This is a genomic window from Streptomyces sp. NPDC104309 (genome assembly GCF_055584025.1).
In genome coordinates this window covers 458,006-513,330 of the sequence record NZ_JBVJMV010000001.1, presented here as the reverse complement: position 1 = coordinate 513,330, position 55,325 = coordinate 458,006, and the positions used below count along the sequence as shown (strand labels likewise).

52 protein-coding genes and 1 pseudogene (2 of these 53 running past the window's edge) are annotated in these 55,325 nt (G+C 70.8%); 20 read left to right on the top strand and 33 right to left on the bottom strand.

The features are described 5' to 3' along the window. The 4 genes in view from ACZ68L_RS01650 to ACZ68L_RS01635 are tightly spaced (each overlapping or abutting the next) and all read right to left on the bottom strand, a layout consistent with a single transcriptional unit that may run on beyond the window. Positions 1-187, bottom strand: partial view of a CDP-alcohol phosphatidyltransferase family protein gene (locus tag ACZ68L_RS01650; protein ID WP_469573284.1) — the start only. Its footprint begins 593 nt before the window's first position; the window shows 187 of its 780 coding nt (coding positions 1-187); its start codon is at positions 185-187; its stop codon lies beyond the left edge, outside the window. Continuing rightward, positions 165-1,226 carry an iron-containing alcohol dehydrogenase family protein gene (locus ACZ68L_RS01645; RefSeq protein ID WP_361456209.1) on the bottom strand — a complete coding sequence of 354 codons (1,062 nt, stop codon included), beginning with the start codon at positions 1,224-1,226 and terminating at the stop codon, positions 165-167. Before ACZ68L_RS01645 ends, ACZ68L_RS01650 begins: the two co-directional genes overlap by 23 nt. After that, complete coding sequence (locus ACZ68L_RS01640) at positions 1,214-1,966, bottom strand: phosphocholine cytidylyltransferase family protein (RefSeq protein WP_469573282.1); 753 nt, start codon at positions 1,964-1,966, stop codon at positions 1,214-1,216. Before ACZ68L_RS01640 ends, ACZ68L_RS01645 begins: the two co-directional genes overlap by 13 nt. Then, the gene (locus tag ACZ68L_RS01635) at positions 1,963-3,795 is read right to left on the bottom strand and encodes a DUF5941 domain-containing protein (protein ID WP_469573325.1); all 1,833 of its coding nucleotides are present in this window, start codon (positions 3,793-3,795) and stop codon (positions 1,963-1,965) included. Before ACZ68L_RS01635 ends, ACZ68L_RS01640 begins: the two co-directional genes overlap by 4 nt. A 274-nt stretch (positions 3,796-4,069) precedes the next feature. Here ACZ68L_RS01635 and galE point away from each other — a divergent pair, with 274 nt between their 5' ends. The 4 genes from galE to idi all read left to right on the top strand — a co-directional run bounded on the left by galE (position 4,070) and on the right by idi (position 8,376). Next, on the top strand, positions 4,070-5,050 hold the full coding sequence (gene galE / locus ACZ68L_RS01630; RefSeq protein WP_469573280.1) for a UDP-glucose 4-epimerase GalE: 981 nt from the start codon (positions 4,070-4,072) through the stop codon (positions 5,048-5,050). A gap of 167 nt (positions 5,051-5,217) precedes the next feature. Further along, on the top strand, positions 5,218-6,159 hold the full coding sequence (locus tag ACZ68L_RS01625; RefSeq protein ID WP_469573278.1) for a cation diffusion facilitator family transporter: 942 nt from the start codon (positions 5,218-5,220) through the stop codon (positions 6,157-6,159). Positions 6,160-6,366: 207 nt separating this feature from the next. Next, complete coding sequence (locus ACZ68L_RS01620; RefSeq protein WP_469573276.1) at positions 6,367-7,635, top strand: bifunctional class I SAM-dependent methyltransferase/N-acetyltransferase; 1,269 nt, start codon at positions 6,367-6,369, stop codon at positions 7,633-7,635. A gap of 147 nt (positions 7,636-7,782) precedes the next feature. After that, positions 7,783-8,376 (top strand): isopentenyl-diphosphate Delta-isomerase, encoded by a 594-nt coding sequence (gene idi, locus ACZ68L_RS01615; protein ID WP_469573275.1) that lies wholly within the window; start codon positions 7,783-7,785, stop codon positions 8,374-8,376. A gap of 30 nt (positions 8,377-8,406) precedes the next feature. Here the strand turns inward: idi and ACZ68L_RS01610 are convergent, their stop codons facing one another. After that, the gene (locus tag ACZ68L_RS01610) at positions 8,407-8,862 is read right to left on the bottom strand and encodes an ATP-binding protein (protein ID WP_469573273.1); all 456 of its coding nucleotides are present in this window, start codon (positions 8,860-8,862) and stop codon (positions 8,407-8,409) included. Positions 8,863-8,996: 134 nt separating this feature from the next. Next, a pseudogene (locus ACZ68L_RS01605) lies at positions 8,997-9,499 on the bottom strand (HdeD family acid-resistance protein). An 80-nt stretch (positions 9,500-9,579) separates the two neighbouring features. Between ACZ68L_RS01605 and ACZ68L_RS01600 the strand changes: the two are divergent. Continuing rightward, complete coding sequence (locus ACZ68L_RS01600; protein WP_469573272.1) at positions 9,580-10,338, top strand: enoyl-CoA hydratase/isomerase family protein; 759 nt, start codon at positions 9,580-9,582, stop codon at positions 10,336-10,338. An 11-nt stretch (positions 10,339-10,349) separates the two neighbouring features. Here the strand turns inward: ACZ68L_RS01600 and ACZ68L_RS01595 are convergent, their stop codons facing one another. Both ACZ68L_RS01595 and ACZ68L_RS01590 read right to left on the bottom strand, forming a co-directional pair. Beyond that, complete coding sequence (locus ACZ68L_RS01595) at positions 10,350-10,985, bottom strand: DJ-1/PfpI family protein (RefSeq protein ID WP_469573271.1); 636 nt, start codon at positions 10,983-10,985, stop codon at positions 10,350-10,352. Positions 10,986-11,030: 45 nt separating this feature from the next. After that, on the bottom strand, positions 11,031-11,993 hold the full coding sequence (locus ACZ68L_RS01590; protein ID WP_469573269.1) for a GlxA family transcriptional regulator: 963 nt from the start codon (positions 11,991-11,993) through the stop codon (positions 11,031-11,033). 131 nt (positions 11,994-12,124) lie between these two features. Here ACZ68L_RS01590 and ACZ68L_RS01585 point away from each other — a divergent pair, with 131 nt between their 5' ends. Further along, positions 12,125-12,988, top strand: coding sequence for an SCO6745 family protein (locus ACZ68L_RS01585; protein ID WP_469573267.1), 864 nt, complete (start codon positions 12,125-12,127; stop codon positions 12,986-12,988). A gap of 132 nt (positions 12,989-13,120) precedes the next feature. Beyond that, the gene (locus tag ACZ68L_RS01580; protein ID WP_469573266.1) at positions 13,121-15,583 is read left to right on the top strand and encodes a Tex family protein; all 2,463 of its coding nucleotides are present in this window, start codon (positions 13,121-13,123) and stop codon (positions 15,581-15,583) included. A gap of 136 nt (positions 15,584-15,719) precedes the next feature. Here ACZ68L_RS01580 and ACZ68L_RS01575 read toward each other — a convergent pair whose 3' ends face one another. The 3 genes from ACZ68L_RS01575 to ACZ68L_RS01565 form a co-directional block, all read right to left on the bottom strand. Beyond that, positions 15,720-17,357, bottom strand: a complete 1,638-nt coding sequence (locus tag ACZ68L_RS01575) for an ABC-F family ATP-binding cassette domain-containing protein (protein ID WP_469573264.1) — start codon at positions 17,355-17,357, stop codon at positions 15,720-15,722. A gap of 274 nt (positions 17,358-17,631) precedes the next feature. Next, complete coding sequence (locus ACZ68L_RS01570; RefSeq protein WP_469573263.1) at positions 17,632-18,945, bottom strand: M14 family metallopeptidase; 1,314 nt, start codon at positions 18,943-18,945, stop codon at positions 17,632-17,634. Beyond that, positions 18,942-20,936: a Xaa-Pro dipeptidyl-peptidase gene (locus ACZ68L_RS01565; RefSeq protein WP_469573262.1), complete on the bottom strand. Its 1,995-nt coding sequence runs from the start codon at positions 20,934-20,936 to the stop codon at positions 18,942-18,944. The genes ACZ68L_RS01570 and ACZ68L_RS01565 overlap by 4 nt, the downstream gene beginning before the upstream one ends. A 211-nt stretch (positions 20,937-21,147) precedes the next feature. Between ACZ68L_RS01565 and ACZ68L_RS01560 the strand changes: the two genes are divergently transcribed. Next, positions 21,148-22,632, top strand: coding sequence for a M1 family metallopeptidase (locus ACZ68L_RS01560; RefSeq protein WP_469573260.1), 1,485 nt, complete (start codon positions 21,148-21,150; stop codon positions 22,630-22,632). A gap of 157 nt (positions 22,633-22,789) precedes the next feature. After that, the gene (locus ACZ68L_RS01555) at positions 22,790-23,839 is read left to right on the top strand and encodes a LacI family DNA-binding transcriptional regulator (protein WP_469573258.1); all 1,050 of its coding nucleotides are present in this window, start codon (positions 22,790-22,792) and stop codon (positions 23,837-23,839) included. Here the strand turns inward: ACZ68L_RS01555 and ACZ68L_RS01550 are convergent. After that, positions 23,802-24,719 (bottom strand): oxygenase MpaB family protein, encoded by a 918-nt coding sequence (locus tag ACZ68L_RS01550; RefSeq protein WP_469573257.1) that lies wholly within the window; start codon positions 24,717-24,719, stop codon positions 23,802-23,804. The genes ACZ68L_RS01555 and ACZ68L_RS01550 overlap by 38 nt on opposite strands. 288 nt (positions 24,720-25,007) lie before the next feature. On the opposite strand from ACZ68L_RS01550, the gene ACZ68L_RS01545 reads away from it, so the two are divergent. Then, a complete protein-coding gene (locus tag ACZ68L_RS01545; RefSeq protein WP_469573255.1) occupies positions 25,008-25,928 on the top strand; it encodes an oxygenase MpaB family protein in 921 nt (306 codons plus the stop codon). On the opposite strand, the gene ACZ68L_RS01540 is transcribed toward ACZ68L_RS01545, so the two are convergent. Together ACZ68L_RS01540 and ACZ68L_RS01535 are read right to left on the bottom strand one after the other, a co-directional pair. Then, positions 25,922-26,557 carry a TetR/AcrR family transcriptional regulator gene (locus tag ACZ68L_RS01540; RefSeq protein WP_469573253.1) on the bottom strand — a complete coding sequence of 212 codons (636 nt, stop codon included), beginning with the start codon at positions 26,555-26,557 and terminating at the stop codon, positions 25,922-25,924. The genes ACZ68L_RS01545 and ACZ68L_RS01540 overlap by 7 nt on opposite strands. Positions 26,558-26,726: 169 nt before the next feature. Further along, on the bottom strand, positions 26,727-27,200 hold the full coding sequence (locus ACZ68L_RS01535; protein ID WP_469573252.1) for a macro domain-containing protein: 474 nt from the start codon (positions 27,198-27,200) through the stop codon (positions 26,727-26,729). A 277-nt stretch (positions 27,201-27,477) separates the two neighbouring features. Between ACZ68L_RS01535 and ACZ68L_RS01530 the strand changes: the two genes are divergently transcribed. Next, positions 27,478-28,209 carry a MerR family transcriptional regulator gene (locus ACZ68L_RS01530; RefSeq protein ID WP_469573251.1) on the top strand — a complete coding sequence of 244 codons (732 nt, stop codon included), beginning with the start codon at positions 27,478-27,480 and terminating at the stop codon, positions 28,207-28,209. A 21-nt stretch (positions 28,210-28,230) separates the two neighbouring features. On the opposite strand, the gene ACZ68L_RS01525 is transcribed toward ACZ68L_RS01530, so the two are convergent. From ACZ68L_RS01525 to ACZ68L_RS01505, 5 genes are all read right to left on the bottom strand, one after another. Then, complete coding sequence (locus ACZ68L_RS01525; protein WP_469573249.1) at positions 28,231-30,438, bottom strand: 3-hydroxyacyl-CoA dehydrogenase NAD-binding domain-containing protein; 2,208 nt, start codon at positions 30,436-30,438, stop codon at positions 28,231-28,233. 220 nt (positions 30,439-30,658) lie between these two features. Beyond that, the gene (locus ACZ68L_RS01520) at positions 30,659-31,873 is read right to left on the bottom strand and encodes an acetyl-CoA C-acetyltransferase (protein ID WP_469573247.1); all 1,215 of its coding nucleotides are present in this window, start codon (positions 31,871-31,873) and stop codon (positions 30,659-30,661) included. A gap of 36 nt (positions 31,874-31,909) precedes the next feature. Further along, positions 31,910-33,052: an acyl-CoA dehydrogenase family protein gene (locus ACZ68L_RS01515; RefSeq protein ID WP_469573246.1), complete on the bottom strand. Its 1,143-nt coding sequence runs from the start codon at positions 33,050-33,052 to the stop codon at positions 31,910-31,912. Positions 33,053-33,068: 16 nt separating this feature from the next. Further along, positions 33,069-33,215 carry a hypothetical protein gene (locus ACZ68L_RS01510; protein ID WP_469573245.1) on the bottom strand — a complete coding sequence of 49 codons (147 nt, stop codon included), beginning with the start codon at positions 33,213-33,215 and terminating at the stop codon, positions 33,069-33,071. Further along, positions 33,215-34,354, bottom strand: a complete 1,140-nt coding sequence (locus tag ACZ68L_RS01505) for a CaiB/BaiF CoA transferase family protein (RefSeq protein WP_469573244.1) — start codon at positions 34,352-34,354, stop codon at positions 33,215-33,217. The genes ACZ68L_RS01510 and ACZ68L_RS01505 overlap by 1 nt, the downstream gene beginning before the upstream one ends. Before the next feature lie 390 nt (positions 34,355-34,744). Between ACZ68L_RS01505 and ACZ68L_RS01500 the strand changes: the two genes are divergently transcribed. Continuing rightward, complete coding sequence (locus ACZ68L_RS01500) at positions 34,745-35,935, top strand: saccharopine dehydrogenase family protein (RefSeq protein ID WP_469573242.1); 1,191 nt, start codon at positions 34,745-34,747, stop codon at positions 35,933-35,935. Positions 35,936-35,977: 42 nt separating this feature from the next. Here the strand turns inward: ACZ68L_RS01500 and mmpA are convergent, their stop codons facing one another. Together mmpA and ACZ68L_RS01490 are read right to left on the bottom strand one after the other, a co-directional pair. Next, positions 35,978-36,121, bottom strand: coding sequence for a morphogenic membrane protein MmpA (mmpA, locus tag ACZ68L_RS01495; protein WP_351072703.1), 144 nt, complete (start codon positions 36,119-36,121; stop codon positions 35,978-35,980). A 57-nt stretch (positions 36,122-36,178) separates the two neighbouring features. Beyond that, positions 36,179-36,856, bottom strand: coding sequence for an endonuclease V (locus tag ACZ68L_RS01490; RefSeq protein ID WP_469573241.1), 678 nt, complete (start codon positions 36,854-36,856; stop codon positions 36,179-36,181). Between the two features lie 317 nt (positions 36,857-37,173). On the opposite strand from ACZ68L_RS01490, the gene ACZ68L_RS01485 reads away from it, so the two are divergent. Next, positions 37,174-37,473 (top strand): YciI family protein, encoded by a 300-nt coding sequence (locus ACZ68L_RS01485; RefSeq protein ID WP_469573239.1) that lies wholly within the window; start codon positions 37,174-37,176, stop codon positions 37,471-37,473. Between the two features lie 67 nt (positions 37,474-37,540). Here the strand turns inward: ACZ68L_RS01485 and ACZ68L_RS01480 are convergent, their stop codons facing one another. Beyond that, entirely contained in the window at positions 37,541-38,656 is a 1,116-nt protein-coding gene (locus ACZ68L_RS01480) for a WD40/YVTN/BNR-like repeat-containing protein (protein ID WP_469573237.1), read from the bottom strand. A gap of 184 nt (positions 38,657-38,840) precedes the next feature. Between ACZ68L_RS01480 and ssgD the strand changes: the two genes are divergently transcribed. After that, a complete protein-coding gene (gene ssgD, locus ACZ68L_RS01475; RefSeq protein WP_469573236.1) occupies positions 38,841-39,257 on the top strand; it encodes a spore wall synthesis regulator SsgD in 417 nt (138 codons plus the stop codon). Positions 39,258-39,381: 124 nt separating this feature from the next. On the opposite strand, the gene ACZ68L_RS01470 is transcribed toward ssgD, so the two are convergent. Then, positions 39,382-39,855, bottom strand: coding sequence for an ATP-binding protein (locus ACZ68L_RS01470; protein WP_469573234.1), 474 nt, complete (start codon positions 39,853-39,855; stop codon positions 39,382-39,384). Positions 39,856-40,025: 170 nt separating this feature from the next. On the opposite strand from ACZ68L_RS01470, the gene ACZ68L_RS01465 reads away from it, so the two are divergent. The 4 genes from ACZ68L_RS01465 to ACZ68L_RS01450 all read left to right on the top strand — a co-directional run bounded on the left by ACZ68L_RS01465 (position 40,026) and on the right by ACZ68L_RS01450 (position 44,748). Continuing rightward, positions 40,026-40,877 (top strand): Scr1 family TA system antitoxin-like transcriptional regulator, encoded by an 852-nt coding sequence (locus ACZ68L_RS01465; RefSeq protein WP_469573233.1) that lies wholly within the window; start codon positions 40,026-40,028, stop codon positions 40,875-40,877. 9 nt (positions 40,878-40,886) lie between these two features. After that, positions 40,887-41,078, top strand: a complete 192-nt coding sequence (locus ACZ68L_RS01460; RefSeq protein WP_469573231.1) for a hypothetical protein — start codon at positions 40,887-40,889, stop codon at positions 41,076-41,078. A 166-nt stretch (positions 41,079-41,244) separates the two neighbouring features. After that, positions 41,245-43,536 (top strand): ATP-binding cassette domain-containing protein, encoded by a 2,292-nt coding sequence (locus tag ACZ68L_RS01455; protein ID WP_469573230.1) that lies wholly within the window; start codon positions 41,245-41,247, stop codon positions 43,534-43,536. Between the two features lie 237 nt (positions 43,537-43,773). Continuing rightward, a complete protein-coding gene (locus ACZ68L_RS01450) occupies positions 43,774-44,748 on the top strand; it encodes an acyl-ACP desaturase (RefSeq protein WP_469573228.1) in 975 nt (324 codons plus the stop codon). A gap of 86 nt (positions 44,749-44,834) precedes the next feature. Here the strand turns inward: ACZ68L_RS01450 and ACZ68L_RS01445 are convergent, their stop codons facing one another. The 10 genes from ACZ68L_RS01445 to ACZ68L_RS01400 form a co-directional block, all read right to left on the bottom strand. Then, positions 44,835-45,335, bottom strand: coding sequence for a tetratricopeptide repeat protein (locus ACZ68L_RS01445; RefSeq protein WP_469573226.1), 501 nt, complete (start codon positions 45,333-45,335; stop codon positions 44,835-44,837). A 93-nt stretch (positions 45,336-45,428) separates the two neighbouring features. Continuing rightward, on the bottom strand, positions 45,429-45,683 hold the full coding sequence (locus tag ACZ68L_RS01440) for a WhiB family transcriptional regulator (protein ID WP_351072723.1): 255 nt from the start codon (positions 45,681-45,683) through the stop codon (positions 45,429-45,431). Positions 45,684-45,756: 73 nt separating this feature from the next. Continuing rightward, the gene (locus ACZ68L_RS01435; protein WP_469573224.1) at positions 45,757-46,557 is read right to left on the bottom strand and encodes a VOC family protein; all 801 of its coding nucleotides are present in this window, start codon (positions 46,555-46,557) and stop codon (positions 45,757-45,759) included. A gap of 168 nt (positions 46,558-46,725) precedes the next feature. Beyond that, entirely contained in the window at positions 46,726-47,799 is a 1,074-nt protein-coding gene (locus ACZ68L_RS01430) for an LLM class flavin-dependent oxidoreductase (RefSeq protein WP_469573222.1), read from the bottom strand. 4 nt (positions 47,800-47,803) lie between these two features. Further along, complete coding sequence (locus ACZ68L_RS01425; protein ID WP_469573221.1) at positions 47,804-48,691, bottom strand: ABC transporter substrate-binding protein; 888 nt, start codon at positions 48,689-48,691, stop codon at positions 47,804-47,806. Next, positions 48,692-49,456, bottom strand: a complete 765-nt coding sequence (locus ACZ68L_RS01420; RefSeq protein ID WP_469573219.1) for an ABC transporter ATP-binding protein — start codon at positions 49,454-49,456, stop codon at positions 48,692-48,694. Then, the gene (locus tag ACZ68L_RS01415; RefSeq protein WP_469573217.1) at positions 49,453-50,283 is read right to left on the bottom strand and encodes an ABC transporter permease; all 831 of its coding nucleotides are present in this window, start codon (positions 50,281-50,283) and stop codon (positions 49,453-49,455) included. Before ACZ68L_RS01415 ends, ACZ68L_RS01420 begins: the two co-directional genes overlap by 4 nt. Continuing rightward, positions 50,280-51,302: an NrtA/SsuA/CpmA family ABC transporter substrate-binding protein gene (locus tag ACZ68L_RS01410; protein WP_469573215.1), complete on the bottom strand. Its 1,023-nt coding sequence runs from the start codon at positions 51,300-51,302 to the stop codon at positions 50,280-50,282. Before ACZ68L_RS01410 ends, ACZ68L_RS01415 begins: the two co-directional genes overlap by 4 nt. A gap of 21 nt (positions 51,303-51,323) precedes the next feature. After that, positions 51,324-52,346 carry an ABC transporter substrate-binding protein gene (locus ACZ68L_RS01405; RefSeq protein WP_469573213.1) on the bottom strand — a complete coding sequence of 341 codons (1,023 nt, stop codon included), beginning with the start codon at positions 52,344-52,346 and terminating at the stop codon, positions 51,324-51,326. Positions 52,347-52,496: 150 nt separating this feature from the next. Further along, complete coding sequence (locus tag ACZ68L_RS01400; RefSeq protein WP_351072738.1) at positions 52,497-52,607, bottom strand: putative leader peptide; 111 nt, start codon at positions 52,605-52,607, stop codon at positions 52,497-52,499. A gap of 198 nt (positions 52,608-52,805) precedes the next feature. Between ACZ68L_RS01400 and ACZ68L_RS01395 the strand changes: the two genes are divergently transcribed. Both ACZ68L_RS01395 and ACZ68L_RS01390 read left to right on the top strand, forming a co-directional pair. After that, positions 52,806-53,591 (top strand): IclR family transcriptional regulator, encoded by a 786-nt coding sequence (locus tag ACZ68L_RS01395; protein WP_469573211.1) that lies wholly within the window; start codon positions 52,806-52,808, stop codon positions 53,589-53,591. Positions 53,592-53,687: 96 nt separating this feature from the next. Then, on the top strand, positions 53,688-55,325 hold the 5' portion of the coding sequence (locus ACZ68L_RS01390) for a DEAD/DEAH box helicase (protein ID WP_469573209.1). The gene runs 576 nt beyond the window's last position; 1,638 of the gene's 2,214 nt are visible here — the first part of the coding sequence; its start codon is at positions 53,688-53,690; the stop codon falls past the right edge of the window.

Sequence of the window (55,325 nt, the reverse complement as noted above, 5' to 3'; positions counted from 1 at the left end):
CGCCCGCGACGGTCATCACATAGGTGAGCTGGTTCGGCGTGATCCTGGTGTTCACCAGGTGCCGGTCCACGCGCAGGGAGATCTCGCGCATGTAGAGCCGACCCGCCCAGTGTTCGCCGCTGCGCCGGTCCTTCACGCCCGGAGGGTGCACGACCGGACGGAGTTCAGCTATGGATGGCTTTTGCATAGTCGGCGTACGCGTCCCTGATCTGGTCGGTGGACAGGTTGAGGTGTTCCAGGATCGTGAAGCGTCCCGGACGGGTCTGCGGCGCGTAGTCGACGGCCTGGACGAACTCGTCGGCGGTGAAGCCGATCTCTTCGGGCAGGACGGGCAGACCGTGGCGGCGCAGGGTGACCGCCATGAGCAGCGAATCCTCGTGCGCACCGCGCAGGTGCATGGCGAAGCAGGCGCCGAGGCCGACCTGTTCGCCGTGGCTCGCCGCCCGCTTGGGGTACAGCAGGTCGAAGGCGTGGTTGATCTCGTGGCAGGCGCCCGAGGCCGGCCTGGAGTCACCGGCGACCGACATGGAGATGCCGGTCAGCACCAGGCCCTCGGCCAGCACCTTGAGGAAGGCGTCGTCACCGATCCCGCCGGGGTGACGCAGCACGGCCTCGCCGGCCTGCCTGGCCATGGCCGCGGCCAGTCCGTCGATCTCCTCTCCCCTGACCTCGTGGGCGAGTTCCCAGTCGGCCACGCAGGAGATGTTGGAGACCGCGTCGCCGATGCCGGACCGCACGAAGCGGGCCGGTGCCTCGCGCACGATGTCGAGGTCGATGACGACGGCGATGGGGGTGGGGACACCGTAGGAGCCCCGGCCGTTGTCGTTGTCCAAAGTGGCGACCGGCGAGCAGAGACCGTCGTGGGCGAGGTTCGTCGCCACCGCGACCATGGGCAGGCCGACGCGCGCCGCGGCGTACTTCGCCACGTCGACGATCTTGCCCCCGCCGAGGCCGACCACGGCGTCGTAGCGGTTGCCCTTGATGTCGTCGGCGAGCTTGACGGCCGAGTCGAGGGTGCCGTCGGTGACCGGGTACCAGTGGGCGCCCGGCAGCGCGGGCGCCAGCCGCTCGCGCAGGGCACGTCCCGAACCGTCGCTGATCGCGACCGCCAGCTTGCCGGAGGAGGAGATCCGCTGGTCGGCGAGGAGACCGGCCAGGTCGTCCAGGGCGCCGCGACGGATGTCGACGACGACCGGGGACGGGATGAGCCGGGTCAGTACTGGCACGCGATCTCACGGCCCTTCGCGAGGTCGTCGTGGTTGTCGATCTCGACCCACGTCACTTCGCCGATGGGGGCCACGTCGACGGTGAAGCCCCGGTTCACCAGCTCCTGGTAGCCGTCCTCGTAGTAGAGGTCGGGGTCGCGCTCGAACGTGGCCTTGAGGGCGTCGGCGAGCTCCGCGGCGGCCTCCGGCTCGATGAGGGTGACGCCGATGTACTCACCGGTCGCGGCGGCCGGGTCCATCAGCTTGGTGATGCGTCGCACACCCTTGTCGCCCTCGGTGACGACCTTCATCTCCTCGTCGGCGAGGTGCTTCACCGTGTCGAGGGCGAGGATGATCCTCCGGCCCTCGCCGCGGGCGGCGAGCAGGGTCTTCTCGACGGAGACCGGGTGCACGGTGTCGCCGTTGGCCAGGATGACGCCGCGCGTCAGGACGTCACGGGCGCACCACAGGGAGTAGGCGTTGTTCCACTCCTCGGCCTTGTCGTTGTCGATCAGGGTGAGGGTGAGGCCGTACTTCGCCTCCAGTTCGGCCTTGCGGTCGTACACGGCTTCCTTGCGGTAGCCGACGACGACGGCGACCTCGGTGAGGCCGATCTCCGCGAAGTTGGCCAGCGTCAGGTCCAGGACCGTCTTCGCAGCGCCGTCCTGTTCAGGGCCCACAGGCACGAGCGCCTTCGGAAGCGTGTCGGTGTAGGGGCGCAGACGCCGTCCTGCACCGGCTGCCAGTACGAGGCCGATCATGCGGGTTCTCCTTCGTCGTGAACGGCGGGTGCTCCGGACGACACCCAGAAGCGGATGGACTCCACGAGCACCACCAGTGCCACGGCTGCAGCGAGAGCGGTGAGTGCCACGGTGAATGCTGAATGCCGGGTAAGTACGGCGGCGAGTACGGCCACCACCAGGATGCGGCCCTCGTGCCCACCGATCGTGCGGACCAGCCACTGGGGCGGCGCGCCGGTGCCGCCACGAATGCGGTACACCGTGTCGTAGTGATGGTAGGCGACGGCCGATACCAGCCCGAAAGCCGCGGGAAGGGCTCCCGCGACATCGCTGCGGGCGGCGAGAACGAGGACGGTGCAGTACTCCGCCGCCCTGAATATGGGTGGCACGAGCCAGTCGAGGGTTCCCTTGAGGGGGCGGGAGACGGCCATGCCGGAGAAGATCGCGTAGACGACCGCCGCGAGGATGGTGTGCCAGCTGCCGAAGGGCTGCGAGAGGGCCGAGGCGACCACGGACAGTCCGCCGAGCAAGGCCATGACGGGAGCGGCCCAGGACTCCTTCGTCCGGGATCCGATCGCCGCGACGAGCTGTGCGAGGGGCCCGGAGTCGGCGAGGTCCGCCAGTGCGCGGGCGGCGCGGTCGGTGCGCCGGGCCTTGCGGGTCAGCGAGCGCAGCAGGCGGCCGGCGGTGGTGTAGCAGGCCGCGAAGGCGCAGCCGATGAGCAGGGCGTAGAAGACGATCCGGGGGGTGGTCACCGCGGTGAGCACCGCGATCATCGCCCAGCGCTCGCCGATCGGCAGCACTATCATCCGGCGCGCCCAGACCGTCCAGCCGACGCTGTCGAGCCGGTCGGAGAGGGCCGCCGTGGGGCTCGAATTGGCCACTGCGTCGTGGTTGGCCTCGTTGAACGAGAAGTCGATGACATGGCGGCAGGCCTGGAGCACCATCGCGCCGAGGGCCAGCGCCCATACGTCGTCCCCGCCCCGGGCGGCGCCGAGCGCGAGGCCGGCGTAGTACGCGTACTCCTTGGCCCGGTCGAAGGTGGCGTCCAGCCAGGCGCCCATCGTCGAGTACTGCAGCGAGTAGCGGGCGAGCTGCCCGTCGGTGCAGTCCAGGACGAAGGAGAGGAGCAGCAGCACTCCGGCGGCGATGTAGCCGCCGCGCGTGCCGGTCGCCGCGCTGCCGGCCGCGATCAGCGCGGTGAGCAGGGACGCGGTGGTGACCTGGTTCGGCGTGAGGCCTCGGCGGGCGCACCAGCGGGCGATGTAGCGGGAGTACGGGCTGATGAAGAACGTGGTGAAGAAGCCGTCGTGGGCCTTCACGGCGCTGCGCAGCCGAACCGCCTCGTCGTCGACGGCGGCGACGGCGTTCCGCGCGGCCGTGCGCGCGGACTCGTCGGCCGGCACGTCGGCGACCAGCGAGCCGAGCTCGGGGCGCTGCACGGCGGTGCCCTCGGTGTCCATGGTGGCGGCGAGGCGGCCCGGCACGGTGCGGTCGGTGACCGTCGTCGCGGTCGCGCCCGAGCCTGCGGGGACGCCGGCGCCGACGGCCGCGGCCGTGGTGCTCAGGGCCCGCACGAGCGCGGGGCGCGCCTCGGGCTGCGCGGTGAGCGCGCCGGGCACGGTGGCGGCGGGGAAGCGCGGGTCGGTGAGTCCGAGCCGGAGAGCATGGACATGGCCGACGAAGCGGGGGTCGACCAGTGCGACGCGGCGGTCGGCGGGGACGGCCGAGAGCAGCCGTGCGGCCTCGGTCACATCGGCGGCGACCTGTACGTCGAAGCCCAGTGACCGCAGATCGTCCGCGAGCGACGACCCGGGTACCGGTGCACCGGTGAGGATGGCGGTCGACAGACGAACTCACTCCTTGGTGCTGACGGGATCGGCGCGCGACAGTGCGGCCCGGAAGCGGGCCGGCGGCACGTCGGCAGAGGCTATCGGATGAACGGAAGCGGGAGTTCACTGCCCGTTTGTGCTCCGTTCGGGGTGGACCGGCATCATGCGGCGCCGTCCGCGATCATCATGGTCGATCCCCGCCTCGCCTGACAAAACGCGGCGCCATGGCGTGCGGCCCCCCTCCGGGATCGGGCCGGACCCGCTCCGGGGGCGAGGCTCTAGGCTGACCCGCATGACATGGCTGATCACAGGCGGAGCTGGGTACATCGGTGCACACGTGGTGCGGTCCATGAGGGGCTCCGGTGAGCGGGTGGTCGTCCTCGACGACCTTTCGACCGGTATCGCCGAGCGGCTCCCGGCCGATGTGCCGCTGATCCGGGGATCGATCTTCGACCGTGCGCTGCTCGACCGCGTAATGGCGGGGCACGGCGTGACAGGTGTGGTGCATCTCGCAGCGAAGAAGCAGGTCGGCGAGTCCGTCGAGAAGCCGCTGCTCTACTACCGGGAGAACGTGGCGGGGCTGACCGTCCTCCTGGAGGCCGTCGTCGCCGCCGGTGTGCGGCGCTTCCTGTTCTCGTCCTCGGCCGCGGTGTACGGCGTACCGGATGTGGAACTCATCACCGAGGACACCCCGTGCGTTCCGATCAATCCGTACGGTGAGACCAAGCTCGCCGGGGAGTGGCTGGTCCGGGCGACCGGGAAGGCACACGCCCTGTCCACCGGCTGCCTGCGCTACTTCAACGTGGCCGGAGCGGCGACGCCGGAACTGTCGGACACGGGTGTCTTCAATGTGATTCCGATGTTCTTCGACCGGCTGACCCGGGGCGAGGCCCCCCAGATCTTCGGCGACGACTACCCGACCCCCGACGGCACCTGCCTCCGCGACTACATCCACGTCGCGGATCTCGCCGACGCGCATCTCGCGCTCGCCCGGCGGCTGGCCGGACCGGGCACCGGCGACCTGACCGTGAACATCGGCCGCGGCGAGGGCGTCTCGGTGCGCGAGCTGGCCGACGTGGTGGGCGAGGTCAGTGGCCTGCACCACAAGCCGGAGGTCCACCCACGCCGTCCCGGTGACGCGGCGAAGGCCATCGCGTCCGCGGTCCGGGCGTCCGAGGAGCTGGGCTGGGCGCCCCGGCAGGGGGTACGCGAAATGGTCGAATCCGCCTGGGAGGGCTGGCGCCTGCGCCACCCCGAGGCACATGGCAACTGAGCCGTCGAATGATCGCCCCACAGCCCTGACCTGCAACCATTTCCGCAGGTCAGGGCACATGACAACGGTGTTCAGTACCGTGTTGCCCGATACCCCCCACCCGTAGTTCACTGGCAGTGCTCGGGCCGATCGCGTCCGAGTCCGCGAGACGACCGGGAGGCGTCCCCATGGGGGCAGGGCACGACCACGGCCACACACACGGCGGGCCACCGCCCACCGGCACGGCGGCCGCCGCGTACAAGGGCCGGCTGCGGATCGCGCTGACCATCACGCTCACCGTGATGGTCATGGAGATCGTCGGCGGACTGCTCTCCGACTCCCTCGCGCTGATCGCCGACGCGGCCCACATGGCGACCGACGCCCTGGGCCTGGGCATGGCGCTGCTGGCGATCCACTTCGCCAACCGGCCGGCCGGGCTCAACCGCACCTTCGGTTTCGCCCGCGCCGAGATCCTCGCCGCCCTGGCCAACTGTCTGCTGCTGCTCGGCGTGGGCGGCTTTCTGCTCTTCGAGGCGATCCAGCGCTTCATCACCCCGACCGAGACCAGGGGCGGGCTGACGATCGTCTTCGCCCTGGTCGGCCTGGTCGCCAACATGGTCTCGCTGTCACTGCTGGTCCGCGGGCAGAAGGACAGTCTCAATGTGCGCGGCGCCTATCTGGAGGTGCTCGCGGACACGCTCGGCTCGTTCGCCGTGCTGATCTCGGCAGGAGTCATCCTGGCCACCGGATGGCAGGCCGCCGACCCGATCGCCTCGCTGGTGATCGGCCTGATGATCGTCCCCCGTACGGTGAAACTGCTCAGGGAGACGCTCAACGTACTGCTGGAGGCGGCGCCCAAGGGTGTCGACATGGGGGAGGTACGGGCCCACATCACCGCCCTGCCCGGAGTGCTGGACGTCCACGACCTGCACGCCTGGACGATCACCTCGGGAATGCCGGTCCTCTCCGCCCATGTGGTGGTGCGCCAGGACATGCTCGACTCGATCGGTCACGAGAAGCTCCTCCACGAGCTGCAGGGCTGCCTCGGCGTCCACTTCGATGTGGAGCACTGCACATTCCAGCTGGAGCCGAGCGGCCATGCCGAGCACGAGGCCAGGCTCTGCCACTGAACGTCTGTTCAGGGGGCCGTGTAGGGTGTCCGCCGAGGCATGTCGGCCTCCCCGTGCACGAGAGGAGCTGAGGTTGATGACCGTCGCGACGGCGCCCGCCCGGCGCAGCATCCGGTCCTTCCTCATCTTCCGGGCCCTCGGCTAGCGCCCCGACTCGCACCGGGTCGACATGTTGGCCGGAGCCCTCGTACACAAGGGTTTCCCACGTTGACCGACAACGATCACGCCGTCCGTTCTGAGGCGTTCTTCTCCCTGCACCACCACCTGCCCCGGCAGAGCCCCGGCTCCGACGCCACCACCCGGCGACTGCTGGAGCTCGTCGGCCCGTTGCCGCGCCGTCCGCGCGTCCTGGACCTGGGCTGCGGCCCCGGCCGCGGCGCACTGCTGCTCGCCGCCGAGGCGGGTGCCGAGGTGACCGCCGTCGATCTCCACGAGCCGTTCCTCGACGAACTGCGCGAGGCGGCCGGGGCCCGTGGACTCGGTGACCGCATCCGTACGGTCCGGGCCGACATGGCCGATCTCTCCGGACCCGACTTCCCGGACGGGTCGTTCGACCTCGTCTGGGCCGAGGGGTCCGCGTACATCATCGGTTTCGACACCGCCCTGCGTGACTGGAAGCGGCTGCTCGCCCCGGGCGGCTCCCTCGTCGTCTCCGAGTGCGTCTGGACGACGGACGCGCCGTCGGCCGCGGCTCGCGCCTTCTGGGAACAGGAGGCCTCGCTGCGCCCCGTGGCGGCCAACACCGCGGCGGCGGTGACGGCCGGCTACCACGTCCTCGGGGTACGGGTGCAGCCCGACAGCGACTGGGACGAGTACTACATCCCGCTCGCCGAGCGCGTGGAGACCACGGACGCGTCGGCTCCCGGCATGGAGTGGGCGCTCGCCGCGACCCGCGAGGAGCTGGCCATGCGGCGCGAGCACGCTACGGAGTACGGCTACGCCTGCTATGTGCTGCGCCCCGCCGACCCGCGCTGGACGACACGGCCGGAGACGGCGGCGGACGGGGCCGCGGTGCACGCCGTCAACGCCGCCGCGTTCCCGACGCCGGACGAAGCCCGTCTCGTCGACGAACTGCGCGCCGATCCGGCGGCCTGGCTGCCCGGCCTCGGTCACGTGGCGCTGGACGGTCCGGACGGCGACATCGCCGCGTACGCTCTGCTGACCCGGTGCCGGGTCGGGGACGCGCCCGCTCTGACGCTGGCCCCGGTGGCGACGGCCCCGGGCCGTCAGCGGCAGGGTGCCGGTCAGGCCGTGGTGCGGGCGGCGCTCGACGCGGCCCGGCTGCGCGGCGAGTCCCTCGTCCTGGTGCTCGGTCACCCCGAGTACTACCCGAGGTTCGGCTTCGCACCGGCGTCCCGGTACGGAATCCGGCCGGGCTTCGACGTCCCGGACGAGGCGATGATGGCTCTGGTGCTCGACGACTCCGTGCCGGTGCCCCGGGGCACGATCCGCTACCCGGCGGCTTTCGGAGTCTGACGTGCCGTCCGGTGCCGCCGCGCCCCGTGGCGCGGCGGGACCGGACATGCCAGGACCCGAAGTACGGACAAGCGGCTTTTGTGCGGCAGACTTGAGCGGACTCGACGGGACCGGCGCACGGGGCCGGGACCATAGCGAAGGATGGGTATGCCGACCACACCAGCCACCGCGGCGAACAGCTCGTCGAACGGCACAGCAGAAGCGATCATGCTCGAACTGGTCGATGAAAGCGGCGCCACCATCGGTACGGCGGAAAAGCTCGCCGCCCATCAGCCGCCCGGTCAACTGCACCGGGCCTTCTCGGTGTTCCTCTTCGACGAGCAGGGCAGGCTGCTGCTGCAGCGTCGGGCGCTCGGCAAGTACCACTCCCCCGGCGTCTGGTCGAACACCTGCTGTGGCCACCCCTACCCGGGTGAGGCGCCCTTCGCCGCCGCCGCCCGGCGTACGCACGAGGAGCTGGGGATCTCGCCCTCCCTGCTGGCCGAGGCGGGCACGGTGCGCTACAACCACCCCGACCCGGCCTCCGGCCTGGTGGAGCAGGAGTTCAATCACCTCTTCGTGGGAATGGCGCAGCACGCGCTCCGCCCGGACCCGGAGGAGGTCGGCGAGACCGCCTTCGTGACGGCCGACGAGCTCGCGGAGCGGCATGCGCGGGTGCCGTTCTCCGCCTGGTTCATGACGGTGCTGGATGCCGCCCGGCCGGCGATCAGGGAGCTGACCGGACCGTCCGCCGGCTGGTGACGGGCCGACTGCCGCGGCACACGGGCCCGGTCAGGCCCGAGGTCTCAGGGGCAACGCAGCCCAGATGATCTTGCCGCCGCCTGCGGTGTGTTCCACATCGCAGGCGCCGCCCGCCTCCCGGGTGATCTCCCGGACCAGCAGCAGACCGCGTCCGCCGGTCTGCGCGTAGTCCGTCTCCAGGGCCGTCGGACGGTAGGGGTGGTTGTCCTCGACGGACACCCTGACCCACTCCGCGCCGACGGCCACCTCGACGGCCAGCTCCGGCGAGAGCAGCACCGCGTGCTTCACGGCATTGGTGACCAGCTCGGAGACGATGAGCAGCAGTCCTTCGGCGATGTCCTCGTCCACCGGTACGCCCTGGCGGTTCAGCAGATCGCGCACCGCGTGTCTGGCCTGCGGTACGGAGACGTCCACGGCCGGGGCGGTGAACCGCCAGACACCCTCGTACGACACGGGCCGGGCGGGGACACTCCCGCGGCTCTCCATAGTGCGGTACCCGCTCTCGACTCGGTGGCGACTGCACGTCGAGTACAGAGTGCGGGGCATAGTCGGCCCGGACTGTGCTACTGAACAGAAATCAACTTCTATCGACGGTTTCTGGCCGGATCTGCCCGAAAGAATCAGCCCTTGGATCGGTTCTGATCCTCTCCTGTGGGAGTGCCCGGCAGTTCTCCGGTCGTCCGTTGATCCGAGACCATCGCGACGATACGGCGACCGCCGACCCCGATCGCGATCAGGCCGAGCCCGTCGAAGAGCAGCGCCAGGGAGAAGAAGAGGCCGAGGACGTAGAGGCTGCTGTGCGGCCAGTCGAAGAGCACCAGCAGCCCCAGCGGTAGGCCGAACGCTCCCTGCAGCAGCGTCCAGCCGAACTGCCGACCAGCCGGAACAGCCCGCCGGTCAGGAAGAGCAGCGCGGCGAACATGGTCAACGCCTCGGCCGTGACGTGCGGATGGCGGATGACGACGACCCCGGCGGCGATGTTGAGCGCGGCCACCACGACGCCCAGCCAGAAGTAGTCGGTGCCGCGGGACTCGATCGCGTGGAGCAGCCCGACGAGGCCGCCGAGCAGCAGCCAGCCGAAACTCCGGCTCAGCTTCTTGCCCTCGACTGCGGGATCGGCCACGGGAAGCTCCTCACGGTGCGTGCCTGTTCGGCGACCCCTTCTTGATCATAGGTTCGAACCGTACGGATAGCATCCGGCGCATGGACCGTACGGAATCCCGGCTGGAGCACACCGTCGCGGACGGTGTCGCCACTGTCGTCATCAGCAACCCCGCCAAGCGCAACGCGATGACGGCGGCGATGTGGGGCGCGCTGCCCGGTCTGCTGGAGCGGCTGGCCGCCGACGCCGCGGTCCGGGTGCTGGTGCTGACGGGCGCCGGGGACACCTTCTGCGCCGGTGCGGACATCTCCTCGCTCCGGGATCCGGCGGTCGATCCGCAAACCCTCGCGGTGGCGGCGGAGGAGGCCCTCGCCGTGTTCCCCCGGCCGACGCTCGCGGCGATCCGCGGCTACTGCGTCGGCGGCGGCAGCCAGCTCGCGGCCGCCTGCGATCTGCGGTTCGCCGAAGAGGGTGCCTCGTTCGGGGTCACCCCGGCCAGGCTCGGGATCGTGTATGCCGCGTCGTCGACCCGGCGGCTGGTGGCGCTGACCGGCCCGGCCACGACGAAGCACCTGCTGTTCTCCGGCGAGCTGATCGACACCGCACGGGCGTTGCGGAGCGGTCTGGTGGACGAGGTACTGCCGGCCGGTGAGCTGGACAAGCGGGTCGACGCGTACACGCGGACCCTGGCGACGCGCTCGCAGCTGACGCAGGCGGCGGCCAAGGAGTTCGCCACGGGCCGCGAGGACCGGGACGCGTACTGGGCGGAGCAGGCGCGCCGCAGCGGCGACACCACGGAGGGTGTCGCCGCCTTTCTGGAGCGGCGCGCGCCGCGCTTCACCTGGACGAAAGGGCGGTGACGCGCCTGCGGCTACTGGAGGATGAAGCGGCTGTCGGCGCGGAACTTCTCGACCAGTGCCGCCGGAGCCTTCGCGGGTGAGCCCGCGTCGTACGGCGGCTGCGGGTCGTACTCGCTCAGCAGTTGTACGGACATGGCGTGTTCGTCGCCGGCGATCCGGCCGAGCAGGGTGAGTCCCATGTCGATGCCGGAGGAGACGCCGGCCGCCGTGACGTACTTGCCGTCGACGACGACGCGTTCGCCGGTCGGCTCGGCGCCGAAGTCCTTGAGGGCGTCCAGCGCGAGCCAGTGCGAGGTGGCGCGCCGGCCGGTCAGCAGTCCTGCCGCGGCGAGCAGCAGGGACCCGGTGCAGACGGAGGTGGTCCAGGTGCTGGTGGCGTCGGCGGTGCGCAGCCAGTCGAGCAGTGTCTCGTTCTCCATCTGGTTGGTCTGGCCGGGGCCGCCGGGGACGATCACCACGTCCGGCGCCGGCACGTCGGCGATGGTCCTGTCGGCGACGAGCGCGAGGCTGCCGTTGTCGTTGCGCACGGGTCCGGTCCGTTCGGCGACGAACACGGTCTCCGCGCCGGGGGTGCGGGCGAGCATTTCGTAGGGGCCCGCGGCATCGAGCGAGGTGAAGCGGTCGAAGAGGACGATGGCGATCTGCATGGCGTTGCCTTTCGGTCGGTCGTCGCTGGGTGGCGGGTCGTTCGGTCAGTGGGTGACGGGCTGCGCGCGGAAGCGCCGGCGGTATTCGGCGGGTGCCGTGCCGAGGGTCTTGATGAAGGCGCGGCGCATGGCCTCCGGGGTGCCGTAGCCGCAGGCGCGCGAGATGCCGATGACGCCGTCGGTGGTGTCCTCCAGCAGCCGACGGGCGTGTTCGAGACGTACGCGGTCGACGTAACGGCCCGGTGTGAACCCCGTCTCCGCCTGGAAGGCGCGGGCGAAGTGGCGGGGCGAGAGGCGGGCGCGGGCTGCGAGTGCCTCGACGGTGAGGTCGTCACCGAGGTGCTCGGTGATCCAGTGCTGGACCTCGCGCAGCGGTTCGCTCCGGGCGGTCTGCGCGGTGAGCTGGGCGCTGAACTGGGCCTGGTTGCCCGGCCGGCGCAGAAAGACCACGAGGTGGCGGGCGATCGTGAGCGCGATGTCCCGGCCGTGGTCCTCCTCGACGAGTGCGAGGGCGAGGTCGATACCGGCGGTGACTCCGGCGGAGGTGGCCAGCCTGCCGTCGCGTACGAAGATCGGGTCGGGGTCGACCTGGACGGCGGGGTGGCTGCGGGCGAGGTCGTCGCAGACCGTCCAGTGCGTGGTCACCCGGTGCCCGTCCAGCTGCCCCGCCGCGGCCAGCAGTAGCGCCCCCGTACAGACCGAAACCAGCCTTTCGGCGTGCGGGGCGCGGTCCCGCAGCCAGTCGACGAGTGCGGGGTCGGGGGTACGGGTGCCCTGCCCGCCGGGGACGAGGAGGGTGTGGACCGGTCCGGCGTCGGCGAGAGCGCCGTCCGGGACGAGGGTCAGTCCGCTGCTCGTGCGGACCGGGGCTCCGTCGAGGGAGGCGGTGCGCAGATCGTACACGGCGCCGGGAAAGAGGGAGGCCCCGGCGAACACCTCCACCGGACCCGTCACATCGAGGCTCTGGACGCCGTCGAAGAGGACGACGAGTACGGATCGCTGCGTCATGTCTGCCATCCTGGGCCGCCGACGGCATGGCCGCAATGACGAAAAACCCACCTTTTCGGCCACATGGACCCCGGGAACCGAGCCTCCTCCGGGGGTTACGGGTCGTACCGACCAGTCGGTAACGTGCTCGCATGAGTACTCTCCCGGCGCGCGCCGGACGTCGCTGTCACAACGCCCTCAATCCACTGCACTCGACGGTCTACTTCTCCCCCGACCTCGGCAAGGAGTTCGCAGAGCTCGGCATCGACGACCCGAACGCCGCCTACTTCGCCGCGCGCGGTGCGGCGCTCGGCGCCGTGGGCCCCGGCGCGGTCACCGCGGCCTTCTACAACTTCAACCATGACCTCGTCGCCCGGCACCTCCCCGCCGTGTGGTCCGTCGCCTCGCCGCAGGCGGCCCTGGACGCCCGGCTGCGCGCCGCCGACGCGACGCTGCGCCGGCTGCTCGGCGAGGAGATCATCGCCTCCCCCGAACTGGCCGAGGCGGCCGGGCTGGCGCTGCGCGCCGCCGAGGCGTGCACCCGACACGCCCGGCCGCTCTACGCCGCCCACGCCGATCTTCCGGTGCCCGAGCAGCCGCACCTGGCGTACTGGCACGCGGGCACGCTGTTGCGCGAACACCGCGGCGACGGCCATGTCGCGGCTCTCCTCGCCGCCGGTCTCGATCCGGTGGAGGCCCTGGTCAGCCACACCGCGACCGGCAAGGGGATGAACCCGAGCTGGATCCTCGCCACCCGCGGTTGGCGCCGCACCGACTGGGAGGAGGCGGTCGAGCGGCTGCGGGGGCGCGGACTCCTCGACGGTGAGGGCGAGTTGACGGAGACCGGCGTGGCCCTGCGGTCGGAGCTGGAGGATGTCACGGACCGGATGGATCTGGCCCCGTACGAGCATCTGGGCGAGGAGGGCGTGGCGCGGCTGACCGAGCTGGGGCGCGGATTCCTGTTCACGGCGGCCTCGGCCGGCGCGTTCCCCGCCGATCTCATGGGCAAGGGCTGAGCACGCCGAACCGCGACGACGGGAGTGGCCGGGCGACACGGCGCCCGGCCACCCGGCACAATGCAGGCGAAGGGGTCCGCCCCGGTAAGCACAGCCAGTACAGCCCGTACGAGAAGGCGAGTCGGTAGAACCGTGACGACGTCCATCGAAGGCAGGATCGCCGAGGAACTCGGCGTACGCGAGCGGCAGGTGAAGGCGGCCGTCGAGCTGCTCGACGGCGGGTCGACCGTGCCGTTCATCGCCCGCTACCGCAAGGAAGCGACCGAGATGCTCGACGACGCGCAGCTGCGCACGCTCGAGGAGCGGCTGCGCTATCTGCGGGAGCTGGAGGACCGTCGTACGGCGATCCTCGACTCCGTGCGCGAGCAGGGCAAGCTGGACGAGGCGCTGGAGGCTCAGATCCGGGCCGCCGAGACCAAGGCGCGCCTTGAGGACATCTATCTGCCGTTCAAGCCCAAGCGGCGTACGAAGGCGCAGATCGCCCGGGAGGCCGGGCTCGAACCGCTCGCCGAGGACCTGCTCGGCGACCCCTCGGTGGAGCCGCTCGCCGCCGCTGCCGCCTTCGTCGACGCCGACAAGGGCGTCGCGGACGGTGCCGCCGCGCTGGAGGGGGCCCGTGCCATCCTCGCGGAGCGTTTCTCGGAGGACGCCGATCTGATCGGTGAGCTGCGTGAGCGCATGTGGTCGCGCGGGCGGCTGGCCGCCAAGGTGCGCGACGGCAAGGAGGAGGCGGGGGCGAAGTTCGCCGACTACTTCGACTTCGCGGAGCCGTTCACCGCACTCCCCTCGCACCGGGTGCTCGCGATGCTGCGCGGAGAGAAGGAGGAGGTGCTCGACCTGGCTCTGGAGCCGGAGGAGCCTTCCGAGACGCCCGGCCCCTCGACGTACGAGAACATGGTCGCCCGGCGCTTCGGAGTGAGCGACCGCGATCGCCCCGGCGACAAGTGGCTCGGCGACACTGTGCGCTGGGCCTGGCGGACCCGGATCCTGGTGCACCTCGGCATCGATCTGCGGCTGCGGCTGCGCACGGCGGCGGAGGACGAGGCGGTACGGGTCTTCGCGTCGAACCTGCGCGATCTGCTGCTCGCCGCGCCGGCCGGGACGCGGGCCACGCTGGGGCTCGACCCGGGCTTCCGCACGGGTGTGAAGGTCGCCGTGGTCGACGCGACCGGCAAGGTCGTCGCGACGGACGTCATCCACCCGCATGTCCCGGCGAACAAGTGGGACCAGTCGCTGGCCGCCCTGCAGCGGCTGGCGAAGGCGCACGACGTCGACCTGATCGCGATCGGCAACGGCACGGCGTCCCGCGAGACCGACAAGCTCGCCGGTGAACTCATCGACAAGTACCCCGAGTTGAAGCTCACCAAGGTGATGGTGTCGGAGGCAGGCGCTTCGGTGTACTCGGCCTCGGCCTTCGCCTCCCAGGAACTCCCCGACATGGACGTGTCGTTGCGCGGCGCGGTCTCGATCGCACGCCGCCTTCAGGACCCCCTCGCGGAACTGGTGAAGATCGACCCGAAGTCGATCGGCGTCGGCCAGTACCAGCACGACCTGTCCGAGGTGAAGCTGTCGCGCTCACTGGACGCGGTCGTCGAGGACTGTGTGAACGGTGTCGGTGTCGACGTCAACACCGCATCGGCGCCGCTGCTTTCACGGGTCTCCGGGATCGGCTCGGGGCTCGCGGAGAACATCGTCGCGCACCGCGACGCGAACGGGCCGTTCCATACGCGCAAGGCGCTCAAGGACGTGGCGCGGCTGGGCCCGAAGGCGTACGAGCAGTGTGCGGGCTTCCTGCGCATCCGGGGCGACGACCCGCTGGACGCGTCGAGTGTGCACCCCGAGGCGTACCCGGTGGTGCGGGCGATGGTGAAGCGGACGGGCAGTGACGTCGCCTCGCTGATCGGCAACACGGGTGTGCTGCGCTCGCTGCGGGCCGACGACTTCGTGGACGAGAAGTTCGGTCTGCCGACGGTCACCGACATCCTGAAGGAGCTGGAGAAGCCCGGTCGCGACCCGCGCCCCGCGTTCAAGACGGCCACCTTCAAGGAGGGCGTCGAGAAGATCGGCGATCTGGCGTCCGGGATGGTGCTGGAGGGCGTCGTCACCAATGTCGCGGCCTTCGGCGCGTTCGTGGACATCGGTGTGCACCAGGACGGCCTGGTGCATGTGTCGGCGATGTCCCGCACGTTCGTGAAGGACCCGAGGGATGTCGTGAAGCCGGGCGACATCGTGAAGGTCAAGGTCATGGAGGTCGACATCCCGCGAAAGCGGATCTCGTTGACGCTGCGGCTGGACGACGAGGCGTCGACGGGGAGCCAGGGCGGCGGACCGAGGCGGGAGCGCGGTGGCCAGGGTGGCCGACCGCCGCGGCAGCGCCAGGGTCAGGGCGGTCAGGGCGGTCAGGGCGGTCAGGGCGGTCAGGGCGGTCAGGGCGGTCAGGGCGGTCAGGGCGGTCAGGGCGGTCAGGACCGTGACCGACGCGGTGGTGCCCGCGGTTCCGCTCGTCCGGCGCCTGCTCCGGTGAACAGTGCGATGGCGGACGCGTTGCGGCGGGCCGGGCTCGCGGATCCGAAGCGGAACGGCAAGAAGGGCTGACGTCGCAAGCGGGTGGGGTGGGGTGCGGTCCGCTGCGCGGAGCCTCCCCTCCTCTCCCGCCCCTTGCCGGATCCGGGGCCGTGCCCCGGATGCGGCTCCTCGGACGACGGCCGCCGGTCCTGCGCTCCGCAGTCCCTCAGAGCTCCTTCACCCTGCCGTCCACCACCTCGACGCGGCGCGTCGTCCGCACCGCCTCCAGCATCCGCCGGTCGTGGGTGACCAGCAGCAACGTCCCCGTGTACGACTCCAGCGCGGATTCCAGCTGCTCGATCGCGGGCAGATCGAGGTGGTTCGTCGGTTCGTCGAGGACGAGGAGGTTGACGCCCCTGCCCTGGAGCAGGGCGAGTGCAGCCCGGGTGCGTTCGCCCGGGGAGAGCGTGGTCGCGGGACGCATCACATGGTCCGCGCGCAGACCGAACTTGGCGAGCAGCGTGCGGACTTCGGCCGGTTCGGTGTCGGGGACGGCCGCGCAGAAGGCCTCCAGGAGCGACTCCGAGCCGTGGAACAGCTTGCGCGCCTGATCGACCTCCCCGACCACCACGCCCGAGCCGAGCGACGTGTGCCCGGCATCCAGCGGGAGGCGGCCCAGGAGCGCGGCGAGGAGGGTGGACTTGCCCGCTCCGTTGGCGCCGGTGATGGCGACCCGGTCCGCCCAGTCGATCTGCAGGGACACCGGGCCGAAGCTGAAGTCGCCCCGTACCACCCGCGCTTCGCGCAGCGTCGCGACGACCGAACCCGAGCGGGGTGCGGCGGCGATCTCCATCCGCAGTTCCCATTCCTTGCGCGGCTCGTCGACGACGTCGAGCCGTTCGATCATGCGCTGGGTCTGCCGGGCCTTCGCGGCCTGCTTCTCGCTGGCCTCACTGCGGAGCTTACGGCCGATCTTGTCGTTGTCGGTCGCCTTGCGGCGGGCGTTCTTGACGCCCTTGTCCATCCAGGAGCGCTGCATGTGCGCGCGCCCTTCGAGCAAGGCGCGCTTGTCGGCGTACTCCTCGTACTCCTCGCGGGCATGGCTGCGAGCCCGCTCGCGCTCCTCCAGGTATGCCTCGTACCCGCCGCCGTACAGGTTGATCTGCTGCTGGGCCAGGTCCAGTTCGAGGACCTTGGTGACCGTCCGCATCAGGAATTCGCGGTCGTGGCTGATGACGACGGTGCCGGCGCGCAGCCCGGAGACGTAGCGCTCCAGGCGCTCCAGACCGTCCAGGTCGAGATCGTTGGTGGGCTCGTCGAGCAGGAAGACGTCGTAGCGGGAGAGGAGGAGGGAGGCCAGACCGGCGCGGGCCGCCTGGCCGCCGGAGAGCGCGGCCATCGGCAGGTCGAGGCCGACGGTCAGGCCGAGGTCGGCGGCGACCTCCTCGGCGCGCTCCTCCAGGTCGGCACCGCCGAGCGCCAGCCAGCGTTCGAGCGTCTCGGAGTACGCGTCGTCCGCGCCCGGCGCCCCGTCGACGAGGGCCTGCGTCGCGGCGTCCATCGCGGCCTGGGCTTCGGCGACTCCGGTACGGCGGGCCAGAAACTCCCGCACGGTCTCCCCCGGACGCCGCTCCGGCTCCTGCGGGAGGTGGCCGACGGTGGCGGTGGGCGGGGAGAGCCGCAGCTCGCCCTCCTCCGGCCGGTCGAGTCCGGCGAGCAGCCGGAGCAGGGACGATTTACCGGCCCCGTTGACTCCGACGAGACCGATCACATCACCGGGCGCGACGACGAGGTCGAGCCCGGCGAAGAGTGTGCGGTCGCCGTGTCCGGCGGCGAGGTCCTTGGCGACGAGAGTGGCAGTCATCAGGGTGCCGATCCTAGTCGGCGGCCCGACCGGTCCCGGCCCGGCCGGACCGGCGCGCGCGGGCGGGTGCGGGCGCGCGGGCGGTCGGGCACGGGCGGGCGCGGGCGGAGAAGCCGGGGAGGTCCGCCGTCACCGGCAGATCCCCCGGCCACCCGTTCCCTGTAGGTCCCGCGTCACGCACGGCACTCGTCCCACGTCACGCATGGCGCCTTTCACGGAAGCCGTGATTTCACTCTCCGCGGCCGGCGCCACACGTCGCGCTCACCTCATGGGATCAGCAAGCCGAATCGGCCTGCCCGCTTGTGAGGTGATATGTCGCCCTCTCGTCCAGGAGCAGCGGGATCAGTTTCCGGGCGGACTGCCGCAGCGGTACGTACGCTCCGTCACCGTCGCGCCGGGAGGTGACGCCGTGCAGGGCGAGTTCGTCCTTGACGTCGTCGAACTGGGCCTTCGTGAGCCGGTATCCGCACGGCGGGTTCTGGAGGACTTGTCCCGGTTCGGGTGCCTCGTTGTCGGCGCCGCCGAGGTGGATCGGGCCGCGGTCCTTGAATCCCGCGGCCCGGGATGCGGCGGTGGCGGCGACGATCGCGCCGCGGTGTTCGTCGGTGAAGGCGAACAGGCCGTCAAGTGCGGCGAGTTGGGAGTCGACCCGGCGTCGGCTGTTGAGTGCCGGGTCGGCCTTCTCGGCGGCGGTGAGTGCGTCGACGCGGGATTCGATGAGCAGGCCGACGGCGTGCTTGATGCCGGAGGTGTTGCGCAGGATGCGTTCCTGTCCGTCGCCCGCGGTCTGCTTGATCGGGTCTCCGGTGACGGGGTCGGTCCAGATGCCGTAGAGGCCACTGCTGTAGCCGGCCTCCGCGGCGGTGGGCCGCACATAGCCCTGGGCCAGGGTCTGCGATTCGCCGTGCACCCGGTCGGAGACGTTGAGGTTACGGGGCCACAGGACGAAGAGGTCCTTGTCGTAGTACGGCGGGGTGGCCCCGTACTCGTGCAGGTCGTAGATCACATCGGGCTTCCGGTCGCGGATGACCGCCGCCATGGCGCGGCCCTCGGCGGTCCGCAGCGCGATGTGGTCGCGGTTGATGTCGACGCCGTCGGAGTTGCCGCGGGTGTTGGCGGCGCGTCCGTCGGGGTTGGCGGTGGGCACGACGAGGACGTTCGTACGGGCGAGGAAGGCACGGGTCGAGGGGTCCTGGGCGTAGGCCAGATCGCGAATGGTCGTCAGGCACGCCTCGCGGCCCGACGGTTCGTTGCCGTGCTGACTGCAGATCAGCAGCATCGTGTTCGCGTTGGCGCGTTGGTTTCCGATCCGGACGAGTTGGAGCGGGCGGCCCTGTTTCGTCGTGCCGATCCGGTCGACGGAGACCCGGTCGCTGCCCCGGTCGACGGCGGCCAGGAAGGACTGTTCCTCCGGCTGGCCGGTCCACCGGGCCCCGTTGCTGGTCTCGAAGCCGGTACGGGGCCGGGGCTCGGTGTGCGCGGCCTGGGCGGGCACGGTGACCAGGGGTACGGCCAGGACGGCGGCGGCTGCCGCCAGGACGAGGTTGCGGCGGACCGGCCCGCGGGCGGTCGGGATACGGGGTGTCATGAGCGGCTGCCTCCCGGGATGCGGTGGGCGGGACGCGGTGGCGTCACGCCCTCGGAGTGGACTGCGCGGGGGGTGGCTGTCGCGGGTGCGGAACCCGCGGTGGCGCGTACGAAGGCTCCGACGCCGCCGGCGAACGGCAGCTTCGCGGACGTACGGGCCAGGTCGAGGGTGAGCGTGGGCGTGGTGTCCGGCGGGTCGATGAGGTCCCGGTCGGTGCCGGCGACGATCAGGGCGAGACGGTGGCCGGCCGGGACGACGTGGTCGGTGGCCGCCAGGTCGATGGTGATCGTGTAGGCCCTGCCCGGGGTGAGGGGGCGGCCGTGTGCGGCGGAGGCGTAGGTACCGAGGTCGGCCCAGCCGCGGCTGAGGACGGTTCGGTCGACCGCGGCCGTACGAGCCCGGGTCTCCTTGAAGCAGGAGCTGTCACCGGTCGTGCTCGCGCCCCAGCAGGTGCGGTCGGTGAGGGTGATGATGCCTTCACCGGACGAGCCGTAGTCGCGGATGGTGTCGGGGCCGATGTCCACGAGGACCGCGGAGAGATGGGCGGTCGAGGTGGTCGGGGTGACGGTGACGGTCACCGCGGACGATCCGGCCAGGCGCAGGTCCCGGGTGAGCGGCGCGGTGCGGAATCCGGCCTTGTCGCCCGTGGTGCGGTCCAGGCCGGCGGCCCACTCCGTCTCGCTCTGTGCCGGATCGTCGGTGAACGTCTCAGAGGTGCCGGGGCGGGCGGGCTTCACGGTGAGGGTGCCGACGCCGGGTGCCCCGCCGGGTCCGGGGCGCACGGTGGTGCGGTGCGTGGTGCGGGGCGGCCAGACCTTGTCGGTGGACCACTGGTCGGGGTGGCGTTCGATGTCGGCCATCGGCTCACGGTCGATGCCGTTGTCGTAACCGAGGAGGTAGTGGTCGAACCAGCGGTGCAGCGTGTCCACCCACTCGGCGCGCCGATAGTCGAACGGGTCGACGTGTCCGGTCTGCGAGAGCCAGATCTTGCGCTCCACGCCCCGGTCCGCGAGAGCGTCCCACCACTGGCCGAGGTGCTTGGTGCGGACGTTGAGGTCCTGCATGCCGTGTACGGCGAAGACGCTGGCCTTCACCTTGCCGGCGTTCTTCACGTAGTCGCGCTCGCTCCACAGCTTCGTCAAGTCACCGCTGCGCGGCGCCTGGTCGACGAGCTGCCGCTGGACCGCGGCACAGCGTCCGCGCGCCTCGGGGCTCTCCACGTAGCCGGAGAGCCAGTCGGGGCCGCTGTCGTAGAGCGGCGCGCCCTGGGCGAAGTAGTAGTCGTACCAGGAGGAGATGGCGCCGATCGGCACGATGGTCCGCAGTCCGTCCACTCCGGTGGCCGCGACACCGTTGGCGACGGTGCCGTCGTAGCTCTTGCCGATCATCCCGGTACGGCCGTCGGACCAGCCGGCTGTGGCGCGTTCGCCGCCGGTTCGGGTGGTGTAGCCACGGGCGCGGCCGTTCAGCCAGTCGACGACCGCCTTGGCGGACTGCACGTCGGAGCGCCCTCCGACGTCGACACAGCCGTCGGAGCGATTGGTTCCGGCCAGATCGACGGCGACGAAGGCGTAGCCGCGCGGCACGAAGTAGTTGTCGTAGTAAAGGGGGAACTGGACGGGCCGGCCATGGGCGTCGTACGTCTTGAGCTGACTCTCGTTGCCTCGGCCGCAGCAGGAGTAGTAGGGGCTGGCGTCCATGATCACGGGGATCTTCCGGCCCTGTCGGGCGGGTTCGCGCGGCCGGACGATGTCGACGGCGACCCGGTCGCTCTTCCCGTTGCCGTCGCCGTCCAGTCCGGTGTCGACCCAGACGGATTCGCGGACGGCGTTCTCGTACGAGTAGACGGGCCTGCTCTCCGGGGGCCCGCTCTCGCGAGGACCGGCGCCCTGTGCGCCCGTCGGCGAGAGGAGGACGGCCATCAAGGCGGCCACGGCCGCCACCACCAGCGATCTGTACGTCAAGCGGGTGTCCCGCGCGCGTGTCGGCATGGGCGGAAGGTACCCCGGTCAACTCCCGTGCGACAGGGGGCGATCACCGAAGACTGTGGCGTGGGCATGCCATGGTCATGGATGGTGTGTCATGTCGGCCGAATGGCGATCATGTGACAGCTGTGGCCATGGACACGACTGCCGCGGCAGTCGCTGAATAGTGTCGACGTGACGGTTCGAAAGATCATTCGTCCTACGACTTGGAGCATTCGTGCACCGCAGACTCATCGTCCCGAGCGCACTCGCGGCCTCCCTGCTGCTGGCGATCCCGGCCTCGGCCGCCGAAGGCACCGTGGGCGCCCCGGGCATCGGCGACCCCTACTACCCGGCCAGTGGCAACGGCGGCTACGACGTGTCGCACTACGACCTGCGGCTGAAGTATCAGCCCGCGACCGACCTGCTGGAGGGCACGGCCACGATCCTCGCCACGACCACCCAGCAACTCTCCCGCTTCAACCTCGACTTCGGGCTGGACGTCTCCGAGGTGCTGGTGAACGGCAAGAAGGCCGGCCATGCCAGGACCGGCGAACAGGAACTGGAGATCACCCCGGCGGCGGCGCTGCCGAAGGGCAAGGCCGTCTCCGTGGTCGTGCGGTACGCCGGAAAGCCGTCCGAGGTCGAGATCAACGGCTGGACCTCCTGGGTCCGCACTCCGGACGGCGCGGTGGCCGCGCAGGAGCCGGAGTCGGCCGCGTGGTGGTTCCCCAGCAATGACCACCCGCTGGACAAGGCCACCTACGACATCTCCGTGTCGGTGCCGGACGGCACCCAGGCGATCAGCAACGGCGTGCTCCAGTCGCAGAGTTCGAAGCTCGGCTGGACCCGCTTCAACTGGCGTTCGAGCAAGCCCCAGGCCACGTATCTGACGACGCTGGCGATCGGCAGGTTCGACATCACCACGGACACCACGTCGGACGGGCTGCCGGTCGTCAACGCGTACAGCAAGGACCTCGGCGCCAACGGCGGTGCGGCACGCGCCAGCATCGAGCGGAGCACCGAGGTCGCCGAATGGCTGACGGAGGTCTTCGGACCGTATCCCTTCGACGCGCTCGGCGGTTACTCCCCCAATGTGAAGAGCGGGTTCGCGCTGGAGACGCAGACCAGGCCGTTCTACAGCCCGAAGCAGTTCGCCAACGGCGCGAACGTCTCGGTCGTCGTCCACGAGCTGGCGCACCAGTGGTACGGCGACAGCGTGTCCCTCAAGGGCTGGAAGGACATCTGGATCAACGAAGGCTTCGCCCGCTACAGCCAGTGGCTGTGGTCGGAGAAGGAGGGCGAGGGGACCGCGCGGGAACTGGCGGACTACACCTACGCCCAGCATCCGGCCGACGACGCCTTCTGGACGGTGAAGCCGGGTGACCCGGGCCCCGACAACCAATTCGACGCGGCCGTCTACGACCGGGGCGCGCTGGCCATCCAGGCGCTGCGCGACAAGCTGGGTGACGAGACGTTCTTCGAACTGCTGAAGGGCTGGCCGGCCGAGCACGCGTACGGGAACGCGAGCGTGGCGGACTTCGTGACGTACGCGGAGCGGGTCTCGGGCAAGCCGCTCGCCGCCTTCTTCGACACCTGGCTGTACCAGCCGACGCGGCCCGGGGCCCTCGCGGCCGCCGGGGCACGCTCGCTGCGCGTGCCCGCGCAGCCCGCGTCGTGGAAGCAGATCGCGGCGACGAACACGATTCACGACCGCCACTGACGGGTCCGCGGACCCGTTCGGGGCGCCGTCGCCCCCTCTCCTCGGTGGGGCGACGGTGCCCGGCGGACGGCCGGTGACGCCGGATAGGCTGAGGGCGTCGGTGCTGTCCGGCCGCCCGGCCGATTCCGGCCGATCCCGCGCGTACGAGGAGCGTCCCTTGCCCGGTCCGATCCCCGGCTCCCGACGCGATGCCCGCCCCACGCTGGAAGCGGTGGCGGCTCTCGCCGGGGTCTCACGGGCGACGGCCTCCCGGGTGATGAACGGCGGGGCGGGGGTGCGGCAGCCGCTCGTGGAGCAGGTGCGCCAAGCGGTCGAGGAGCTCGGCTACGTTCCGAACCACGCCGCGCGGACCCTGGTCACCCGGCGCAACGGCGCGGTCGCCGTGCTCATCGACGAGCCGGAGTTCCGGATCTTCTCGGACCCGTTCTTCTCCCAGCAGATCCGCGGCATCAGCCGCGAACTGAACGCGCACGACGCCCAGTTGGTGCTGCTCCTGGTGGAGGGCAGCGGCGACTTCGACCGGGTCGCCCGCTATCTGGCCGGTGGCCATGTGGACGGCGCGCTGGCCTTCTCGCTGCACACGGACGACGAACTCCCCGCGATCATCCGCCGGTTCCAGGTGCCCACGGTCTACGGCGGACGCCCCGGCCGGCTGGGCGCGGCGTCCGAGCCGGCCGTTCCGTACGTCGACTGCGACAACCGGGGCGGCGCGGCCGAGGCGGTACGCCATCTCGTCTCCCTCGGCCGGCGGCGGATCGCGCACATCGCCGGACCGCGCGACCAGACCTCGGCACTCGACCGGATCGACGGCTACCGCGATGTGCTGCCCGACGGGGATCCGGCACTGCTCGTGGAGGGCGACTTCACTGTCGAGGGCGGCGCACGGGCGATGGCCCAGCTCCTTGAGCGCCACCCCGGCCCGGACGCGGTCTTCGCCGCCAACGACCTGATGGCCTCGGGCGCCCTACGGGTGCTGCGCGAGCACGGTCGCAGGGTGCCGGAGGAAGTGGCGCTGGTCGGCTTCGATGACATGGTGTCGATCGCCGAGTCCACCGAACCCCCGTTGACGACGGTCCGTCAGGACGTCGAGGGGATGGGCCGGTTGATGGTGCGGATGCTGATGCGGCAGCTGAACGGCGAGGCCGGGGACGACGAGCCCGAATCGGTGATCACACCGACCGAACTGGTGCGCCGGGCCTCCGCCTGAGCCTCCTCTCGCCCCGGACCGCCTTGCGATGCGCGGCACGGGCCCTGCGCGCGTACGGCAGGTAGCGCAGCCGCTCCGGGAGTACGGGCACGACACGCCGCACCACCCCGCAGAACCTCCGCAGCCTCCGCTCCTGTGTGTCCGTCCACTCCAGTCCGATCGCCGCCCGCGCCTCCGGCGGCATCAGCCCGATGGTGACGAAGCGGCGGAACCTGGCCAGCGGTGGGAACAGCACCGGCCACAACGCCTTCAGCAGTAGCCGCAGTGGCAGCGGCCCCCGGTCGGGCGGCGGGACGGGACGGTCGATGGCTGTCAGATCCTCGACGACGACGTTCAGCTCGACCTCCTCGGCGAGCACCTTTCGGAAGTACGGCCAGAATTCCTCGATCGTCTGCGGCATGTCCCGGTCATGGATGCCGAGTACTCTGCCGACCTGCAGCCACTCCCGGTACAGGGCCCGTTCCTGCGCCCTGGTGAGCGGCCGGACGAGATAGCGCGCGGCGTGTTGGTAGACGGGAAAACCCGTGGCATGCACCCACGCATAGTTCGCGGGTGACAACGCATGGTAGCGATGCCCCCGGACGTCGGTACCCTGGATGGTGCGGTGCAGCTTACGGAGCCTTCGCCCCTCCTCGGCGGCCTCCTCTCCTCCGTACACCCAGAGCTGGAGCGAACGCAGGGACCTCTCGCCGCGCCCCCACGGATCCGTACGGAAGACGGAGTGTTCGTCCACACCCGCGCCGACGGCGGGGTGGGCAACCTGCAGGGTGAGGGCCGCGGGCAGCATCAGCAGGGCGCGGATGTCGCCGGAGAGGCTCCAGAGGACGCCTCCGGGTGGCGGCGGGGCGGGGCTTTCTCCTCTGGCTGCTTGGGTGCTCATGCGGCACTCCCGGCGGTCGGCCGGGCCTGCGGATCGGAGCCCGACCCTGTGTGATCCAGTATGCGATCACTTCCGGCCCGGTGCGCGCGGGCCGCTGCGACGGCTCGCTCCACGCATCCACGTCGACGGTGTTGACGCGACCGATGAAACAACTCGATAGTATTTGTATCTTTGACTCCCTGCATGCGATGAGTCGTCAGATTCATTGACATGCAAGGGAGTTGAAAAAGGGAGTAGACGAAAGGACCAGGACCGGCACGGGCTCGACACATGGACAGGAGGCGCACCATGGGCCGTTACAGCCGCCTGCGCGAGATCCGCCGGATGGATCCCGCGCACGATTACGCCGAGATCCTCCGGCTGATCTCGCAGTACGAGTTCCCCTGGGACTACCGGCAGGGTGTGAGCGTCGCGTTCCTGCGCGACTACGGCGTCCCCCGAATCTCCGTGCTCCTCGACCGCACCCAGGAGTTCGAGCGGTCCGGGCAGAAGCGGTACGACGACACGGTGCTGATCGGCTACGAAATGGCCGCCGACGGCTTCGACTCGGAGCGCGGCCGGGCCGCCGCGCGCCATCTGAACCGGATCCACGGCAAGTACCACATCCCGAACGAGGACTTCCGCTATGTCCTCGCGACCACGGTCGTGGGCCCGAAACGCTGGATCGATCGGTACGGCTGGCGCCCGCTGTGCGCGCAGGAGATCCAGGCTCTGGCGGAGGTCGGCCGGAAGATGGCGGACATGATGGGCATCGAGGGGGCCCCTGAGACATATGAGGGGTTCGAGCGGCTCCTCGACTCCTACGAGGAGCGGATGTTCGCGTACGACCCGGCGAACCGACGAGTCGCGAACGCCACGTTCCGGATCATGGCGAGCTGGTACCCACGGCCGCTGCGGCCCCTCGTCGCGCGGTTCTCGCTCGCCCTGCTGGACGAGCCGCTGCTCGTGGCGCTGGGCTTCCGGCCGCAGCCGCGCTGGGCACGGTCGTCGGCCGCGGGAGCTCTGCGGTTCCGCGCACGGTGCGTACGGTGGCTGCCCGCCCGGCCGCGCCGACTGCCCTCACGTCCGCAGCCTCGTTCGTACCCCTTCGGCTGGCGGCTCGACGACCTCGGCCCGCACTGGGTCCGCAGCCGCCCTCTGGAGCCCCTGCCGGACGAGACGGACCCCGCCCCGGCCGGCGACAGGCGCGATGCTCGCGACGGTCACTGACCGGCGGCGAGCAACGGCACCAGGTAGCGACGGGCGAACGCCCGCACCTGCGCGTCGTCGTCGAGCTCGAAACAGCTGACAGGGTTGAGCAGGAAGGAGACCGTGATCCGCACCATCAGCTCGGCCACCGGTGTCGGATCGCTCTCCGGCCGCCCCTCCGCACGCCGGGCGTGGCGCAGCCGGCCGGCCAGGTAGTCACGGATGACGAGGAGGGCCGGCCCGCTCTCCAGGGTCAGGAAAGGCAGCAGGGTCTCGGGCTCCAGCCTCAGCAGCCCGCCGATCAGCGGATGTGCGCGGATGTGTCCGAGGACGGCGGTGAAACCCTCCACGAGCCGGTCCTCCGTGGTGGGCAGCGCGGCGACCGCGTCGTCCACTTCCACGACGAAGCGCCGGTACTCGCGCAGCAGACATGCCGAGACCAGACTGTCCTTGTTGCCGATCCGCCGGTACACGGTGACCCGCGAGACCTTGGCGCGCTTGGCGACGTCATCGACGGTCGAGCGGCGCAGTCCGAAGGTCATGAACTGCTCACGCGCGGCGTCCAGGATCTGCTCGCTCAGTGCGTCGGAGGGCGGCGATTCACCGAGCGTCCGGGCCAGCGGTGTCTCGTTCGTGCCCCGTGCCGCCATGGCCCCTCCCCGTTCCTCCGGTTCCATCCCACCACAGAAGTCGGTACAGGGCGACCTGGACAGGCCTCCTGCAGGAAGCGTTCGGTCGATCAACTCACGCAATCCCAGGAAGCATTGACGGCCCGCGGTAGAGGGCGTCCGCAGGGCCCGCCGTCACGTCCCAGAGGTCCTAGTAGTCGTACACCGTCACCGCTGTCCCCCGGCTCAGCAGCCGCTTCTCTATCAGCGGCTCGATCCGGGACCATGTGCCGCCCGCCAGCCCGCAGCCGATCCGCGGCATGTGGACCGAGGCCCCCAGCTCGACGGCCCGGTCGGCCACGGCTCCCAGGGCCGTGTCGATTGCCTCGTAGCGCACGGGCACCCCTTTGCTGCCCGTGCGTGTCCCCCGCTGGCCCACCATGTTCGCCACCCAGACGTAGGGACTCACCTGGACGAACTGCGCGGCGCCCAGGCCGAAGTCGTTGCCCGCGCGCTCGCGGTGCCACTGGCGGTAGGCAGCCTCTGGTTCGGGCCAGCGGCGCGAGATGGCGAGGACGAAGCCCTTGCCCCAGCCGCCCAGGTCGTTGCAGACGTGCGCGATCAGTTTGACGCCCTTGCCCTGCGGGGCGGTGGCGTCCCCCCGAACGTAAGTGATCTCCGGCATGACACCAGCGTAGGAGCCACCACTGACAACGCGCCGGGACCGGTCGGTCCCCGGCCGTCCTCGCCGTACAGTGCGTCGATCGGGCCCCTGCTCCGCCGGAAGGGCGCCATCGGCAGGACGGTGCGGTTCCGTTCCGGAGCGGGACCGGGTCCGGGTGCCGCCGGGCGCTTTCACACCAGCCGGCCACTTTCACAACAGTGGTGAGACAGCAATACTGTTGAACCTGATTGGTGCAGACGCAGCAGTTCACCGCTGCGTCGGAACGCGAGGAGCAGACATGGCGACCGGGACCCAGGACCCGACGCTCACCGTCGACGAACTGGCGGCACGCGCCGGTGTCACCGTACGCACCGTGCGTTTCTACAGCACCAGGGGTCTGCTGCCGCCGCCGGCGATCGGGCCGCGTCGCGTCGGGCACTACGGACATGAGCATCTGTCCCGGCTCGCGCTCATCGAGGAGCTCCAGCACCAGGGCATGACGCTCGCCGCGATCGAACGCTATCTGGAGCAGTTGCCGCCGGATCTTAGCGCGCACGATCTGGCGATGCACCGGGCCCTGGTGGCCACCTGGGCACCCGACTCGCCGGAGGACGCGACGCGGGCGGAGCTGGAGCGGCGCGCGGGCCGGGCGCTGACCGAACAGGACATGGCGCGGCTGGCCGCGATGGGCGTGCTGGAACACGCCGAGCCGACCGACGGCAGCTACCGGGTGGACCCGGGACTGCTCCGGCTCGGGGTCGAACTGCTCGACGTACCGATCGCGCACGAGACGATTCTGGCCGCCCGCACGGTTCTGGTGGAGCACTCCCGGTCCGCCGCGCAGGAGCTGACCCGGCTGTTCCGGGACGAGGTCTGGGGTCCGTACCGGGAGCGGGAGTCGGACCCGGAGCACGTGGCGGCGATGAAGTCGCTGTCGGCCCATATGCAGCCGATGGTGCTCCAGGCGCTGGTGACCGCGTTCCAGCGGTCGTTGAAGGAAGAGCTGCGGGCCGCGTTCACTGCGGAGTGAACGCGGCCCGCGGAGCCGCGGTCAGTCGTGGAAGGTCTCGCCCTTCTCGGCCTTCTCCACCAGCAGGGCGGGCGGCAGGAAGCGGTCGCCGTACGTCTCAGCGAGTTCTCGGGCGCGGGCCACGAAGCCGGGCAGGCCGCCCTCGTACCCGTTGATGTACTGGAGGACGCCGCCGGTCCACGGCGGGAAGCCGATGCCCATGACGGAGCCGATGTTGGCGTCGGCGACGGAGACGAGAACGTTCTCCTCCAGGCAGCGGACGCTGTCCAGCGCCTCGGAGAACAGCATCCGCTCCTTCATGTCGGTGAAGGGGATGTCGGTGTCCGGCTTCGTGCTGTGCCCACCCGGGGGACGACCCCCAGAACCCCCGAAATGCTCCCGCAGGCCGGGCCAGAGGCGGGTGCGCCTGCCGGCCTCGTCGTACTCGTAGAAGCCCGCGCCGCCGCTGCGTCCCGGGCGGCCGAACTCGTCGACCATCCGGTCGATGACCGCGTCCGCCGGGTGTCCGGCCCAGTCGCCGCCGGCCTCCTCGACGGCCCGCCTGGTCTCGTTGCGGATCTTGCGGGGCAGGGTGAGGGTCAGCTCGTCCATCAGGGAGAGCACCTTGGCCGGGTAGCCGGACTGAGCCGCGGCCTGCTCGACCGACGCGGGCTCGACGCCCTCGCCGACCATGGCGACGCCCTCGTTGATGAACTGGCCGATGACGCGCGAGGTGAAGAAGCCGCGGGAGTCGTTGACGACGATCGGCGTCTTCTTGATCCGGCGGACCAGGTCGAAGGCGCGGGCCAGTGCCTCGTCGCCGGTCTTCTCGCCCTTGATGATCTCGACCAGCGGCATCTTGTCCACGGGCGAGAAGAAGTGCAGCCCGATGAAGTCGGCAGGGCGCGAGACGCCTTCGGCGAGGACGGTGATGGGCAGGGTCGAGGTGTTGGAGCAGAGCAGGGCGTCCGGCTCGATGATGTCCTGGATCTCCTGGAACACCTTGTGCTTGAGCGCGGTGTCCTCGAAGACGGCCTCGATGACGGCGTCGCAGCCCGCCAGATCGGCCGGGTCTCCGGTCGGGGTGATGCGGGCCAGCAGCGCGTCACGCTCGGCCTCGGTGGTACGGCCCCGGGAGAGCGCCTTGTCCAGGAGCTTCTCGCTGTACGCCTTGCCCTTGGCGGCGGCCTCCACGGAGATGTCCTTCAGGACCACATCGATGCCCGCGCGGGCGCAGGAGTAGGCGATGCCCGCGCCCATCATCCCGGCGCCGAGGACGGCGACCTTGCGGACCCGGCGCTCCTCGATGCCCTTGGGGCGGCCGGCGCCGGAGTTGACGGCCTGGAGGTCGAAGAAGAACGCCTGGATCATGTTCTTCGCGACCTGGCCGGTGACCAGCTCGGTGAAGTACCGGGCCTCAATGGTCAGCGCGGTCTCGAAGTCGACCTGCGAGCCCTCGACCGCGGCGGCGAGGATGTTGCGCGGCGCGGGCATCGGGGCGCCCGCGATCTGCTTCTTCAGATTGGCCGGGAAGGCGGGCAGATTGGCGGCGAACTTCGGGTGGGACGGGGTGCCGCCGGGGATCTTGTATCCCTCGACGTCCCAGGGCTGCCGGGACTCGGGGTTCGCGTCGATGAAGAGGCGGGCCTTTTCGAGCATCTCCTCCCGGGTGGCGGCGACCTCGTGGACGAGGCCGTTCTCCTGGGCGCGCCGCGGGGTGTACTGGGTGCCCTGGAGGAGGACCTTCAGCAGGGCGTCGGTGATGCCCATGAGGCGTACGGTGCGGGTGACGCCGCCGCCCGCGGGCAGCAGGCCGAGGGTGACCTCGGGCAGACCGATCCGGGAGCCGGGGGCGTCGAGGGCGATGCGGTGGTGGGAGGCGAGCGCGATCTCGTAGCCGCCGCCGAGCGCGGCGCCGTTGATGGCGGCGACGACGGGCTTGCCGAGGGTCTCGATGCGGCGCAGCGAGTTCTTGATGGCGGTGCCGGTGTCGAAGGCCTGCTGGGCGTTCTCGGGACCGACCTTGATCATGTCCTTGAGGTCGCCGCCCGCGAAGAAGGTCTTCTTGGCGGAGGTGTAGATGATGCCGCGGATGGAGTCCTTCTCGGCCTCGGCGCGGTCGGCGATGGCCGCGATGGAGTCCTTGAAGGCCTGGTTCATCGTGTTGGCGGACTGGTCGGGGTCGTCGAGTACGAGGGTGACAACGCCGGTCTCGTCCTGTTCCCAGCGGATGGTCGTGCTCTCGGTCATTGCTGTTCTTCTCCGTAAGAGAGGGGCCGGCAGGGGGTGGCGTGGGTGAAGGAGCGGGGTCGGGGTGCGTGGATCGCGAGGCGGAGGACCGATCCATGGCGAAGGGGGCCTCCCCTGCTCGAGCGAAGCCGAGAGCTCGGGGAACATGGTGAGGGACGACAACGCCGCGAGGCGCGTGCCCCGACCCCGCCGACGCCACGCCACGGTGGCCGGGAGACGGTCAGAGACGCTCGACTACGGTGGCGATGCCCATGCCGCCGCCGACACAGAGGGTGACGAGACCGCAGCGCTGGTCGCGGCGTTCCAGTTCGTCGATGAGGGTGCCGAGGATCATCGCGCCGGTGGCGCCGAGCGGGTGGCCGAGCGCGATGGCGCCGCCGTTGACGTTGATCTTGTCGAGGGAGAGTCCCATGTCCCTGGCGAAGCGGAGCACGACTCCGGCGAACGCCTCGTTGATCTCGACGAGGTCGATGTCGTCGATGGTGAGTCCGGCCTTGGCGAGGGCCTTGCGGGTGGCGGGCGCCGGGCCGGTGAGCATGATGGTGGGCTCGGAGCCGGAGACTGCGGCGGAGACGATCCGGGCGCGCGGCGTGAGCCCGTACCGCTCGCCGATCTCCTGGTTGCCGATCGCTACGAGCGCGGCGCCGTCGACGATGCCGGAGGAGTTGCCCGCGTGGTGGACGTGATCGATCTTCTCGACCCAGTGGTACTTCTGCAGGACCACCGCATCGAAGCCGCCCATCTCACCGATCGCCGCGAAGGAGGGCTTGAGCGCCGCGAGCGAGTCGGCGGTCGTGCCGGGCCGCATGTGCTCGTCGCGGTCGAGGACGACGAGGCCGTTGCGGTCCTTGACGGGGACGACGGAGCGAGCGAACCGGCCGTCCTTCCATGCCTCGGCGGCGCGCTCCTGGGAGAGCGCGGCGAACTGGTCCACGTCGCGACGGGTGAAGCCCTCGATGGTGGCGATGAGGTCGGCACCGACACCCTGCGGCGCGAAGCCGGTGTCGAAGTTGGTCATCGGGTCCATCGCCCAGGCGCCGCCGTCGGATCCCATCGGGACACGGGACATCGACTCGACACCTCCCGCGAGGACGAGATCCTCCCAGCCCGAACGGACTTTGGCCGCCGCCAGGTTGACGGCCTCCAGGCCCGAGGCACAGAAGCGGTTCTCCTGGACGCCCGCGACGGTGTCCGGGAGGCCCGCCGCGACGGCGGCGATCCGGGCGATGTCGGAGCCCTGGTCACCGAGCGGACTGACCACGCCGAGCACGATGTCGTCGATGGCCGCCGGGTCCAGGCCGGGGAAGCGGCCGCGGATCTCGTGGATGAGGCCGACGACGAGGTCGATCGGCTTGGTGCCGTGCAGGGCGCCATTGGCCTTGCCACGGCCGCGCGGGGTGCGGATCGCCTCGTAGACAAACGCTTCGGTACTCAAGTCAGCAGCCTTTCAGAGGTGGTTGCGCGAACGATGTCAGGCGAGCAGCGAGCGTCCGATGATCTCCTTCATGATCTCGGTCGTGCCGCCGTAGATGGTCTGGATACGGCCGTCGGTGAAGGCCTTCGCGACCGGATACTCCGTCATATAGCCGTAGCCGCCATGGAGTTGGAGACAGCGATCAGCGACGCGCTTCTGCAGCTCGGTGGCCCACCACTTGGCCATCGAGGCATGGACGGCATCGAGCCCGCCGTCGGAGTGCTCGACGATGCAGCGGTCGATGAAGGTGCGGGTGACCGTGCACTCGGTGGCCATCTCGGCGATCTCGAACCGGATGTGCTGGAGCTTGGAGAGCGGCCGTCCGAAGGCCTCGCGCTCCTTCACGTACCGCGTGGTGATCTCCAGCAGGTGTTCCGCGGCGGCGATCCCGGCGACCGCTATGCCCATCCGTTCCTGCGCCAGATTGGTCATCAGATGGATGAAGGCGCCGTCCCGCTCGCCGAGCAGATTCTCCTTGGGGACGCGGACGTCGTGGAAGAACAGCTCGGCGGTGTCCTGGGACTTCTGGCCGATCTTGTCGAGGTTGCGGCCCCGCTCGAAGCCCTCCGCGCCGCGTTCGACGACGATCAGCGAGAGCCCCTTCGCACCGCCCTCGGGGGTGGTCCTGGCGACCACGACCACCAGGTCGGCGAGGATGCCGTTGGAGATGAACGTCTTGGAGCCGTTGAGCAGCCAGTGGTCGCCCTTGTCCTCGGCGGTGGTGCGGATGGCCTGGAGGTCGGAGCCCGCGCCGGGCTCGGTCATCGCGATGGCGGTGATGGTCCGGCCGCCACAGAAGCCGGGCAGCCAGCGCCGCTTCTGCTCCTCGGTGCCGAGACCGGTGAGGTAGGGGCCGATGATGTCGTTGTGCAGCCCGAGCGCGAGTCCGGGGGCACCGGCCCGGGTGAACTCCTCGGCGAGGACGGCGCTGTAGCGGTAGTCGGTGTTGCCGCCGCCCCCGTACTCCTCGGGAACGGCGAGGCCGAGCAGTCCCTGCCGGCCGGCCGCGAGCCACGCCTCGCGCGAGACGATGCCGTCGTTCTCCCACTGCTCGTAGTGCGGGAGGACCTCCTTGGTGAGGAAGGTGCGGACGGTCTCGCGGAACGCTTCGTGCTCTTCGGTGAAGATCTGCCGCTGCACTGCGGGCCTCCTGGAGTCAGTTCCTGACGTCGGGCCCCGCGCCGGTCCGGGCGACGAGGGCGGGGGTGCGGGAGTACGGGTCGCGGACGGCCGCCCCGGTCGCGTCCCGGTCACAGGCCTCGCGCGGGCAGCCCGCGGGGTTCGGCGGCGGGGTGGCTTCCATCAGCCGGTGGGCTCCTTCCGGGGCTCCGCGATGCTGGGTACGTCCCAGTCGGCGGCGACGGTTCCGGTGTCCGCGCCGGGCCGCGCGGGCCCGCCGCGCACGGAGACAGGGGTGGCGGAGAAACGGGGCGCGGGCGCGGGCTGGGTGAGCCCGTCGTGCTCGACGAAGGTGGCACGGGCCGCGATGTGCGGATGACGGGGCGCCTCACGGAGCGAGAGGACGGGGGCCACGCAGGCGTCCGTGCCCTCGAACACCTCGGTCCACTCGGCGCGCGTACGGGTCCTGAAGCGGTCGGCGACGAGCGTGCGCAGTTCGTCCCAGCGGGCGATGTCCCCCCGGTCCGGGGCCTCCTCGATCCCGAGGAGCCTGCTGAACTCCTCGTAGAACCGCTGCTCCAGCGGGCCGACCGCCATGTACTGCCCGTCGGCGGTCTCGTACGCACCGTAGAACGGGCAGCCGCCGTCCAGGAGGTTGGAGCCTCGCCGGTCCTGCCAGCCCCCGGCCGCCAGCATTCCGTGGATCATCGTGGCGAGATGGGCGGCGCCGTCGACGATCGCCGCGTCCACGACCTGGCCCCGGCCGCCCGGGGTGCGGGCGTGCTGGAGAGCGGCCAGGACACCGACGACGAGATAGAGCGAACCGCCCGCGTAGTCGCCGACCAGATTGGCCGGGACGGTGGGTGGCTCCCCGGGCCTGCCGATCACGGAGAGGGTGCCGGTGAGGGCGATGTAGGCGATGTCGTGCCCGGCCCGTTCGGCGAGCGGTCCGTCCTGCCCCCAGCCGGTCATCCGTCCGTAGACGAGCTGAGGATTGCGGGCCAGCGCGGCGCTCGGCCCGACGCCGAGGCGCTCGGCGACGCCCGGCCGGTATCCCTCGATCAGGATGTCGGCGCGCTCGACCAGATCGAGCACCTTGGCCGGACCGTCCGCGGCCTTGAGGTCGACCAGCACGGAGCGTTTGTTGCGGTTGGTGAGGTCGTACGCGGGGTCGATGCCGAGCCCCGGGCCGCCGGGCCGGTCGACCCTGACGACATCGGCGCCGAGGTCGGCCAGGAGCATCGCGGCGAACGGGCCGGGTCCGATGCCTGCCAGCTCGACCACGCGCACGCCTGCGAGCGGGCCGTGCTCTGTCGTTGCCATCTAGCCCCCAGCGGTATGACACAACTGATGTAACAGCGATGATGCTAAGAACGCGTCACGCTCCGCACAACCCCTTTGGCCGAGCAAGCGCTTAGACCGACCGGCGGATGGGGCGGGACAGGGAACGGGACCGGTACTCGTGGTTGCAGGGCACAGCGGGAAGGCACCGCGGAGCGTTGCCGACCGACGACAAGGCATGAAGGGGACCCGTGGCCCTTCATGCCTGGGGAGAGTGCGTGATCAGCCCCGCGACACCGCCTCCCTGTGCCGGTCGGTCCTGGTTCCTTCCCCGCGATCCTCCCCCACGATCGCCGCCCGGCCGCACACCGCCACGAACGCCTCCGCTACCCTCTGCCTGCCACATCGGCTCCGGGCCCTGCGGAGGCACTCATGAACAGACAGAACGGGGCACAACGCCCCTACGACGTCGTCCTCTTCGGTGCCACCGGCTTCGTGGGCGCCCTCACCGCCGAATATCTCGCCGCCCACGCGCCCGCCGGCTGCCGCTGGGCCGTGGCCGGACGCGACCGGGCCAAGCTGGAACGGCTGCGCGAACGCCTCACCGCCGTCGACCCGCGCTGCGCGGACCTCCCGCTGCTGCACGCCGACGCGGACGACGAGCACTCACTGCGCGAACTGGCCGAATCCACCCATGTGGTGGCCACGACCGTGGGCCCCTACGTCTGGTACGGCGAGCAGCTGGTCGCGGCCTGCGCCGAGGCCGGAACGGACTACGCGGACCTCACCGGCGAGGCGGAGTTTGTGGACCGGATGTATCTGCGGCACGACGCGCGGGCCCGCGAGACCGGGGCCCGGATCGTGCACGCCTGCGGCTTCGACTCCGTACCGCACGACCTCGGGGTGTACTTCACCGTCCAGCAGTTGCCGCGGGACGTTCCATTGGCGATCGACGGATTCGTCCGCGGCAACGCCGTCTTCTCCGGCGGTACGTTCGCCTCCGCGCTCACGGCGATGGGCCGCGGCCCCAGGATGCTGCGCGCCGCGCGGGAACGCGGATTGCACGAACCCCGCCTGGTGGCCCGCCGCGCCCGCACCCCGCTCGGCACCCCGCACTTCAGTCCGGAGACCGGCACGTGGGCGCTGCCGCTGCCGACGCTGGACGCGCAGGTCGTCAGGCGTTCGGCGCGGGTGCTCGCCCGGTACGGCCCCGATTTCCGCTACCGCCACTTCGCCTCCGTGAAGCATCTGCCCGTGGCGCTGGGCGGTACGGCCGCGCTCACCGCGCTCCTGGGTGCGGCGCAGATTCCAGCAGCACGGTCCTGGCTGATGAACCGTTACGAGCCGGGGCAGGGCCCGGACACGGAGCGCAGGCGGCGCAGCTGGTTCACCGTGCGCTTCGTCGGCGAAGGCGGCGGGCACCGGGTGTTCACCGAGGTGTCGGGCGGCGACCCCGGTTACGACGAGACGGCGAAGATGCTCGCGCAGTCCGCGCTCTGCCTCGCCCTGGACGAGCTCCCGTCGACATCGGGGCAGGTCACGACTGCCGTCGCGATGGGTGACGCGCTGCTGGGACGGCTGCGCGCGGCCGGGCTGCGTTTCCGGGTCGCGGCGGCCCGCTGAGCGGAACGGGTCGGTCGGGGCGCGGCAGTGCCCAGGGGCGGGTCAGAGCGCCCAGGCCACCAGCGTGCAGATCATCGACACGGCCCAGACCGCTCCCGCGAGCATGCCAAGAGTCATTCCCACCGCTACCCGGCGCTGGGCGAGATAGACGGTTCCTGGTCGAGTGGACGTTCGATGTTCGGTCATGTGTACCAGTCTGCCCGTCATGATCGGCGGGCGTTATCCGTACACATACTCAGATACTCAGGCGGTCGCTTCCCGCAGGGCCCGTCGGCAGAGGGCGTCGGCCCTGCGGGTGGTCTCCGGCTGGCGGAAGTCGCGGGCCAGGAGCAGGGTGTGGGCGCAGGCGTTGTCGAGGCCGGTCCGGTGTCCGACGGAGACGAAGACCGGCTTGACGCCGTTCTGGGTGCGCAGCGCCCGGCCCACCTCCTCCTCGCCGTCGAGCAGCGGCGACCAGTCGCCCCGGCGGCTGCCCGGCGGCTCGTACGAGAAGGTGAACGGGTTCTTGGCGACGCCGATCACCGGAAGTCCGGTGAGCACCCCGAGATGGCTGGCGAGTCCGAGGCGGCGCGGGTGCGCCTGCCCGTAGCCGTCGCAGATCACGAGTCCGGGGTCGACGGGAAGCGATTCCAGCACGTCCAGCACGGTCGGGATCTCGCGGAAGGCGAGGAGTCCGGGAATGTACGGGAAGGTGATCCGGCCGACCGCGGTGGCCTCGGCCACCACGTCGAGCGTCGCCGCGTCGAGCACGACCGCTGCCGCGACGACGACATCGCGCTCGTCGTCGTAGGCGACATCGACCCCGGTGACCCTGCCGGTGCCGGGCGGCGGTCCCGTTTCGTCGAGCACCACCCGGGGGCGCAGGGAGTCCTGGATCGCGCGGGCCTCGGCCTCGTCGGCGGGCGTCGGGAGGGTTGCCATAGTGCCATCGAGTCTAAGACCGACCGGCAAATGGGGGGCGGCGTCGCGGGGCTGGGCACGCGCATCTGCCGCGTTGTCGTCAATCACCATGGCTCCCGCCGCCGCCTCGCGATCCACGGCACCGGGCCGCGCTCGCCGATCCGGCCTGATCCGGACGAAGGGCCCTGGGCCGTGTCGTCCAACTGCCGTCGTCCGGCCGGAGGCCGGGCCGTGCGGCGTCCGGTGCGTGCGCTCGCAGGACGGAGCATCGCCCCCGTATCCGGACGTACATGGACGCGGCCGGGTCGGCCTCGCACCCGTGCCGTAGCCTGACGATCATGTTCGTACTGGAGCTGACCTACACCGCACCCGTCGAGCGCGTCGACGCGCTGATGCGGGACCATGTCGCGTGGCTGGACGCGCAGTACGCGGACGGGGTGTTCATCGCGTCGGGCCGCAAGAACCCGCGCGACGGCGGGGTGATTCTGGCGGTCGGGGGTGATCGCGCGCGGATCGAGCGGATCGTGGCGCAGGACCCGTTCACCAAGCAGGGCGTGTGCGCCTACCGGATCACGGAGTTCATCGCGACGAAGACCTCGGACGAACTCGCCCCGTACCGTGAGCAGTTGCCCGGGTAGCGGATCCCCTGGGCCCCGCCCTCCTCGATCACCGGTCGGATCGCGGCCGCGATCCGACCGGCCCCGATCAGTCGCCGGCGCCCCTGATCCCCCCGCGCGCCACTCGTCCGCTTTCGCCGGCGGCCCAGCAGCCGCCGTCCGGTGTGCAGTCGACCGTGTCGTACGACCCCGTGTCGACCGTGCGCCAGGTGCGGCCGCCGTCCGTGGTGAGGTCCGTGCCGGTCGGACCGACCGCCAGCGCGCCCGATCTGCTGTGCGGCAGCCAGGCGACGCCCGAGCGATAGGCGGCCGGCGGGTTGGCGGACCGCTGCCAGTTGCGGCCGCCGTCGCCCGTCACCGCCGAGGCGTGCGGGGACGGCAGGCCGGCCCGGTAGTCGCCGCCGACCGCGATGCCGTGGTGGCGGTCGCGGAAGGCCAGCCCGAAGACACCGCGTGCCGGATCGCCGGCCGGGATCGTCGATTCGGCCGCGGTCCAGGTCACCCCGCGGTCGGCGGAGTGCAGCACCCGTGCGGTGGCGGCGCCCCCGGTCGCCAGCCAGACGTCCTTGGGACCCGATGCGACCAGGCACTGACCGCTGGCGGCGAACCCCGCCTCGCCCACCCGGGCGTCCGGCATGCCCGCACTGGGCAGCATCCGCCAGCTCCGGCCGCCGTCCGCGGTCGACAGGATGCGGTACTTGCCGTCCACGGGATCGCTCATCGCGAGTCCGTGCCGGCTGTCGAAGAAGGTGAGGCAGTCGTAGAAGGCGCGGGCGTCGGTGTTACGGAACGACTCCGTCCAAGTCGCTCCGCCGTCGTCGGTACGGAACACCCTGGAGGCCTCGCCCTCCCCGATGGCCAGCGCCACCGCGCGACGGGCGTCGAAGGCCTCGATGTCGCGGAACTCCAGCGCCTCCTGAGACGCGCCGGGTGGTGACACATCGCGCCAGTGGTGGCCGCCGTCGGTGGTGCGCAGCACCGTCCCCTTGGAGCCGGCGACCCAGGCGGTACCACGGCTGACGGCGGCGAGGCCGCGGAAGCGGGCGTCGGTCCCTGTCACGGTGAGCTTCCAGGCCGCCGGTCCGCCGGGCCGGTGCCACTCCCCCGGTGTCGCCGCGGCCGCCGGCGTGGCCAGTGCTGTGGCCAGCGCCGCAGCACTGAGCCCCCATGACATCAGTCGTCTCGTCTTCCCCTTGGCCCTCATGGCGCTGGAAGCTAGCCCACGAGCCGCACGCCGTCCAGCGTACGTCGGCCGGATTCGGGCACGCGATCGGTGCGACGGCATGCGGTGATGCAATTCACGCCGCCCTCCGGTGCACGGATGACACGATTTCGTCGTCTCCATCTGTGCCGGGAGCCGTTCGTCCGGCCGAGAAAGGGAGCAGGTCTTGTCCACCGTCATCGAGCAGTCCGTGCAGGCCCGCATGGTCGCATCCGCACCGCGGATGGAGACCCTTCCCGCCACACTGCAGTACGACCGGAGGGATCCGTTCGCCGTGCGCATGGCGTTCCCCGCGACGGCGACCCTGGAAGGCACCGAGGTGTCGTGGGAGTTCTCCCGCGAACTGCTCGCGGCCGGAGTGGACGCGGCCGCCGGTGTCGGGGACGTGCGCATCAGGCCGTTCGGATACGACCGCACGGTCCTGGAGTTCCATGCCACCGAGGGAATCGCGATGGTGCACGTCCGCACCGCGGAGCTGCGTCGTTTCCTCGAGCGGGCGCAGGAACTGGTGCCGGCCGGCGACGAGCACCGGTTCCTGGACCTCGACCGGAGCCTGACCCAGCTGCTCGGCGGGCCCTGCTGACCGGGCGTCGGGCGGGGAGACGATGTCACGCGGCGCCGGTGGCACTGTCGCCCGGCGGCGGTTGCGGTGACCTCGCGGCCGAGGGGCGGCGGGGCATGCGCGGTGAGGAACGGCGGCGGTGGGGTCAGCGGTGGAGTAAGGCCCAGGCCTTGCAGCCGCCGGACGAGGTCAGCGCCGGGGTCAGCCCCCAGTCCCCGCCGTACGCATCGACCGCGGCCGCCAGCAGCCACATGCTTTCGCTGCGGCGTTCGCGGCAGGTCTCGGACTTCTCGGCCGAGCCGTGGGATGGATGCTGGTCGTAGAGGATGACGCGCAGTGCGTCGAACTGCCAGTGCACCCGCAGCAGCATTTCCCGGTCCGGGGTGAACCGATAGGCCGCCGCGACCAGTTCGGAAGCGGCGAGGACGGCCGTTTCGCGGAGTTCCGCGAGGCCGTGCCGGGTGAGGAGCTCACCCACGGCACTGCGCGCGAGACCGGCGCAGAACGCGCCGCCCGGCAGTGCGAACGAATAGCTGAGGTTGTCCGCCACCGGAGGGTGGGGGCCGGCCGGTGCGAGGGCCGGAAGACAACGCAGTGCGCCCTTCATCAAGATGCTCACATTTCCGGTGATTATGTTAACGATCACACATAGGCATGGTCGCCCCGTGTGAGACTTGCGCTACCGACCGTAGCGCACACTGGAGCACAGTGCTACTACTTGTGTCGTTCCGGTCGTTCTGGTCGTTCCGGTCGTTTCGTTCAACCTCCATCCTCGGAAGGACATTTGTCGTGCCGCCCAGAAGCACCCCGACCGCCCGGCAGCAGCGCCTCGGGCACGAACTGCGCAAGCTGCGCGAGCAGTCGGGAATGTCGGTGCAGCAGGCCGCCGGCCTGCTGGGCGTCGACCGCACCCGCATCCCGAACATCGAATCCGGCCGCTTCGGCATCAGCGCCGAGCGGGTCCGCACCCTCGCCTTCAACTACGGCTGCCCGGACACCGGTCTGGTCGACCTGCTCGCCGAGATGGCCCAGGAGCGGGCCAGGGGATGGTGGGAGGAGCATCGCGGACTGCTGCTCCCCGGACTGCTCGACATCGCTGAACTCGAATATCACGCCGTGGAGTTGACCACCTCGACCACCACGCACATCCCCGGCCTGCTGCAGACCGAGGAACACGCCCGAGCGGTGTTCGACACGGCCGATCCGCAACTGCCCGGCCCCGACCTGATGGCCCGGCTGTCCCTGCGGCTACGCCGCCGGGAGGTGCTGAGGCTGGACCGGCCGCCGCTGTACGAGTCGATCGTCCACGAGGCCGCGCTGCGCATGCAGTTCGGCGGGCCCAAGGTGGCCAGGGCGCAGCTCGACCACATCGTCGACCAGTCCGAGCGGGACCGGATCACGGTCCGGGTGATCCCGTTCACCGCCGGCGGTTTCCCGGGCGCCGGACAGTCGTTCACCTATGTGGGCGCCGCGGTGCCCCAGCTCGACACCGTGCAGCTCGACTCCTCGCACGGTTCGATGCTGCTGGACTCCGACATGCAACTGCGCCGGTACCGGGGCCTGTTGGAGCGCCTTCGTACGCTCGCGCTGCCGGTCGGGGAATCGCGCGACTTCATCCGATCCATAGCTCAGGACCTCTGAGGAGAGAACATGACCGACATCTGCTGGGACGAAGCCTTCTGCAGTGAAGGCGCCAATTGCTTCCGGTTCGGACTCGACGACCAGGGCAAGGCGTACATCGGCTCCACCACGGACACCGGAGCCTACGTCAGCGACTCCATGGAGGCACTGCGGGCGCTGATCTCCGCCGTGAAGTCCGGCGCGGCGGACCATCTGCTCTGACCGTCCCGCCCCACCGTCCCCCTGTCCCCGCACGCGTTCGCTCCGAGTACGCCGACGGCTCCGAGCGCCCCGCCGGCGGGGCCGGTGCGTCCGGTCCTGGAGAAGGTCCCACCCACCCGGCAAATCCAGACACAAGCTGTCCGGTATCGCCGTTAGCTTCGGCCGCATGGATCGGAAACAGGACCGGAGCATCGTCATCACCGGAGCACGCGCGAACAATCTGCGCGATGTCTCCCTCACCGTCCCCAAGGAGCGGATCACCGTCTTCACCGGAGTCTCCGGGTCGGGCAAGTCGTCGATCGTCTTCGACACGATCGCCGTGGAGTCGCAGCGGCAGCTGAACGAGACCTTCACCTGGTTCATCCGCAACAGGCTGCCGAAGTACGAGCGGCCCCATGCCGATTCCATCGACGACCTCTCCGTGGCGGTCGTCGTCGACCAGAAGCCGGTCGGCGGCAACGCCCGCTCCACCGTCGGCACGATGACCGACATCTGGTCGGTGATCCGGGTGCTGTTCTCGCGATACGGGACACCGAGTGCGGGCCCGGCGACCGCGTACTCCTTCAACGACCCCGCGGGAATGTGCCCGGAGTGCGACGGCGTGGGGCGCACGGTCCGCCTCGACGTCGACCGGGCGATCGACCTCACGAAGTCGCTCAACGAGGGCGCGCTGCTGCTGCCGGGGCTCTCGGTGGGCAGCTGGGAGTGGCAGTTGTACGCGGGCTCGGGGCGCTTCGACAACGACAAGCCGCTCGCGGACTTCACCGCGGAGGAACTCCGGCTCCTGCTGTACGGAGGAGGGTTCACCGTACGGCTGCAACTGAAGTCGGCATCGGCCGACATGCGGTTCGAGGGGATCGTCGAGCGGTTCACCCGGCTCTATCTGAAGCGGGACACCGAGGCGCTCTCCGAGCGGCGGCGCGAGGCCGCCCGGCGTTTCACCACGGAGTCGGTGTGTGCGTCCTGCGGTGGCGCACGGCTGAACGCGGCGGCACTCGCCACCCGTATCGACGGGCTCACCGTGGCCGACTACGGACGGATGGAGGTGGCCGATCTGGTGCAGGTACTGGCCGGGATCGACGATCCGGTGGCCGGTCCGATCGCCTCGGCCGCACGCGAACGGCTGGAGCGTCTGGTGGGCATCGGCCTCGGCTATCTCAGCCTGGACCGGGAGACCACCACCCTGTCGGGCGGGGAGGGACAGCGGCTCAAGATGGTGCGACACCTGGGCAGTTCGCTGACCGGGCTGACGTTCGTCTTCGACGAGCCGAGCGTGGGCCTGCATCCGCGCGATGTCGGCAGGCTGAACGATCTCCTGGTGCGGCTGCGCGACCGGGGCAACACCGTCGTCGTCGTCGAGCACGACCCGGACGTGATGGCCGTCGCGGATCACATCGTCGACATGGGGCCGGGAGCGGGCAGCGACGGCGGACACGTCGTGTTCGAAGGCCCGGTGGACCGGTTGCGCGAGGCGGACACCCTCACCGGCCGGTGCCTGCGCCGTCGGATGCCGCTGAAGGAGACCGTCCGCACTCCCACCGGGCGGCTGCCGGTGACGGGCGCCGCACTGCACAACCTCAAAGGGGTGGACGTGGCGTTCCCCGAGGGTGTGCTGACGGTCGTGACGGGGGTCGCCGGATCCGGCAAGTCGACGCTGGTCTCCCGGGTGTTCACGGCGGCGTACCCGGACACGGTGGTCATCGACCAGGGTGCGATCACCGCGTCGTCCCGCTCCACCCCGGCCTCGTACCTCGGCGCGCTGGACTCCATCCGCAAGATCTTCGCCAGGGAGAACGGAGTCGATCCGGGTCTGTTCAGCTTCAACTCCTCCGGGGCGTGCGAGCATTGCTCGGGGCGCGGCATCATCTGCACGGATCTCGCCTTCATGGACCCGGTGACCACCACCTGCCAGGTGTGCGAGGGTCGGCGCTTCCATGACGACGTGCTGAAGCACCGGGTCGGTGGCGCGTCCATCGTCGACGTGCTGGAGATGACGGCCGCGCGGGCGGCCGAGCTCTTCGACGACCGGGCGCTGCTGCGGAAGCTGCGCACGCTCGACGACGTCGGCCTGACCTATCTGACGCTGGGGCAGCCGCTCAGCACGCTCTCCGGCGGTGAGCGCCAGCGCATCAAGCTCGCCACCCGGCTCCACCGCACGGGCAGTGTCTACGTCCTGGACGAGCCGACGACCGGACTGCACATGGCGGACACCGGCACGCTCGTCGAACTGCTGGACCGGCTGGTCGACGTCGGCAACAGCGTGATCTGTGTGGAGCACAACCTCGATGTGCTCAAACGCGCGGACTGGGTGATCGACCTCGGCCCGGACGGCGGCAGGAACGGCGGCGAGCTGGTCTTCGAGGGGACCCCGGCGGCGCTGCTCGCTCATCGCACCTCGTTCACGGCCGAATATCTGCGCCGGGACCTGGGGCTGGAGCGCCCGGACGACGGCAGATGAGAGCGCCCTCCCGGGTCCACCGGCCCCGACACGACCCACCATCGGTGCATCCGGGGGAGGTGCGGAACACCCCAGAGCCGGGCGGAGTGATGGCTTCCGCCGCTCACGACCTGCGTACATAACGTTACGTAATCGGGCATCGCGGGGGCGGGCTTGGCGGTGGCCTTACCCCCGCTTTAACCTACGGTCTCGTAACCTACGTTCCCGTAGGTACTTCTCCCGTCCCCAGGAGTCCCCGTGACGATCACCGCTCCCCACCTCGGCAGCCCCCGGGCGTGGACCGACGCCCAGCTGCTCCACGCCCTGGAAGAGGTGGTGGAGAAGGAGCTCAACCGCCATCTCAAGGTCGCCAAGGACTGGATGCCCCACGAGTACGTGCCGTTCTCCGACGGGCGGAACTTCCCGGGCGTCTTCGAGGACGGTGAGGCCTGGCGGGCCGACCAGTCCAAGGTCACCGACATCGGCAAGGTCGCGCTGGTCGTGAATCTGCTGACCGAGGACAACCTCCCGAGTTACCACCACGAGATCGCCTCCCTCTTCGGCCGTGACGGCGCCTGGGGCACCTGGGTGCACCGCTGGACCGCGGAAGAGGGCCGGCACGGCATCGTGATGCGCGACTATCTGCTCACCTCGCGCGCCGTCGACCCGGACAAGCTGGAGCAGTTCCGGATGGCGCACATGGCGGAGGGCTTCGAGTCCGACAACCGTCACTCGATGCTGCACTCCGTGGCGTACGTCGCCTTCCAGGAGCTGGCCACCCGCGTCTCGCACCGCAACACCGGCCATCAGTCGGGCGACCCGGTCTGCGACCGCATGCTGGCGCGGATCGCGACCGACGAGAACCTGCACATGATCTTCTACCGCAACCTCCTCGGCGCGGCCTTCGAACTCGCCCCGGATCTGACCATGCAGGCCGTGCGTGACGTCGTCGTCAACTTCCGGATGCCCGGTCACGGCATGCCGGGCTTCGAGCGGGCCGCGGCGCAGATGGCGATCGGCGAGATCTACAACATGCGCATCCATCACGACGACGTGATCCAGCCGGTGCTCCGCTACCTGAAGGTCCTCAGCATCGACGGCCTGGGCCCCGAGGGGCTGCAGGCGCAGGAGGAGCTGGGCCTGTACATGGGCGGTCTGGACAGCGAAGCGGCGAAGTTCGACGAGAAGCTCGCTGCCCGCAAGGCACGGATGGCCGCGCGCGCCGGGGCCTGACGCCCCGTTCGGCGCTCCTGGGCCGCTGGACGGGCCACGGGTCGGCCACCCTGTCCAGCGGCCGTGGCCGGGCTTCCGCGCCCGGCTCATATCGTCGCGTGCAGGTCCTGCGCGTAATGCTCGATAGCGCGTCGGTACTGGCGCACGCGCGGGTCCTCGCTGGTGGCGGCGAGCAGTTCCAGCAGCAGTCGGCTGGATTCGAGATGCTCGCCCGTGTTGAAGAGGGCCATGGCGAGGAACGTCCGCAACGCCCCGTCGTCGGGGAACTCCTCGACACCGCCGCGCAGCACCTCGACGGCTCTCTCATGGTGTCCGAGCACCCGATGCGTACTCCCGAGACCGAGCAGCGCGCCCCGGCGGTCCTCCTCCGAAAGCCCGGTGCCGTCCAGAGAGCGTTCGTAGAACGGCACGGCCTCCGCTTCCAGACCGAGCACATCGTGGACCCAGGCGGTCTGGTAGGCCACTTCGGCATCCGTGGGGAAGGCGGCGCAGAGGGCGAGCAGTCGCTGTCGGGCTTCCTCGGCATGTCCTTCGGTGCGCAGGCGCACGGCCGTCGCGAGCAGTGCGTCCCTGTCGTGATCGTTCATGCGGGCATCTTCCCAGGCCGGCGCGGCCTGTCCGGCTGCGGGGACCGGCGGCCCGCACGCGTGGGTGCGGCCGGTGCCCCGGTCGGGGCGGGCTCAGGCCCGGTCGCGACCCGTTCTGCGCAGCCGCTCCCGCTCCTTCTCGGAGAGGCCGCCCCAGACGCCGAAGCGCTCGTCGTTGGCGAGGGCGTACTCCAGGCACGCCTCGCGCCCCTCGCAGGCATTGCAGAGTTGCTTGGCCTCACGTGTGGAGCTGCCGGGAGCAGGAAAGAAGAACTCGGGCCCCGCCTGCGCGCACAGCGCCGTCTCCTGCCAGGCGAGCGCGGGGTCGGCCGCGGTGTTGATCAGCATGGAACCTACCGTGCCCGGTAGCGATAAACGACTGATCAACGCTTCATCAATGCGGCGCGCCGGTGGCTTCCGGTCAGCCTTCCGGCGTCGGCGCACTCTTGATCAGGGCGAATTCCGCGCCGTCCGCATCGGCGACGTCGGCGAACGTGCCCACGCCTTCCATCTCCAGCGGCTCCAGCGTCACTTTGCCGCCCAGCCGCTCCACGTCCGCGACGGCGGCGTCGCAGTCGTCGACCTCGAAGTACGGCAGCCAGTGCGGTCCGGCGACCGCTCGTGTCGCAACGGCGTTGAGCGGCACCAGGCCGCCGAAACTCGCCCCCTGCCCGCCGCCCTCGGTCCGGATCACCGTATAGGACCCGCCGCCTCCCGGAAACGGTGTCAGCCCGGTCTGCCATCCGAACACGGCGCCGTAGAACGCGGCGGCCGCCGGGACGTCCGGGGTGTACAGCTCGGCCCAGCACAAGGAACCCGCGATCCCCACGGCACCGAGGCCCGGATTCTCCCTCGGCTGCCAGACACCGAAGAACGCCCCCGCCCGGTCCTTGAAACCGGCCGTCCTGCCGAAGTCCAGCACATCTCTCGGGGCGAACGGAACGCTGCCGCCGGCCTGCTCGACCGCCCGCGCCGTGGCATCGGCGTCCGGTGACCGGAAGTACACCGACCAGGACGGCTTCGCCTGCTTCTCGGTGACCTCCATCGCGCCGCCGACCGTCCTCCCGCCCAGTGTGAACATGCCGTAACCGCCGGTCTCCGGGCCCCCGGCCACGAACTCCCAGCCGAACAGACCGGTGTAGAACGCGATGGCCCCGTCGAGGTCGGGCGTGCCCAGATCGATCCAGTTGGGCGCTCCGGTGACAAAACGGGTGGTGAGCATGGCGAGCTCCTTCGATGAGGCCCGTTCTCGCGGTGCAGGCGCGTCATTCCCGACGTTCCGAGTCTCGCACCGGGCACTGACGACCGCAGCCCGCGCCTGTCGGGCACCCGGTGCCTTACGCCGTACGGTGGCCCCCCGGCCACCGTACGGAGCATCGGCCGCCGTGTCTCAGACCTTCACCCCCAGCGCCGGGAGCACGGTCTCCGCCACCCGGTAGGCCTCCTCCAGCAGCGGGTTGCCGGAGAGGATGAAGGTGTCGACGCCCAGGTCCTCGAACTCCTTGAGCCGCTCGACCACCTGGGCCGTCGAGCCGACGACCGCGGTGCCGGGGCCCGGTCGGAAGAGGCTCATGCCCGGCCACATGTTGGGGTACGCCTCCAGTTCCCGGGCGTGGGCGGGGACCTTGCCGCCGTGCTGGCGGAACTGGCGCTGCCAGCCCACGCCGTCCTCTCCCGCCCGGTCGGCCACCTGGCGCGCGTACGTCGCGTCGCTCGTCACGTCGAGGAGACGGTCGGCCGCCGCCCATGCCTCGTCCTCCGTGTCGCGGACGATGAGGTGGAGACGCAGTCCGATCCTGAGCGTGCGGCCGTGGGCGGCGGCGCGCCCTCTGACCCTCTCCAGCTTCTCCTTGAGCAGGTGAGGGGGCTCGCCCCACGTCAGGAAGACGTCGACGTGCTCGGCCGCCATCTCGATACCGGGGTCGGAGGAGCCGCCGAACCACAGCGGGATATGCGATTCCTGGACCGGCTTCAGCTCTCTGAAGGACGCGCCGGCGTTCTTCAGGTCGTAGAAGCGGCCCTTGTGGTCGAACACCTCGCCGGCGGTCAGCCGCTTCACGATCGACCAGTACTCGGCGCTCAGCTCGTACCGCTCGTCGTGCTCCACGTGGAGGCCGTACTCCTGGAGCGACGTGGTCGAGCCGTTGACGACGTTGAAGCGGAGCCGACCGCCGAAGAGGGTGTCGAAGCTGAGGGCCATCTTGGCGAGCAGGGTGGGCGAGATCAGGCCGGGGTGGACGGCCAGCAGGGGCTTGAACCTGGTGCTGGTGGAGGCGGCGAGCGCGCTGCCGAGTGGCCAGACGTCGTACAGGTCGGTGGCGAGCAGCGCACCGCTGTAGCCGAGGCGTTCGACCGTACCGGCCAGCTGGGCGAGGTAGCCGAGATCCACCGGCCGCCGTCCTGCGGGCTCCCAGGGGTAGGCGCCCTCGCGCGGGATGATGTACCAGAGCACTTCGGTCGCCATGTCGTCACGCCGCCTTGTCGGCGAGGGCACCGGCCCGTGCGTGGGCGACGGTGACCGGCCGGTCGATGAAGCCGGTGCGGTGGAAGATGTCGGCCGCCTCCTGCTGCTCGGCGATGAAGGCGTCGGTGACGGGCTCGATCTTCCAGGGCAGGGTGCGCAGCGCGGTCTCCCAGTCGTCGGCGGATCCGCCGAGGTCGGCGGCGGCGATCTCGGCGGCCCGGCGGGGATGGGCCGCCGCCCAGTCGTCGGCGCGCCGCAGAGCGCGGGTGAGCGCCTCGATGATCTCGTGGCGGTTCTCGGCCAGGTCCCGGCGGGCGAAGAAGACGGAACGGTCGCTGATGACGTCGCCGGTACGGATCAGGGTGCGCAGCCCGCCGGTGCGGCGGGCCGCGGCGAGCTGGGCGCCCTGCGCGACCCAGCCCGCGATGGCACCGGTGCGCAGCAGTTCCTCGCTGTCGTCGCCGCTGCGGACGGCCGTGATGTCGTCGGCGTACGAGAGCCCGGCGTCGTCGAGCGCCTTGGCGATCAGATGGGTCTGCCAGGAGCCGATCGCGAGGTGGACGGTGGTGCCCTTGAGGTCGGCGACGCTCCGCACGGGGCTGTCCTCGGGGACGAGGAGCGCGCCGTGTTCGGGGCGCGGGGCGGAGACGGCGGTGTACACGATGTCGTGGCCCGCCGCCTGGGCGGTGACCGGCGGGGTGGAGCCGGTGCCGCCGAAGTCGATGACGCCCTGGCTGAGGAGTTCGCCGGTGCGGACCCCGTTGGTGTACGGGTGGAAGACCACGCTCTCGCCGAACGGGGCCAGTTCCTCCTGGGCCAGGCCCAGCCGGGAGAGGTGGTACAGGTGGTAGAGGGACGGGTTGCTGCTGTGCACTCCGATGGTGATGGTCATTCAGATCACTCCGACTTCAGCGCGTTCGGGGGAGGTTGAGGGTCGCGAGGGGAGCGGGGCCGTCTCGACCCCGAGGTCGTCGAGGAGTCGTCGGCGCAGGGCCGCGAACGCGGGGTCGCCGGGGTCGCGCGGCCGGTCGACGGCGACGGCCTCGTCGGTGACGAGCCGTCCGTCGCGCAGGACCGCGACCCGGTCGGCGAGCCGTACCGCTTCGTCGACGTCATGGGTGACGAGGAGGACGGCGGGCCGGTGGTTGCGGCACAGCTCCCCCACCAGGTCCTGCATCCTGAGCCGGGTCAGGGCGTCGAGCGCGGCGAACGGCTCGTCCAGCAGCAGCAGTTCGGGCTCACGGACCAGGGCGCGGGCGAGCGCGACCCGCTGGGCCTCGCCGCCGGAGAGGGTGGCGGGCCAGGCGTCGGCGTGCCGTTCCAAGCCGACTTCGGCCAGGGCCCGCAGCCCGTGCCCGGAACGGCCGCGCGGCAGCGCGACCGTCACGTTGGCGAGGACCTTCTTCGACGGTACGAGGCGGGGCTCCTGGAAGACGACGGTGCGTGCCCGGGAGACGAGGACCTCTCCCTCGTCGGCGCCGTCGAGTGCGCCCAGAATGCGCAGCAGCGTCGTCTTGCCGCTTCCACTGGCGCCGAGCAGGGCGACGAACTCGCCCCGCGCGATGTCCAGTCCAAGGCCGTCGAGCACGGCACGGTCGCCGAACACGCGGCGCAGCCCGCGCACCCGTACCGCGGCCTGTGGGGTCTGCTCGGTCATCGGGTGGCTCCCCTCGGGGCGCGCCACGGCATCAGCACGCGCTCCAGCAGCCGTACGACGATGTCGGCGGTGAGGCCGAGCAGCCCGTAGACGAGGATGCAGACGGCGAGGATGTCGGTGCGGGCGTAGCTCTGCGCCTGGGACATCAGATAGCCGATGCCGGCCGTCGCGTTGATCTCCTCGGCGGCGATCAACGCGATCACGCTGAGCGTCATGGAGAGCCGCAGTCCGGCGAGCAGGGACGGCAGCGCTCCGGGCAGGACGACCTCGCGCACGAGAGCGAACCGTCCCATGCCGAAGCTGCGCATGGCTTCGACGAGTTTGGGATCGGTGTCGCGCACCCCGCTCGATGTCGACACATACATCGGGAAGGTGGTGGCGACGGCGATGAGCAGGATCTTCGCGGTCTCGTTGATCCCGAACCAGACCATGAACAGGGGCACCAGGGAGAGGAACGGGATGGTGCGCAGGGTCTGCAGGGAGGAGTCGAGGAGTTCGTCGCCGAGGCGGGTGAATCCGGTGGTGATCCCGAGGGTCAGCCCGGCGGCGAGCCCGATGACGAGGCCGAGACCGGAGCGGGTGAGGGAGGTGGTGAGCGCGTCGGGCAGTTGCCCGTTGCCCCACAGCTCCCCCACGGCACGCAGCACCTCGGCGGGCGAGGCGAGCACGTCGGGGGTGAGGAGTCCGGTGGCGGACGCCGCCCACCACAGCGCGAGAAGGGCGACGGGGCCGAGGGCGCGGACGGTGGCGGAGCAGGCGCGGCCGCGGGCCCTGCGCCGCCGGGGGCGTGGCCGGACGAGCCCCGGAGTCAGGGTGGTGTCGCTCACTTCAGCTTCTCGATGTCGAGGAGGTGGGCGGCGACGTCGACCTTGGTCGTGGTGACCTTCTGTTCGGCGTAGAAGGCGGCGACGGCCTCGAAGCGCTTGATGTCCTCGGGCCCGATGGGTCCGACCGTGCCGCCCTTGCGGGTGAAGTCGGTCTGGACCTGCTTCGCCTTGCCGGTGACGGCGGTCGGTCCCACGTCGGTGAAGACGTTGAGATACGCGGCCGGGTCCTGCTTCTCCTTGGCGCTGGCGTCGTGGAGGTACTGGTAGAGCGCCTTCACGACCTTCGGGTGCTGCTCCGCGAAGCCTGTGCGCACGGCGTTGAGGCTGTAGTTGTCGGAGCCGATCGCGGCGCCACCGGCGACGAAGTGCGCCTTGCCGGTACCGATTTCGGCGACGGCATAGGTCGCCCAGACGGACCAGGCGTCGACCTTGCCGGCGTTGAAGACGGCAGCCGTCTGGTCGGGGCGCAGATAGACCCGCTTGACCTTGTCGGCGGGGACACCGGCCTCGGCGAGCGCCTTCAGCAGCAGGTACTCGCCGGTGCCCCCCTGGTTGACGGCGACCTTCCTGCCGACCAGGTCGGCGACCGAGTCGATGCCGGAGCCGTTCTTGACGAGGATGCCCTCGCCAGCCGCGTCCGGGGCGACGGCGGTGAAGAACGTGAATCCGGGGCGCTGGGCGAGCGAGGTGATGCCGGAGGTGATGGAGCCGGTGGCGATGTCGAGCTGGTCGGCGTTCATCGCCTGGGCGGCCGGGGCGAAGGGCCCGGCGCTGCCGGTCCACCGCACCTTGGCACCGACCTCGGCGAGCGCCTTGTCGAGGCTGCCGTCCTTCTTGCCGAGGGCGAGCACACCGGAGTTGCCGGGGTCGGGGATGCGGATGTCCACCGTGCTCCCGGCACCGGAACCGCCGCTGCCGTTGTCGGCCCCGGAGGCTCCGCACGCGGTCAGGGCGAGGAGTGCGGTGGCGGTGAGCAGCGCGGGGGCGACGGCCGTACGCAGTGGTCGGGGAAGCTTCATGGCGTTGGGGGTCCTCGTGGCTCAGGGGGCGGGCAGTGCGGAGACGGAGGGGCGCCGGCGGGCGAGTGCGGTGGCGCGGCGCAGCGGTTCGGGGTCGGCCCAGTCCGTGACGTCGACGGGTTCGGGCAGGAAGCCGTGGGCGCGCAGCCCGGCCTCCTGTTCGGCGAGGAGGGCGAGGCGTTGCGGGGAGAGATCGGGATGGAGGGTGAGGTGGGTGCCCGGCCGGTAGGCCCCGGCGACGCCCTCGGCGCCCGCCCCGGTCTCGGCGCCGAGGATCCGGGCGACCTCGCCGGGCTGTCCGGCGGCCCAGTCGGCGGCCCGGAGCAGTACGGCGAGGAAGCGGTCGACGAGGTCGGGGTGGTCGTCGAGGAGCTGCTGATGGACGGTGATGGGGCGCGGGGTGCCGTTGTTGATCCGGAACCGGCGGTCGGGCAGTTCGTCGAGTTCGACGGCGATCTCGGCGCCCGCCCGCCGTGCCGCCTCCACGGCCAGTGCGCCCTTCACGTACACGGCGTCGACGTCACCGCGTCGCAGCGCCGCCAGCTCGGCCGCCCACTGGCCCTGGTGTTCCGCCGCGGGTACGTCGACGAGTGCGGCGTCGTCCAGTGCGAGGCCGGCACCGGCGAGCGCGCCCTCGAAGCCGCGCAGGGCCATGGCCCGCCAGAAGTCGATGGCGATGTCGTGCTCGGGAACGGCGAGCCGTAGCCCACGCAGGGCCTCGACGCCCCTGATGCCGGAGCCCGGCCCGACCAGTACGGTCTGCCGTTCCTCGATCCAGGTGAGACCGATCAGCCGTGTCCGCTCGCCGCGCGAACGGGCCCACAGGGCGGGGACGTTGCCGCCCTCGCGGAAGAGGCCCGGCAGGGCGTGGGTGAAATGGGCGGCCCGGTCGGCGTCGGGCGCGGTGTCCTGGAGCGAGCGCACCGTGATGCCGTCGGGGGCGAACTCTTCGGTGAGCCACTGCCGGTCGGCGGCGATGCCGGTCGCGGTGGGGACGGGACAGCGGGTGAACCAGAGCGTCCTGGGCAGGACGGCATGCGTCATGAAGTCTTCCCGAGAGGTCGGCGAAGGGATGGAGTCAGGGCATGCGGCACGTACGTCGGGGATGGGGGCACCGCGCACGGCGACAGGACCCGGACCGCGTCGAGAACGCGGCGGGCGAGAGGGAGAAAAAGTGCGGGGAATGAAGGAGGGTCAGCGACAGACGGCGCTGGAGACCCGCGCCAGGTCTATGTGACGGCGCAGCGTGAGGGCGAGCAGGACCGGAGCAGCGGGTGCGGAGGTCGCGGTGCGGCGGCCGGTCATGACACTGCTCCCTTCTGCTCGTCGATGGTGACGGGCAGCAGCCTGCCACGGACGCGCGTCGACCTACAACTCGCTTCCCATGATGTGGGATTGAGTATGAACGGAGTGTTTCACCGCAGCATTGTGCGGGCTCTCAACTCCCGTAATGTGGCAACCCTGTGCCCCACCATCCCCCTCACGAGCGGAGAGTGACCCGATATGACCGAGGCCGACGTGACGGCGCGTGCTCCCGGCGGAGCACAGGCGGTCCGGCGCGCTCTGGACGTGCTGCACTGTTTCCACGACAACGGCCCCGACCTCAGCGCGTCCGACCTCGCCCGCCGCCTCGGACTCTCGGTCTCCACGGCGCACCGGCTGGCCCGGACACTGCTCGGCGCGGGCTTCCTGGAGCAGGACGCCCGTACGTCCCGCTACCGGCTCGGCCCCGCCGTGACCGAACTGGGCCGGCTCTCGTACCACCGGCGCGGTCTGCATCTGGCCGCTCCGGAGCTGGCGGATCTGGCCGAGCGCACGGGGGCCACCGCGGACCTGGCACTGCGCAGCGGGCCCCATGCGGTGATCGTCGCGGGTGGTTCGGTCACCCCGAAGGTGGGGCTGCGCAGGCCACTGCACTCCACGGCGCTCGGCAAGGTGCTGCTGGCCTGGGCGCGGCCGGGCGAGGGCGGACCCTCCTCCCTTCCTCCGCTCCCCGCGTTCACCGACCGCACGATCGTCGAACGTGTCGCACTGGAGGCCGAGTTGGCGAAGGTCAGATCCGACTCCTACGCGCTCAACGACGGCGAGTCGGCGTACGGGGTGCGGACCCTGGCGGTCCCGGTGCTGGACGGCTCGGGGTATGTGCGCTTCGCCCTCGCGGTCCGGGCCACGCCGTCCGTGATCACGAACGCGCGCACCGGGTGGTTCCTGTCGCAGGCCCGCTCCTGTGCGCGGGCCCTGGAGATCCTGCTGCTGTCCCCGGCGGAACGCCGTCCTCCGGCGCCCTGAGCCAAAGGCGCTGTCGGCGCCGCGTGGCACGATATGAATCGCCCGGGGCAGGCGCCGGGCAGGACGGCAGCCGGCTGCGCGGACAGAGGAACGTACATGACAGAGGCCGGACCGACGGAGGCCGGGGCACCCACGGGAAAGGCCGCCCGGGCGCTGCTGGCGCAGGCCGAGCGTCTGCTGGACACGGCGCGCGCGGTGCGGGCCGATCACGCCCGCGCCGTCGAAGCCGTGCGCACGGCGCTGGCTCCGCTGCTCGACTCCCTCATCCGTCGCGAACTGTCGGCGATCCCCGTCTCCCGGCTCAAGGACGTCACCGAGGGCAGGTTGCGGCTCGGCGCGGTCGAGCAGGCCGGCTTCACGAACGTCGGCCAGGTCCACGAGGCCAATCGCTACGAGCTCCGCCAGATCCCGGGAGTCGGCGTGCAGACCGCCGACCAGGCGCTGGCCGCGGCCGGGCAGATCGCCCACGCAGTGCGGGACACCGTCGCGGTCCGGATAGACGTGGACACCCCGGACGACTCCACGACCGCGCTGGTCACCGCGTTGCACCGGCTGGTCGAGGCCGGTCCCGACGTCCGCCGGGCGGTGGACGCGGCGGTCCGGCTCGTCGCGAGTCTTGAGCCACTGCTGACCGCGGCGGGGCCGGCCCGTGGGCGGCTGCGCATGCTGTTCGCCCGTCGCCCGGCCCGCGCCGAGGCACTGGCGGCCGTCGCCTCGGTGCGGGCCGTCGTCGCCGAAGCGACGGCGCGCGAGCTTCTCCTGCTGTTCGGGCAGGTGTCCGTCGATCTGCTGCGGGAAGCGGAGTCGGACCTCACGGCATGGGTCGACTTCGAACTGCGGTCCGCCGAGTACTACAGCCTGCTCGCCGAGTTGTCGGGCACCGGCCCCGACCAGGACGCGGCCGAGGGGTTCCTCCCGACCGGGATCGCGGACCGGGTGCGCGGCCTACGGCTCGACGACGCCCATCTGCGCGTCTCCCTGCGCGGCTACCAGTCGTTCGGCGCACGGTTCGCGCTCGCGCAGAAGCGCGTGATCCTCGGTGACGAGATGGGGCTCGGCAAGACCGTCCAGGCCATCGCCGCGCTCGCGCATCTCTCCGCACGGGGCGAGACCCACTTCCTGGTGGTCTGCCCGGCGAGTGTACTGATCAACTGGGCGCGCGAGGTCCGTGCCCGGTCCACCCTGCGCGCGCTGCCGGTGCACGGCCCCGAGCGGCAGGGCGCGTTCGCCGAGTGGCGGGAGTCCGGCGGGGTCGCCCTCACTACGTTCGACGCTCTGCACACCCTGCCGGCCGCCCGAGACTGCGAGATGAGACCCGGCATGCTCGTGGTCGACGAGGCCCATTATGTGAAGAACCCCGCCACCCGCCGGTCCCGGGCGGTGTCCGGCTGGACGCAACGCACGGAACGGGTGCTGTTCCTGACGGGTACACCGATGGAGAACCGGGTCGAGGAGTTCCGCAGCCTGGTCCGCCACCTCCAGCCCGAACTGGCGCCCTCGATCCACACCACCCATGGAGCCGCGGGTTCGCACGCCTTCCGCAAGGCCGTCGCCCCGGCGTATCTGCGGCGCAATCAGGAGGATGTGCTGACGGAGCTCCCGGCACTGGTGCAGGTCGACGAGTGGGAGGAGTTCAGCGAGGGCGATCTCGACGCCTACCGCGAGGCTGTGGGCGCAGGGCACTTCATGCGGATGCGCCGGGCCGCGTACGCGCGGCCCGCCACGTCCGCCAAG

Excerpts from the sequence above, each read along its gene's own strand:
- ACZ68L_RS01640 (WP_469573282.1), bottom strand. The coding sequence starts at position 1,966 with ATGATCGGCCTCGTACTGGCAGCCGGTGCAGGACGGCGTCTGCGCCCC.
- galE (WP_469573280.1), top strand. The coding sequence starts at position 4,070 with ATGACATGGCTGATCACAGGCGGAGCTGGGTACATCGGTGCACACGTG.
- ACZ68L_RS01625 (WP_469573278.1), top strand. The coding sequence starts at position 5,218 with ATGGGGGCAGGGCACGACCACGGCCACACACACGGCGGGCCACCGCCC.
- idi (WP_469573275.1), top strand. The coding sequence starts at position 7,783 with ATGCCGACCACACCAGCCACCGCGGCGAACAGCTCGTCGAACGGCACA.
- ACZ68L_RS01610 (WP_469573273.1), bottom strand. The coding sequence starts at position 8,862 with ATGGAGAGCCGCGGGAGTGTCCCCGCCCGGCCCGTGTCGTACGAGGGT.
- ACZ68L_RS01600 (WP_469573272.1), top strand. The coding sequence starts at position 9,580 with ATGGACCGTACGGAATCCCGGCTGGAGCACACCGTCGCGGACGGTGTC.
- ACZ68L_RS01595 (WP_469573271.1), bottom strand. The coding sequence starts at position 10,985 with ATGCAGATCGCCATCGTCCTCTTCGACCGCTTCACCTCGCTCGATGCC.
- ACZ68L_RS01590 (WP_469573269.1), bottom strand. The coding sequence starts at position 11,993 with ATGACGCAGCGATCCGTACTCGTCGTCCTCTTCGACGGCGTCCAGAGC.
- ACZ68L_RS01585 (WP_469573267.1), top strand. The coding sequence starts at position 12,125 with ATGAGTACTCTCCCGGCGCGCGCCGGACGTCGCTGTCACAACGCCCTC.
- ACZ68L_RS01575 (WP_469573264.1), bottom strand. The coding sequence starts at position 17,357 with ATGACTGCCACTCTCGTCGCCAAGGACCTCGCCGCCGGACACGGCGAC.
- ACZ68L_RS01570 (WP_469573263.1), bottom strand. The coding sequence starts at position 18,945 with ATGACACCCCGTATCCCGACCGCCCGCGGGCCGGTCCGCCGCAACCTC.
- ACZ68L_RS01565 (WP_469573262.1), bottom strand. The coding sequence starts at position 20,936 with ATGCCGACACGCGCGCGGGACACCCGCTTGACGTACAGATCGCTGGTG.
- ACZ68L_RS01550 (WP_469573257.1), bottom strand. The coding sequence starts at position 24,719 with ATGAGCACCCAAGCAGCCAGAGGAGAAAGCCCCGCCCCGCCGCCACCC.
- ACZ68L_RS01545 (WP_469573255.1), top strand. The coding sequence starts at position 25,008 with ATGGGCCGTTACAGCCGCCTGCGCGAGATCCGCCGGATGGATCCCGCG.
- ACZ68L_RS01540 (WP_469573253.1), bottom strand. The coding sequence starts at position 26,557 with ATGGCGGCACGGGGCACGAACGAGACACCGCTGGCCCGGACGCTCGGT.
- ACZ68L_RS01535 (WP_469573252.1), bottom strand. The coding sequence starts at position 27,200 with ATGCCGGAGATCACTTACGTTCGGGGGGACGCCACCGCCCCGCAGGGC.
- ACZ68L_RS01530 (WP_469573251.1), top strand. The coding sequence starts at position 27,478 with ATGGCGACCGGGACCCAGGACCCGACGCTCACCGTCGACGAACTGGCG.
- ACZ68L_RS01525 (WP_469573249.1), bottom strand. The coding sequence starts at position 30,438 with ATGACCGAGAGCACGACCATCCGCTGGGAACAGGACGAGACCGGCGTT.
- ACZ68L_RS01510 (WP_469573245.1), bottom strand. The coding sequence starts at position 33,215 with ATGGAAGCCACCCCGCCGCCGAACCCCGCGGGCTGCCCGCGCGAGGCC.
- ACZ68L_RS01505 (WP_469573244.1), bottom strand. The coding sequence starts at position 34,354 with ATGGCAACGACAGAGCACGGCCCGCTCGCAGGCGTGCGCGTGGTCGAG.
- ACZ68L_RS01500 (WP_469573242.1), top strand. The coding sequence starts at position 34,745 with ATGAACAGACAGAACGGGGCACAACGCCCCTACGACGTCGTCCTCTTC.
- mmpA (WP_351072703.1), bottom strand. The coding sequence starts at position 36,121 with ATGACCGAACATCGAACGTCCACTCGACCAGGAACCGTCTATCTCGCC.
- ACZ68L_RS01490 (WP_469573241.1), bottom strand. The coding sequence starts at position 36,856 with ATGGCAACCCTCCCGACGCCCGCCGACGAGGCCGAGGCCCGCGCGATC.
- ACZ68L_RS01485 (WP_469573239.1), top strand. The coding sequence starts at position 37,174 with ATGTTCGTACTGGAGCTGACCTACACCGCACCCGTCGAGCGCGTCGAC.
- ACZ68L_RS01480 (WP_469573237.1), bottom strand. The coding sequence starts at position 38,656 with ATGAGGGCCAAGGGGAAGACGAGACGACTGATGTCATGGGGGCTCAGT.
- ACZ68L_RS01460 (WP_469573231.1), top strand. The coding sequence starts at position 40,887 with ATGACCGACATCTGCTGGGACGAAGCCTTCTGCAGTGAAGGCGCCAAT.
- ACZ68L_RS01455 (WP_469573230.1), top strand. The coding sequence starts at position 41,245 with ATGGATCGGAAACAGGACCGGAGCATCGTCATCACCGGAGCACGCGCG.
- ACZ68L_RS01445 (WP_469573226.1), bottom strand. The coding sequence starts at position 45,335 with ATGAACGATCACGACAGGGACGCACTGCTCGCGACGGCCGTGCGCCTG.
- ACZ68L_RS01440 (WP_351072723.1), bottom strand. The coding sequence starts at position 45,683 with ATGCTGATCAACACCGCGGCCGACCCCGCGCTCGCCTGGCAGGAGACG.
- ACZ68L_RS01435 (WP_469573224.1), bottom strand. The coding sequence starts at position 46,557 with ATGCTCACCACCCGTTTTGTCACCGGAGCGCCCAACTGGATCGATCTG.
- ACZ68L_RS01430 (WP_469573222.1), bottom strand. The coding sequence starts at position 47,799 with ATGGCGACCGAAGTGCTCTGGTACATCATCCCGCGCGAGGGCGCCTAC.
- ACZ68L_RS01425 (WP_469573221.1), bottom strand. The coding sequence starts at position 48,691 with ATGACCATCACCATCGGAGTGCACAGCAGCAACCCGTCCCTCTACCAC.
- ACZ68L_RS01420 (WP_469573219.1), bottom strand. The coding sequence starts at position 49,456 with ATGACCGAGCAGACCCCACAGGCCGCGGTACGGGTGCGCGGGCTGCGC.
- ACZ68L_RS01410 (WP_469573215.1), bottom strand. The coding sequence starts at position 51,302 with ATGAAGCTTCCCCGACCACTGCGTACGGCCGTCGCCCCCGCGCTGCTC.
- ACZ68L_RS01405 (WP_469573213.1), bottom strand. The coding sequence starts at position 52,346 with ATGACGCATGCCGTCCTGCCCAGGACGCTCTGGTTCACCCGCTGTCCC.
- ACZ68L_RS01400 (WP_351072738.1), bottom strand. The coding sequence starts at position 52,607 with ATGACCGGCCGCCGCACCGCGACCTCCGCACCCGCTGCTCCGGTCCTG.
- ACZ68L_RS01395 (WP_469573211.1), top strand. The coding sequence starts at position 52,806 with ATGACCGAGGCCGACGTGACGGCGCGTGCTCCCGGCGGAGCACAGGCG.